Source organism: Pseudomonas sp. UV AK001, assembly GCF_046097675.1.
GTDB lineage: Bacteria > Pseudomonadota > Gammaproteobacteria > Pseudomonadales > Pseudomonadaceae > Aquipseudomonas > Aquipseudomonas kribbensis.
Genome location: NZ_JBJUVZ010000001.1, coordinates 507,144 through 563,774, shown reverse-complemented (window position 1 = coordinate 563,774; position 56,631 = coordinate 507,144). Strand labels below are relative to the sequence as shown.

General features: G+C 61.5%; 53 protein-coding genes and 1 pseudogene (1 of these 54 cut by a window edge). 29 read left to right on the top strand and 25 right to left on the bottom strand.

All coding sequences use genetic code 11. The annotated features are described in order from the left end of the window. Positions 1 to 214: 214 nt before the first annotated feature. Positions 215 to 1,213, top strand: a complete 999-nt coding sequence (moaA, locus tag ACKLNA_RS02650) for a GTP 3',8-cyclase MoaA (protein WP_408984767.1) — start codon at positions 215 to 217, stop codon at positions 1,211 to 1,213. 28 nt (positions 1,214 to 1,241) lie between these two features. Further along, positions 1,242 to 2,141, top strand: coding sequence for a bestrophin family protein (locus tag ACKLNA_RS02645; protein WP_408984766.1), 900 nt, complete (start codon positions 1,242 to 1,244; stop codon positions 2,139 to 2,141). Between the two features lie 34 nt (positions 2,142 to 2,175). Here ACKLNA_RS02645 and ACKLNA_RS02640 read toward each other — a convergent pair whose 3' ends face one another. The 3 genes from ACKLNA_RS02640 to ACKLNA_RS02630 all read right to left on the bottom strand — a co-directional run bounded on the left by ACKLNA_RS02640 (position 2,176) and on the right by ACKLNA_RS02630 (position 4,918). Further along, the gene (locus tag ACKLNA_RS02640; RefSeq protein ID WP_119427311.1) at positions 2,176 to 3,462 is read right to left on the bottom strand and encodes an ATP-binding protein; all 1,287 of its coding nucleotides are present in this window, start codon (positions 3,460 to 3,462) and stop codon (positions 2,176 to 2,178) included. After that, entirely contained in the window at positions 3,463 to 4,170 is a 708-nt protein-coding gene (locus ACKLNA_RS02635) for a response regulator (RefSeq protein ID WP_085711475.1), read from the bottom strand. Between the two features lie 139 nt (positions 4,171 to 4,309). Further along, on the bottom strand, positions 4,310 to 4,918 hold the full coding sequence (locus tag ACKLNA_RS02630; protein ID WP_408984765.1) for a tRNA-(ms[2]io[6]A)-hydroxylase: 609 nt from the start codon (positions 4,916 to 4,918) through the stop codon (positions 4,310 to 4,312). Positions 4,919 to 5,076: 158 nt separating this feature from the next. On the opposite strand from ACKLNA_RS02630, the gene ACKLNA_RS02625 reads away from it, so the two are divergent. Then, positions 5,077 to 5,940, top strand: a complete 864-nt coding sequence (locus ACKLNA_RS02625) for a universal stress protein (RefSeq protein WP_085711476.1) — start codon at positions 5,077 to 5,079, stop codon at positions 5,938 to 5,940. Positions 5,941 to 5,985: 45 nt separating this feature from the next. On the opposite strand, the gene ACKLNA_RS02620 is transcribed toward ACKLNA_RS02625, so the two are convergent. Beyond that, positions 5,986 to 6,456, bottom strand: coding sequence for a DUF1289 domain-containing protein (locus tag ACKLNA_RS02620; RefSeq protein ID WP_085711613.1), 471 nt, complete (start codon positions 6,454 to 6,456; stop codon positions 5,986 to 5,988). A gap of 468 nt (positions 6,457 to 6,924) precedes the next feature. Between ACKLNA_RS02620 and acnB the strand changes: the two genes are divergently transcribed. Continuing rightward, positions 6,925 to 9,534: a bifunctional aconitate hydratase 2/2-methylisocitrate dehydratase gene (gene acnB, locus ACKLNA_RS02615; protein WP_134826535.1), complete on the top strand. Its 2,610-nt coding sequence runs from the start codon at positions 6,925 to 6,927 to the stop codon at positions 9,532 to 9,534. A gap of 66 nt (positions 9,535 to 9,600) precedes the next feature. On the opposite strand, the gene ACKLNA_RS02610 is transcribed toward acnB, so the two are convergent. From ACKLNA_RS02610 to ACKLNA_RS02590, 5 genes are all read right to left on the bottom strand, one after another. Continuing rightward, a complete protein-coding gene (locus ACKLNA_RS02610) occupies positions 9,601 to 11,259 on the bottom strand; it encodes a SulP family inorganic anion transporter (RefSeq protein WP_408984764.1) in 1,659 nt (552 codons plus the stop codon). Further along, positions 11,249 to 11,866, bottom strand: a complete 618-nt coding sequence (locus ACKLNA_RS02605; RefSeq protein ID WP_408984763.1) for a ParB-like protein — start codon at positions 11,864 to 11,866, stop codon at positions 11,249 to 11,251. The genes ACKLNA_RS02610 and ACKLNA_RS02605 overlap by 11 nt, the downstream gene beginning before the upstream one ends. Before the next feature lie 137 nt (positions 11,867 to 12,003). Beyond that, positions 12,004 to 13,284: an HAAAP family serine/threonine permease gene (locus ACKLNA_RS02600; RefSeq protein WP_085732019.1), complete on the bottom strand. Its 1,281-nt coding sequence runs from the start codon at positions 13,282 to 13,284 to the stop codon at positions 12,004 to 12,006. 255 nt (positions 13,285 to 13,539) lie between these two features. After that, complete coding sequence (locus ACKLNA_RS02595; RefSeq protein WP_167748742.1) at positions 13,540 to 13,710, bottom strand: hypothetical protein; 171 nt, start codon at positions 13,708 to 13,710, stop codon at positions 13,540 to 13,542. Between the two features lie 51 nt (positions 13,711 to 13,761). Further along, positions 13,762 to 13,956: a hypothetical protein gene (locus ACKLNA_RS02590; RefSeq protein ID WP_408984762.1), complete on the bottom strand. Its 195-nt coding sequence runs from the start codon at positions 13,954 to 13,956 to the stop codon at positions 13,762 to 13,764. A gap of 271 nt (positions 13,957 to 14,227) precedes the next feature. On the opposite strand from ACKLNA_RS02590, the gene ACKLNA_RS02585 reads away from it, so the two are divergent. From ACKLNA_RS02585 to ACKLNA_RS02565, 5 genes are all read left to right on the top strand, one after another. After that, a complete protein-coding gene (locus tag ACKLNA_RS02585; protein ID WP_192551964.1) occupies positions 14,228 to 14,611 on the top strand; it encodes a tautomerase family protein in 384 nt (127 codons plus the stop codon). A 207-nt stretch (positions 14,612 to 14,818) separates the two neighbouring features. After that, positions 14,819 to 15,343 carry a cysteine hydrolase family protein gene (locus ACKLNA_RS02580; RefSeq protein WP_408984761.1) on the top strand — a complete coding sequence of 175 codons (525 nt, stop codon included), beginning with the start codon at positions 14,819 to 14,821 and terminating at the stop codon, positions 15,341 to 15,343. Between the two features lie 139 nt (positions 15,344 to 15,482). Continuing rightward, a complete protein-coding gene (locus ACKLNA_RS02575) occupies positions 15,483 to 16,451 on the top strand; it encodes a 2-hydroxyacid dehydrogenase (RefSeq protein ID WP_408984760.1) in 969 nt (322 codons plus the stop codon). A gap of 294 nt (positions 16,452 to 16,745) precedes the next feature. Further along, positions 16,746 to 17,813, top strand: a complete 1,068-nt coding sequence (locus ACKLNA_RS02570) for a phosphotransferase family protein (RefSeq protein ID WP_408984759.1) — start codon at positions 16,746 to 16,748, stop codon at positions 17,811 to 17,813. 38 nt (positions 17,814 to 17,851) lie between these two features. Beyond that, complete coding sequence (locus ACKLNA_RS02565) at positions 17,852 to 18,619, top strand: SDR family oxidoreductase (RefSeq protein ID WP_085687598.1); 768 nt, start codon at positions 17,852 to 17,854, stop codon at positions 18,617 to 18,619. Between the two features lie 45 nt (positions 18,620 to 18,664). Here the strand turns inward: ACKLNA_RS02565 and ACKLNA_RS02560 are convergent, their stop codons facing one another. The 6 genes from ACKLNA_RS02560 to ACKLNA_RS02535 all read right to left on the bottom strand — a co-directional run bounded on the left by ACKLNA_RS02560 (position 18,665) and on the right by ACKLNA_RS02535 (position 25,775). After that, positions 18,665 to 19,318, bottom strand: a complete 654-nt coding sequence (locus ACKLNA_RS02560; RefSeq protein WP_408984758.1) for a trimeric intracellular cation channel family protein — start codon at positions 19,316 to 19,318, stop codon at positions 18,665 to 18,667. A gap of 900 nt (positions 19,319 to 20,218) precedes the next feature. Beyond that, a complete protein-coding gene (locus ACKLNA_RS02555; RefSeq protein ID WP_408984757.1) occupies positions 20,219 to 20,461 on the bottom strand; it encodes a DUF1652 domain-containing protein in 243 nt (80 codons plus the stop codon). A gap of 180 nt (positions 20,462 to 20,641) precedes the next feature. Continuing rightward, positions 20,642 to 22,132, bottom strand: a complete 1,491-nt coding sequence (locus ACKLNA_RS02550; protein WP_408984756.1) for a helix-turn-helix transcriptional regulator — start codon at positions 22,130 to 22,132, stop codon at positions 20,642 to 20,644. A 77-nt stretch (positions 22,133 to 22,209) separates the two neighbouring features. After that, positions 22,210 to 23,100: a LysR family transcriptional regulator gene (locus ACKLNA_RS02545; RefSeq protein WP_085711502.1), complete on the bottom strand. Its 891-nt coding sequence runs from the start codon at positions 23,098 to 23,100 to the stop codon at positions 22,210 to 22,212. A 6-nt stretch (positions 23,101 to 23,106) separates the two neighbouring features. After that, complete coding sequence (locus ACKLNA_RS02540) at positions 23,107 to 25,311, bottom strand: molybdopterin cofactor-binding domain-containing protein (RefSeq protein ID WP_408984755.1); 2,205 nt, start codon at positions 25,309 to 25,311, stop codon at positions 23,107 to 23,109. Beyond that, positions 25,311 to 25,775, bottom strand: coding sequence for a (2Fe-2S)-binding protein (locus ACKLNA_RS02535; RefSeq protein ID WP_408984754.1), 465 nt, complete (start codon positions 25,773 to 25,775; stop codon positions 25,311 to 25,313). The genes ACKLNA_RS02540 and ACKLNA_RS02535 overlap by 1 nt, the downstream gene beginning before the upstream one ends. A 118-nt stretch (positions 25,776 to 25,893) precedes the next feature. Here ACKLNA_RS02535 and ACKLNA_RS02530 point away from each other — a divergent pair, with 118 nt between their 5' ends. The 9 genes from ACKLNA_RS02530 to ACKLNA_RS02490 all read left to right on the top strand — a co-directional run bounded on the left by ACKLNA_RS02530 (position 25,894) and on the right by ACKLNA_RS02490 (position 35,353). Then, positions 25,894 to 26,784 (top strand): LysR substrate-binding domain-containing protein, encoded by an 891-nt coding sequence (locus ACKLNA_RS02530; protein ID WP_408984753.1) that lies wholly within the window; start codon positions 25,894 to 25,896, stop codon positions 26,782 to 26,784. A gap of 331 nt (positions 26,785 to 27,115) precedes the next feature. Beyond that, on the top strand, positions 27,116 to 28,045 hold the full coding sequence (locus ACKLNA_RS02525) for an amidohydrolase family protein (protein WP_011334798.1): 930 nt from the start codon (positions 27,116 to 27,118) through the stop codon (positions 28,043 to 28,045). Between the two features lie 4 nt (positions 28,046 to 28,049). Then, on the top strand, positions 28,050 to 28,955 hold the full coding sequence (locus ACKLNA_RS02520) for an amidohydrolase family protein (RefSeq protein WP_007952854.1): 906 nt from the start codon (positions 28,050 to 28,052) through the stop codon (positions 28,953 to 28,955). 123 nt (positions 28,956 to 29,078) lie between these two features. After that, complete coding sequence (locus tag ACKLNA_RS02515; RefSeq protein ID WP_408984752.1) at positions 29,079 to 30,464, top strand: UbiD family decarboxylase; 1,386 nt, start codon at positions 29,079 to 29,081, stop codon at positions 30,462 to 30,464. Between the two features lie 11 nt (positions 30,465 to 30,475). Then, positions 30,476 to 31,099 (top strand): UbiX family flavin prenyltransferase, encoded by a 624-nt coding sequence (locus ACKLNA_RS02510; RefSeq protein ID WP_408985544.1) that lies wholly within the window; start codon positions 30,476 to 30,478, stop codon positions 31,097 to 31,099. After that, positions 31,096 to 32,145, top strand: a complete 1,050-nt coding sequence (locus ACKLNA_RS02505) for a CobW family GTP-binding protein (RefSeq protein WP_408984751.1) — start codon at positions 31,096 to 31,098, stop codon at positions 32,143 to 32,145. The genes ACKLNA_RS02510 and ACKLNA_RS02505 overlap by 4 nt, the downstream gene beginning before the upstream one ends. 91 nt (positions 32,146 to 32,236) lie before the next feature. Further along, a complete protein-coding gene (locus ACKLNA_RS02500; protein WP_248742058.1) occupies positions 32,237 to 33,592 on the top strand; it encodes a nucleobase:cation symporter-2 family protein in 1,356 nt (451 codons plus the stop codon). Positions 33,593 to 33,604: 12 nt separating this feature from the next. Further along, positions 33,605 to 34,993, top strand: coding sequence for an amidohydrolase family protein (locus ACKLNA_RS02495; protein ID WP_408984750.1), 1,389 nt, complete (start codon positions 33,605 to 33,607; stop codon positions 34,991 to 34,993). Between the two features lie 150 nt (positions 34,994 to 35,143). Then, positions 35,144 to 35,353 carry a hypothetical protein gene (locus ACKLNA_RS02490; protein ID WP_305833814.1) on the top strand — a complete coding sequence of 70 codons (210 nt, stop codon included), beginning with the start codon at positions 35,144 to 35,146 and terminating at the stop codon, positions 35,351 to 35,353. Positions 35,354 to 35,358: 5 nt separating this feature from the next. Here ACKLNA_RS02490 and ACKLNA_RS02485 read toward each other — a convergent pair whose 3' ends face one another. The 3 genes from ACKLNA_RS02485 to ACKLNA_RS02475 all read right to left on the bottom strand — a co-directional run bounded on the left by ACKLNA_RS02485 (position 35,359) and on the right by ACKLNA_RS02475 (position 39,149). Then, on the bottom strand, positions 35,359 to 36,279 hold the full coding sequence (locus ACKLNA_RS02485) for a DHH family protein (RefSeq protein ID WP_408985543.1): 921 nt from the start codon (positions 36,277 to 36,279) through the stop codon (positions 35,359 to 35,361). A 71-nt stretch (positions 36,280 to 36,350) separates the two neighbouring features. Further along, on the bottom strand, positions 36,351 to 37,634 hold the full coding sequence (locus ACKLNA_RS02480) for a Zn-dependent hydrolase (RefSeq protein WP_192551977.1): 1,284 nt from the start codon (positions 37,632 to 37,634) through the stop codon (positions 36,351 to 36,353). Between the two features lie 30 nt (positions 37,635 to 37,664). Then, complete coding sequence (locus tag ACKLNA_RS02475; RefSeq protein ID WP_408984749.1) at positions 37,665 to 39,149, bottom strand: NCS1 family nucleobase:cation symporter-1; 1,485 nt, start codon at positions 39,147 to 39,149, stop codon at positions 37,665 to 37,667. Between the two features lie 620 nt (positions 39,150 to 39,769). Between ACKLNA_RS02475 and hydA the strand changes: the two genes are divergently transcribed. From hydA to preA, 3 genes are all read left to right on the top strand, one after another. Then, complete coding sequence (hydA, locus tag ACKLNA_RS02470) at positions 39,770 to 41,209, top strand: dihydropyrimidinase (protein WP_119427122.1); 1,440 nt, start codon at positions 39,770 to 39,772, stop codon at positions 41,207 to 41,209. A 159-nt stretch (positions 41,210 to 41,368) separates the two neighbouring features. Continuing rightward, a complete protein-coding gene (locus ACKLNA_RS02465) occupies positions 41,369 to 42,736 on the top strand; it encodes an NAD(P)-dependent oxidoreductase (protein WP_408984748.1) in 1,368 nt (455 codons plus the stop codon). Further along, positions 42,737 to 44,011, top strand: a complete 1,275-nt coding sequence (preA, locus tag ACKLNA_RS02460) for an NAD-dependent dihydropyrimidine dehydrogenase subunit PreA (protein ID WP_408984747.1) — start codon at positions 42,737 to 42,739, stop codon at positions 44,009 to 44,011. 293 nt (positions 44,012 to 44,304) lie between these two features. Here the strand turns inward: preA and ACKLNA_RS02455 are convergent, their stop codons facing one another. Further along, positions 44,305 to 44,925 (bottom strand): TetR/AcrR family transcriptional regulator, encoded by a 621-nt coding sequence (locus ACKLNA_RS02455; RefSeq protein WP_007952885.1) that lies wholly within the window; start codon positions 44,923 to 44,925, stop codon positions 44,305 to 44,307. A 147-nt stretch (positions 44,926 to 45,072) separates the two neighbouring features. Here ACKLNA_RS02455 and ACKLNA_RS02450 point away from each other — a divergent pair, with 147 nt between their 5' ends. The 3 genes from ACKLNA_RS02450 to copD are packed head-to-tail and all read left to right on the top strand — an operon-like array spanning position 45,073 to position 46,778. Continuing rightward, the gene (locus tag ACKLNA_RS02450; RefSeq protein ID WP_408984746.1) at positions 45,073 to 45,507 is read left to right on the top strand and encodes a GNAT family N-acetyltransferase; all 435 of its coding nucleotides are present in this window, start codon (positions 45,073 to 45,075) and stop codon (positions 45,505 to 45,507) included. Positions 45,508 to 45,554: 47 nt separating this feature from the next. Further along, positions 45,555 to 45,917 (top strand): copper homeostasis periplasmic binding protein CopC, encoded by a 363-nt coding sequence (copC, locus tag ACKLNA_RS02445; RefSeq protein ID WP_408984745.1) that lies wholly within the window; start codon positions 45,555 to 45,557, stop codon positions 45,915 to 45,917. 3 nt (positions 45,918 to 45,920) lie between these two features. After that, positions 45,921 to 46,778: a copper homeostasis membrane protein CopD gene (gene copD / locus ACKLNA_RS02440; protein WP_408984744.1), complete on the top strand. Its 858-nt coding sequence runs from the start codon at positions 45,921 to 45,923 to the stop codon at positions 46,776 to 46,778. A 2-nt stretch (positions 46,779 to 46,780) separates the two neighbouring features. Here the strand turns inward: copD and ACKLNA_RS02435 are convergent, their stop codons facing one another. Together ACKLNA_RS02435 and ACKLNA_RS02430 are read right to left on the bottom strand one after the other, a co-directional pair. Then, a complete protein-coding gene (locus ACKLNA_RS02435; RefSeq protein WP_085711521.1) occupies positions 46,781 to 47,923 on the bottom strand; it encodes an HlyD family secretion protein in 1,143 nt (380 codons plus the stop codon). Continuing rightward, complete coding sequence (locus ACKLNA_RS02430; protein WP_085711522.1) at positions 47,920 to 49,575, bottom strand: MFS transporter; 1,656 nt, start codon at positions 49,573 to 49,575, stop codon at positions 47,920 to 47,922. The genes ACKLNA_RS02435 and ACKLNA_RS02430 overlap by 4 nt, the downstream gene beginning before the upstream one ends. Positions 49,576 to 49,771: 196 nt before the next feature. On the opposite strand from ACKLNA_RS02430, the gene ACKLNA_RS02425 reads away from it, so the two are divergent. Both ACKLNA_RS02425 and ACKLNA_RS02420 read left to right on the top strand, forming a co-directional pair. Then, positions 49,772 to 50,005, top strand: coding sequence for a hypothetical protein (locus ACKLNA_RS02425; RefSeq protein ID WP_408984743.1), 234 nt, complete (start codon positions 49,772 to 49,774; stop codon positions 50,003 to 50,005). A gap of 12 nt (positions 50,006 to 50,017) precedes the next feature. After that, positions 50,018 to 50,722: pseudogene (locus ACKLNA_RS02420) on the top strand (polysaccharide deacetylase family protein); the annotation flags it as partial. Between the two features lie 46 nt (positions 50,723 to 50,768). Here ACKLNA_RS02420 and ACKLNA_RS02415 read toward each other — a convergent pair. Genes ACKLNA_RS02415 through ACKLNA_RS02405 form a run of 3 tightly spaced genes read right to left on the bottom strand, consistent with a single transcriptional unit; the run spans position 50,769 to position 53,200 of the window. Beyond that, positions 50,769 to 51,569 (bottom strand): sulfite exporter TauE/SafE family protein, encoded by an 801-nt coding sequence (locus ACKLNA_RS02415; protein ID WP_065258956.1) that lies wholly within the window; start codon positions 51,567 to 51,569, stop codon positions 50,769 to 50,771. A 9-nt stretch (positions 51,570 to 51,578) separates the two neighbouring features. Next, positions 51,579 to 52,823, bottom strand: coding sequence for an FAD-dependent oxidoreductase (locus ACKLNA_RS02410; protein WP_408984742.1), 1,245 nt, complete (start codon positions 52,821 to 52,823; stop codon positions 51,579 to 51,581). A 38-nt stretch (positions 52,824 to 52,861) separates the two neighbouring features. Beyond that, complete coding sequence (locus tag ACKLNA_RS02405) at positions 52,862 to 53,200, bottom strand: helix-turn-helix transcriptional regulator (protein WP_007952897.1); 339 nt, start codon at positions 53,198 to 53,200, stop codon at positions 52,862 to 52,864. A gap of 99 nt (positions 53,201 to 53,299) precedes the next feature. On the opposite strand from ACKLNA_RS02405, the gene ACKLNA_RS02400 reads away from it, so the two are divergent. Together ACKLNA_RS02400 and ACKLNA_RS02395 are read left to right on the top strand one after the other, a co-directional pair. Continuing rightward, entirely contained in the window at positions 53,300 to 54,163 is an 864-nt protein-coding gene (locus tag ACKLNA_RS02400; protein ID WP_408984741.1) for an MBL fold metallo-hydrolase, read from the top strand. 127 nt (positions 54,164 to 54,290) lie between these two features. Beyond that, complete coding sequence (locus ACKLNA_RS02395; protein WP_408984740.1) at positions 54,291 to 55,151, top strand: tyrosinase family protein; 861 nt, start codon at positions 54,291 to 54,293, stop codon at positions 55,149 to 55,151. Positions 55,152 to 55,165: 14 nt separating this feature from the next. Here the strand turns inward: ACKLNA_RS02395 and bkdR are convergent, their stop codons facing one another. Continuing rightward, entirely contained in the window at positions 55,166 to 55,654 is a 489-nt protein-coding gene (gene bkdR / locus ACKLNA_RS02390) for a Bkd operon transcriptional regulator BkdR (protein WP_085602691.1), read from the bottom strand. A gap of 185 nt (positions 55,655 to 55,839) precedes the next feature. Here bkdR and ACKLNA_RS02385 point away from each other — a divergent pair, with 185 nt between their 5' ends. Further along, positions 55,840 to 56,631, top strand: the 5' portion of a protein-coding gene (locus ACKLNA_RS02385) for a 3-methyl-2-oxobutanoate dehydrogenase (2-methylpropanoyl-transferring) subunit alpha (protein ID WP_114883893.1). 444 nt of this gene lie beyond the right edge of the window; only the first 792 of its 1,236 coding nucleotides appear in the window; the start codon lies at positions 55,840 to 55,842; the stop codon falls past the right edge of the window.

The following is a 56,631-nucleotide window of genomic DNA, read 5'->3' as shown; positions in this document are numbered from 1 at the left end:
AATGACTGCGTTATCGAAAGCATCTATCACGGACTTAAATCCTTTAAATCCGGGCACTTGCAAAACTAAGAAGCGTAAAAACCGAAATAATTATTTCATCATCGACAGCATCAATCGGCCGGTCATTAATAGTGATTGGACGCTGTTCGAAGTTGCTCATAACCTGCGCCGACCCAATCCCTTCAATAGCGGATTTCACCCAAGCGAGGCTGTCATGTCAGAGCGCGTCTTGATCGATGGATACAACCGCCGCGTCGACTACCTGCGCATGTCGGTCACCGACCGTTGCGACTTCCGCTGCGTCTATTGCATGGCCGAAGACATGCAGTTCCTGCCCCGCCAACGGGTGCTGACGCTGGAGGAGATCTATCAACTGGCGCAGAGCTTTGTCGCGCTGGGCACCCGCAAGATTCGCCTGACTGGCGGCGAGCCGCTGATTCGTCCCGGCGTCGTCGGGTTGTGCAAGCAGATCGCCGCCCTGCCCGGCCTGCGCGAACTGTGCCTGACCACCAACGGCTCACAGCTCGGCAAACTCGCCGGCCCGCTGTTCGACGCCGGGGTCAAGCGCCTCAACGTCAGCCTCGACAGCCTCGATGCCGAACGCTTCAGGCAGATGACCCGCACCGGCGACCTGGCACAAGTGATCAACGGCATCGATGCCGCCCGCGAGGCCGGATTTACCCGCACTAAACTCAACTGCGTGGTGATGCAGGGCCGCAACGATCACGAGATCAACGATCTGGTGCAGTTCGCCATCGAGCGCGATCTGGACATGTCCTTCATCGAGGAAATGCCGCTGGGCATCATCAGCGAACACAGCCGCGCCGAGTCGTTCTTCTCCAGTGCCCAGGTGCGTGAGCGGATCGCCGAGCGTTACACCCTGATCGATTCCGCCGAATCGACCCAGGGCCCGTCGCGCTACTGGCGGCTGGCAGAAGCGCCGCACATTCGGCTGGGGTTCATTTCGCCCCACAGCCATAACTTTTGCGGCACCTGCAACCGGGTGCGGCTGACGGTCGAGGGGCGTTTGCTACTGTGTCTGGGGAACGAGCATTCGGTGGACTTGAAAGCGGTGCTGCGGGCCCATCCGGGTCAACCGGAGCGGCTGGAGAAAGCGATCATCGAAGCGATGAAGCTCAAGCCCTACCGGCACAACTTTGAAGTGAACGACGACGTGCAAGTGGTGCGTTTCATGAACATGACCGGCGGCTGAGCCGCCACATTTTCAAGGCAAAAACAGCATGATCATCCGACCCAAGGTCAACCAGTTCGCCATCCTGTTCACCCTCAAGGGTTCGATTGCCAAACGCATCGCCCTGCGCACCCTGATGGTCACGTTGCTGGCGTCGGCCATCGTGCTGGTGGAAATCCTCCACCCGAGCAACTTCACCAAGGTCAACGCCACACCGTTCACCCTGCTTGGCCTGTCGCTGTCGATCTTCATGAATTTTCGCAACAACGCCTGCTACGACCGCTGGTACGAGGCGCGCAAGGCCTGGGGTGAAGTGATCGTGCATGTGCGTTCGGTGATTCGCGAAACCCATGTCATCCGCGAATCGGCGCAGCGTCGGCTATTGCTGCTGAATCTCGGCGGCTTTGCTCATGCCCTGAACGCACGGTTGCGCCGGGAAGATGAAGCCGCCGCCAGCGCCGAATGGATCACCCCGCAACACGACGCACAGGTGCCGGACTACAGCGGGCGCATCCTGCAAACCGTCGGCCAGCAATGTTCCGATCTGCATGAAGCGGGCGATCTCAGCGAATGGCGCTACATGCTGCTGGCCAATCACCTGACCAGCCTGACCCAAGCGCAGGCGGTGTGCGAGCGGATCAAGAACACCCCGCTGCCCTTCCCTTACACCCTGCTGCTGCACCGCACGATCTACCTGTTCTGCATCCTGCTGCCGTTCGCCATGGCCGAACCGCTGGGCTGGTTGACGCCGCTGTTTACGGCGATTGTCAGCTACACCTTCTTCGGGCTGGATGCGATTGCCGATGAGCTGGAAGATCCGTTCGGGCGTGATGAAAATGACTTGCCGACCGATGCGCTGGTGCGGGGTATCGAGCGGGATATTCTCTCGGAGCTGGGCACCGAGCCGTTGCCGCCGGCGCTGAAACCGGTGGACTACGTGCTCAGTTAATCGAATACCTTCCCCTTCAGGGGAGGAAACTCCATCAATCCAGATGCGCCCAGGTCATGCGAAACGACGCCCCGCCCCACGGTGAATCGCCAACCTCGACCCGGCCACCATGGGATTGCGATACCCGTCGTACCAATGCCAGCCCGAGTCCGAAACCACCGGTGCGGCGGTCGCGGCTGGCGTCCAGGCGCGAGAACGGTTCGAAAATCTTCTCCCGGCCGGCCAGCGGCACACCCGGACCGTCGTCGTTGACCTGCACTTCGTATTGATCGCCGATGCGCACCAGCGACACCTCGACCCGTTGCTCGGCATAGCGAATGGCGTTGCGCAGCAGATTGATCACCGCCCGCGCCATAAAACGCGGCTCGATCCGCACCTCTTCGACCCGACACTCGCCAATCAGCAGTTGCACGCCGGCGGCCTCGGCCTCCAGCGCCACGCTCCCGACCACACTGTCGAGCCAGTTGGCGGCCTGAATATTCTCCCGGGTGATCACCGTCGCACCGCGCTCGAGGCTGGCATAGGTCAGAAGCTCGGAGACCATTTCTTCCAGCTCGCCAAGGTCGGCGTACATGTCGGCAATCAGTTCGCGGTTCTGGCTGGCGTCCGGTTGTTGCTTGAGCTGGTCGAGTTCGAACGACAGCCGGGCTATCGGCGTGCGCAGTTCGTGGGACACGGCGTTGGTCAGTTCACGCTGATTGGCGATCAGGCCCTCGATGCGCGCCGCCATCAGGTTGAAGTGTTCGGCCAGGTCGCGGATGTTCGAGCGTTTTGAAAGCTGGATACGCGCGGAGAGGTCGTTGTCACCGAATCGCTCGGCGGCCAGTCGCAGTTTTTCCAAATCACGCCAGTGCGGGCGCACCCAGAAGTACAGGACGATCCCGAGCAGCACGGCCAGCATCATGTAAGCCGCCGAGATGTAGAACGGCATCAGGCTCGGCTCCGGCGGCAGCTTGATGCTGAGCAGTTGCGAACCGCCGTCGATGTTGCTGATGAACTGGGTGTAGTCGTGGCGAATCACCAGCAGGCCCTGGGCCAGTTCGGCTTTTTCCTCATCGCTGAGCTTCAGTTGATCGGCCTCGACCAGACTCAGCGTCAGCCCGTAGTGCGGGCGCAGCGCGTCCAGCTGCGCTTCGCGCGCCGCGCCTTTCTGGTCGCGCATGTGCTCGATCAGCGACCAGGCCTGGCCACGCACCGCCTCGCGGTTGTAGGCCTGCATCTGGTTGTCGAGCAGCGCGTTGAAGGTGTGTTCGACGGTTTGCAGCGCCGCCACCAGCCCGACGGTCATGACCAGAAACAGCCCGAGAAATAACCGCAGCATCTACAACTCCCACGCAAACGGATTGAACAGATAGCCCTTGCCCCACACGGTCTTGATGCACACCGGCTCGCGGGGGTTGTCCTTGAGTTTGTTGCGCAATTTGCTGATGTACACGTCGACGCTGCGGTTGAGGCCGTCGAAGGCGATGCCACGCATACGGTTGAGGATGTCATCGCGCGACAGGATGTTGCCGGCGGCACTGGCCAGCAACCACAGCAATTCGAACTCCATGGTGGTCAGCTCGATCAGTTCACCAGCCAGACGCACTTCGCGGCAGCTGCGGTCGATGTGCAACTGGCCGAATTCCAGGGAGCTGACCACGCCGCTGTCCGGCACTTGCCGGCGTTGCAGCGCACGCAGACGCGCGAGCAGCACCGGCGGCTTGATCGGTTTGATCACGTAATCGTCGGCCCCGGACTCCAGACCCAGAATGTGGTCGAGGTCATCTTCCTTGGCGGTCAGAATGACGATCGGCGTGTCCGACACGCTGCGGATTTCCCGGCACACGTGCAGGCCGCTCTGCCCCGGCAGCATCAGGTCGAGCACCACGACTTTGGGCTTGAATTCAAGAAACGCGGCCACGGCCAGATCGCCGCGATGCACCGTGCGCACCTCGTAGCCGTGTTGTTCGAGAAAGTGGGCGATCAGCGCGGCCAGCCGCTCATCGTCTTCCACCAGCAGGACTCTGCCAAAACCCAGGTTATCCATAACGACCGTCGCCAACCCTCAGTGAAGTGGGCGACATTATGGCGGCATTCGCAGGCAAGACGATTATCGCGGGCAGCAAAAACCGGCCACTTGGGCCGGTTTTCGTTGATGTTTCATGCTCTTAAGAGTTTTTAACAATTCATGCCGCAACGGGTACGCCGCTGTGGAAACGGAATTCCTCGTCCGGGGACTCGATCAGCTCCTGCTCGGCGGCGCGGACTTTCTCGATCACTTGAGCGATGTCCCTGGCGTCGCCGTACTGGTAGGCCAGTTTCAGGTAACCCTGGAAATGCCGGGCCTCGCTTTTCAGCAGGCCGAAGTAGAACTTGCCGAGTTCTTCGTCCAGATGCGGCACCAGTGCTTCGAAACGCTCGCAACTGCGGGCTTCGATGAAGGCGCCGACCACCAGGGTGTCGACCAGTTTCACCGGCTCGTGGCTACGGACCACTTTGCGCAGGCTCGAGGCATAACGGCCGGCATGGAGCTGGCGCAATTCGATCTTGCGCCGCTTCATGATGCGCATGACCTGTTCGTGGTGCACCAGTTCTTCCCGGGCCAGGCGCGACATCATATTGATCAGATCGACATGGGAATGGTACTTGGCGATCAGGCTCAACGCGGTGCTGGCAGCCTTGAACTCGCAGTTCTTGTGGTCGATCAGCAGGGTTTCCTGATCGGCCAGCGCGGCCTGGACCCAGGCGTCTGGCGTGCGGCAGCCAAGGAATTCGTGGATTTCGGGAAGGATCATGGGGCTCACGGTCAAAGGTGTTCGAGCGAAGGGCGCCGATTATACCGGCCTGCCCGCAGACCACCAGCGCCAGCCCTTGATATGCATCAAGTCGCAGGCGCATCAGCAGCAACTATAGTTGTGCAACGCCGTGCCTTTTCATTGCTGGAGACTCACTCATGCAAGCCATTCGCAGCATTCTGGTGGTCATCGAACCCGAACACGCGGAAAGCCTGGCGCTCAAGCGCGCCAAGCTGATCGCCGGGGTGACCCAGGCCCATCTGCACCTGCTGGTCTGCGACAAGAAGCACGATCACGCCGGCATGCTCAGCGTGCTCAAGGCCGCGCTGCTGGCGGACGGCTACAGCGTCACCACCGAACAGGCGTGGAACGAGAGCCTGCACGAAACCATCATCGACGTGCAGCAGGCCGAAGGCTGCGGTCTGGTGATCAAGCAGCACTTCCCCGACAGTTCGCTGAAAAAAGCCCTGCTGACCCCGGCGGACTGGAAACTGCTGCGCCACTGCCCGACCCCGGTGCTGCTGGTGAAAACCTCGGCCTCCTGGAAAGACCGGGTGATTCTGGCCGCGGTCGATGTGGGTAACGCCGATGGCGAACACCGCCACCTGCACACCACCATCATCGATCACGGCTATGACATCGCGAGCCTGGCCAAAGGGCATCTGCACGTCATTACCGCCCATCCGTCACCGATGCTTTCGGCCGCCGACCCGACCTTCCAGCTCAAGGAAACCATCGAGGCGCGCTATCGCGAGCAATGCCGGGCGTTCCAGGCTGAATTCGATGTCGACGACGAGCATCTGCATGTCGAGGAAGGCCCGGCGGACGTGCTGATTCCGTTCATGGCGCACAAGCTGCAGGCGGCGGTGACGGTGATCGGTACCGTGGCGCGTACCGGGTTGTCAGGGGCGTTGATCGGCAATACCGCCGAAGTGGTGCTGGATGCGCTGGAGAGTGATGTGCTGGTGCTCAAGCCGCAGGAGGTTGAAGACCATTTGGTGGAGTTGGCGGTGAAGCATTAAGCATTGTTGTCATCCTGTGGCGAGGACACTCGCCACAGGTAACGCTTACTCGCCCAGTGCATCCTTCAGAAAACCGGGCGCGATGTAGCGCTGATAGTGCGCTTCCGACAGCAGGAAAAATTCCCGATCAATGGCATCGCGCAGTTCCGGCAGGTTCCAGTCGCGAAACTCCGGCAGCAGCACCATCCCGTAGGCTTCCAGATTAATGATCACCCGCGCGCCCCGGGCGATCAGCTGATACGCCCAGCAATATTCCGACTGATGCGGCACGAAGCGGATCTTGCGCTGTTCCAGCTGCTGGCGCAGGCGCGCCGGATCGAAGACCTCGACCTTGCTCGCCATCACTTGTGACAGCAATTGCTCAAGACGCAGCCACACCGCGCGCTTTTCCTCCTCGTTGTAACCGTTCCAGTGGATCACTTCGTGGTGGAAACGCTTGCAGCCACGGCACACCAGATCACCGTAAACAGTGGAGCAGAGGCCGACGCAGGGGGTCTTGATGGTCTGATTGGGCATAAATGGGCAGAACACTTGAAACGCGGAACAGGCCGGCATGTTAGCCCTTTGTCCGGCATTCATCACCCCTCAAACGTAAGGGGCAAGCGCTGGATCAAGGTTTGCGCCACCCGTGCACAACGCCACCAAAGTCCAATAGAGCCCGACTTACCTTTAAATTTTTTTTGCCGTAGAATCAGCCAGCCTTTTTAGGCGCCAATGTCCGTTAGAAGCTGTTTTCAAAGCGTCACGAGCACAGTCGTTCCTTCAGAGCGGTGTTGGCGTAAGGTTTTTCCAGCGGGGAAAAGCCATACGCCAACCCTCATCAGCTCCCCGTTCTGCAGGCGTAAAACTTTGAAAGCAGCTTCTGTAAGGAATTGCCGGTAATTCTGGCCGAACGACCCACAACGTCGTGAGGAGCATGAGTACGGCAATTTCGGGATGAGCGTCCCGGACACCCATTTGGGACCACTGATGAGGGTAATAACTGTGCTTGAAGCCTACCGCAAACATATCGAAGAGCGTGCAGCACTGGGTATCGTTCCCCAGCCGCTTAACGCCGAACAAACTGCAGGCCTGGTCGAGCTGCTGAAGAATCCTCCGGCTGGCGAAGAAGCTTTCCTCGTTGACCTGATCACCAATCGCGTACCACCAGGAGTGGACGAAGCCGCCTACGTCAAGGCCGGTTTCCTCTCCGCACTGGCCAAGGGCGAAGTCTCCTCCCCTCTGCTGGACAAGAAACGCGCTGTAGAACTGCTCGGCACCATGCAGGGCGGCTACAACATCGTGACCCTGGTCGAACTGCTGGACAACGCCGAGCTGGCGCCAGTGGCCGCCGAAGAACTCAAGCACACCCTGCTGATGTTCGATGCCTTCCACGACGTGGCTGAAAAAGCCAAGAACGGCAACGTTCACGCCAAGGCCGTGCTGCAATCCTGGGCTGACGGCGAGTGGTTCAAGAAGCGCCCTGTGCTGGCCGACAAGATCAGCCTGCGCGTCTTCAAGGTGACCGGCGAAACCAACACCGACGACCTGTCCCCTGCTCCAGACGCCTGGTCGCGTCCCGACATCCCGCTGCACGCCCTGGCCATGCTGAAAATGGCCCGTGACGGCATCGTTCCTGACGAGCAAGGCAAGACCGGCCCGATGAAGCAGATCGAAACCATGCGCGGCGAAGGCTTCCCGATCGCCTACGTCGGTGACGTGGTCGGTACCGGTTCCTCGCGTAAATCCGCGACCAACTCGGTCCTTTGGTTCTTCGGTGACGACATCCCTTACGTGCCGAACAAGCGCGGCGGCGGCTTCTGCTTCGGCAGCAAGATCGCTCCGATCTTCTACAACACCATGGAAGATGCCGGCGCACTGCCTATCGAGTTCGACGTATCGAACATGAACATGGGCGACGTGATCGACCTGTACCCGCACGCCGGCAAAGTCTGCAAGCACGGTACCGACGAAGTCATCACCACCTTCGAAATGAAGACCCCGGTCCTGCTGGACGAAGTCCGCGCCGGCGGCCGTATCCCGCTGATCATCGGCCGTGGCCTGACCGAGAAGGCTCGCGCCGAACTGGGTCTGCCTGCGTTCGACCTGTTCAAGAAACCTGAAGCACCGGCCGAAAGCACCAAGGGTTACACCCTGGCGCAGAAAATGGTCGGCAAGGCCTGCGGTCTGGCAGAAGGCAAAGGCATCCGTCCTGGCACCTACTGCGAACCGAAGATGACCACCGTAGGTTCTCAGGACACCACCGGTCCAATGACCCGTGACGAACTGAAAGACCTGGCGTGCCTGGGCTTCTCCGCTGATCTGGTGATGCAGTCCTTCTGCCACACCGCGGCGTATCCAAAGCCGATCGACGTGACCACCCACCACACCCTGCCTGACTTCATCATGACCCGCGGCGGCGTTTCCCTGCGTCCGGGCGACGGCATCATCCACTCGTGGCTGAACCGCATGCTGCTGCCGGACACCGTGGGTACCGGTGGTGACTCGCACACCCGTTTCCCGATGGGCATCTCGTTCCCGGCCGGTTCCGGTCTGGTCGCGTTCGCCGCAGCCACCGGCGTCATGCCGCTGGACATGCCGGAATCGATCCTGGTGCGCTTCAAAGGCAAGATGAAACCTGGCATCACCCTGCGTGACCTGGTTCATGCCATTCCTTACTTCGCCATCCAGAACGGTCTGCTGACCGTCGAGAAGAAAGGCAAGAAAAATGCCTTCTCCGGCCGCATCCTGGAAATCGAAGGCCTGGAAGGTCTGACCCTGGAACAGGCGTTCGAACTGTCCGACGCCTCGGCCGAACGTTCGGCTGCCGGTTGCACCATCAAGCTGTCGAAAGAGTCGATCACCGAGTACCTGCAGTCCAACATCACCCTGCTGCGCTGGATGATCGGCGAAGGCTACGGCGATGCGCGTACCCTGGAGCGTCGTGCTCAAGCGATGGAAGCCTGGATCGCCAACCCTGAGCTGATGGAAGCCGATGCCGACGCCGAATACGCCGAAGTCATCGAAATCGATCTGGCCGACATCAGCGAGCCTGTACTGTGCGCGCCGAACGACCCGGACGACGCCCGTCTGCTGTCCAGCGTTGCTGGCGAGAAGATCGACGAAGTGTTCATCGGTTCGTGCATGACCAACATCGGTCACTTCCGCGCTGCCGGTAAACTGCTGGATCAGGTCAAGGGTCAGCTGCCAACCCGTCTGTGGCTGTCGCCGCCGACCAAGATGGACGCTCACCAACTGACCGAAGAAGGCTACTACGGCATCTACGGCAAGGCCGGCGCCCGCATGGAAATGCCAGGCTGCTCGCTGTGCATGGGTAACCAGGCACGCGTCGAGCCGAACAGCACCGTAGTGTCGACGTCGACCCGTAACTTCCCGAACCGTCTGGGCGACGGCGCGAACGTCTACCTGGCTTCGGCTGAGCTTGCGTCCGTTGCTTCGATCCTGGGTCGCCTGCCGACCGTCGAGGAGTACATGGAATACGCTGGCAAGATCGACAGCATGGCGGCCGATGTTTACCGCTACCTGTCCTTCGACCAGATTGCCGAGTTCCGTGAAGCTGCTGCGAACGCCAAGATTCCGGTCGTTCAAGCCTAACGCTGCAACGCAATGAAAAACGCCGCCCATCGTGAGATGAGCGGCGTTTTTTATGCCTGTGAAAACTCATGCATTCAGCTTGAGTGCCTGCTGAACCGCCTCGTCCACACTCAAGCCGCTCAACAGCACCTGCTCGCGTTCCAGCGCCGGCAATTGCGCCAGCACGGTCTGCGCCTCATGTTTGAGACGGGCCAGAATCAACAGTTTGTCTTCGGCCCGCACCTGCAGGAAGAACGCTTCCAACGCTTCGATGCTGGTGCCGTCCAGGTCCGGCGATTCTTCCAGACTCAGAATGATCGTGTGCACCGCCGCCGGCGCATGCCGAGCCAGCCGCAGCGCGCCGCCGAGAATCCGTTCCACGTTAGCGAAAAACAGTGCCTCGCTTGGCCGGACAATCAGCACGCCGGGGATTTCCCGTGCATCCGGATGACGCTGCACGTCGACGTAATCGTGACCGCCGCCCATTTGTCCCAGCACCTGAATATCCGCCGAGGACATCTGCTTGAGCATCAGCACCACGCTGATCGCTACTGCCAGCAACAAACCGTCGAGCACGCCCAGCACCAGCACCGCCGCCACCGCGCAAATCACCAACAAGCGGTCACGCCGCCAGATGAAGTAGCGGCCCAGCGGTTGCAGGCTCAGCGCCCGTCCCAAGGCGTGAATCACAATCGCGGCCAGCACCGGTTCCGGGGTCAGGGCGATGTACGGCAGCACGGTCAACACGATCAGCAACACCACTGCCGCTGCGACAACTCCCGCCAACCGCGATGTCGCCCCCGCCGCCTCATTGGCCGACGTTGCCGAATACCCGGCCCCGGCGGGCATGCCGTGAAACAGCCCCGACAACAGATTGGACGCGCCAAGGGCCAGCAGGTCGCGGTTCGAGGACACCCGATCGCCATGTTTCAGGGCAAACGAGCTGATCGAGCCATAGGACTCGGCATACAGAATCATCACCATGGCAAACGCCAACTCGCCGAGCCGCAGCCAGTCGGCAAACGGCATGTTCGGCAACTGTGGCGTCTCCAGCGCCAGGTCGATGACTCCGATCAGCTTCACCCCGTGGGCCGGCAGATTCAGCCACTGACTGGCGGCGATGCCCAATGCGACAACAATCAAGCCGCCCGGTACCCGACGAAAGCGGGCACAGGCCATCAGCACCAGCAACGCCACCAGCGCGACGCCGGCACCTGCCAGATTCCATTTTGGCCACTGCTCGATCAACTGCGGCAGGAAGCGAACCAGGTTGCTCTCAGTCAGGTGGACATCGACGACGCTCGCCACCTGCTTGAGGATGATCGTTACCGCCAATCCCAGTGCAAAGCCACGCAACACCGGTTTGGCGATGAAGGATGTCACGCTGCCAAGCTTGAACAACCCCGCCAGCAGAAACAGCACCCCGGTCATCATTACCAGCCCGACCGCCAGGCTCAGGCGCAATGCCGGATCACCGCCGGCCAGTGACGCGGTCGCCGCCGCCAGCACCGCCGCCGAGGACGACGTGGCCGAGACCACGGCAAAGCGGCTGGTGCCCATCAACGCGTAGCACAGCAGCCCGGCGAACAACGCAATCACACCGGCCTGGGGGGGCAACGCGGCAATGCTGGAATACGCCACGGCCTCGGGCAGTAACAGACCGGCAATCGACAGCCCGGCCAGCAGGTCCTGGCTACGACTTTGCACTTCGGGTCGGGAAGCGGCACTCAGAGGTTCAGTTGACAATCGGACCCACCCACCCTGGCAGATACCGAGCTTCCTGACTGCGGGCCAGATTCATGGCTTTAGTCTGCAATTTGGGACTGAGGTCACTGATCTGATCACTGGCGATGCGGCTGCGAAAGAAATCCGCCCAGAGAAACTCGCTGTAGGGCGTCGCATCCTTGGCGTAGCCACCGGCCCGGCGCAGGCGTCCGGCGAGGCTGCGGTAAGGGTCATCCTGCAGATCGGCGATGGACTTGGGAATGGATTCAAAGGTGCGCCGGACACCGCGACCGTCGTAGGGGTGCGCCCACTGGTTGAAGTTCATCACGTTCCAGAAGGTCACCGTGTCGACAAACGAAAGATCCTTGAGCACCAGCAAGGAAGCCTTCTTGACCTCTTCTTCGATCAGCGCCAGACCAAAGTGATGGTGATCGACGATGTAATAGACACCTTCAGGCCCGAGCACACTGGGGAACCAGTGATTGTCCAGCGCAGCCGCCCGCTCCTTGCGTTTGAGCTTTTTCCATTCCTGGCGCTTGTCGGCGACTTCGGCGAGGCCGACCGTGAGCTGGGTGGGATGGAGTTTTTCCAGTTTGGCGCTGATCAATTGGGGTCGTGCACGGGGCATGAGGCATCTCCGGGGAAAAGTGCCTTTCAAGCGTAGCCGTTAATGTCTGGAGATGTGTGCCCTGGATCAGGCACTGAGAGGGTCTTGCAAAAGCGGGGGCGAATGGCTCGCCCCCGTCTGGAGCTGCTGGCCTGGAATCAGGCGGCCAGCGAGTAGATCAACGCCGAAATGGCCACCAGGCCTACGGCGGTAACAAACACGTTCGACGCCTGGCCGCGATAGCGCGCCATGGCCGGCACTTTGCGGATCGCATACATCGGCATCAGGAACAGGATCGCCGCGATGACCGGGCCACCGATGGTTTCGATCATGCCGAGGATGCTCGGGTTCAGGGTTGCCACGATCCAGCACACCACCAGCATGAACGCCGCAACGATGCGATCCAGCGCCTTGGCGCCCGGGCGCTTGCCGCTTTTCACGATCAGGCCTTTGAGGCCTTCGCTGGCGCCGATGTAGTGACCGAGGAACGACTTGGAGATGGCCACGAACGCAATCAACGGCGCAGCGAACGCGATGGTCGGGTTGCTGAAGTGGTTGGCCAGGTACGACAGGATCGACAGGTTTTGCGCCTTGGCTTCAGCCAGCTGTTCCGGCGACAGGGTCAGTACGCAGCTGAAGACGAAGAACAGCACCATCACCACCATCAGCAGGTGGGCACGGGACAGGATCTGCGAACTGCGCTCGTCGGCGTGAACGCCGTAACGACGCTTCTGGTCCACCGCAAACGCCGAGATGATCGGCGAGTGATTGAACGAGAACACCATCACCGGAATCGCCAGCCACAGCGTGTGCAGCAACGCCGACGGCGCCGGCACCTGCGAAGCGGTGCTCAGGATGCCGCCGTTCCAGTGCGGAATCAGGTACACGGCGAGGAACAGCAGCGCAACGATGAACGGATACACCATCAGGCTCATGGCCTTGACGATCACCTGCTCGCCGCAACGAACAACAGCCAGCAGGCCGAGGATCAGCACGAACGACAGCAACGCGCGCGGTGGCGGCGTGATGTGCAGCTGGTGTTCGAGGAAGCTGGCGACGGTGTTGGTCAGGCCAACGCTGTAGATCAGCAGGATCGGGAAGATCGCGAAGAAGTACAGCAGGGTGATCAGCGCACCGGCCTTGATGCCGAAATGCTGCTCCACCACCTCGGTGATGTCGGCGCCTTCGCGACCGGAGAGCACGAAGCGGGTCAGACCGCGGTGTGCGAAGAAAGTCATGGGGAATGCCAGCAGCGCAAGGATCACCAGCGGCCAGAAGCCACCCAGACCTGCGTTGATCGGCAAAAACAGGGTACCGGCGCCGATGGCCGTCCCGAACAGTCCCAACATCCAGGTAGTGTCATGGCGATTCCAGCTCGACAATTGGGCTGGTGCTGCCGTTTCAAAGCGTTGTTCGACGCTATTGGCCTGATCATTCATCCGGTCGGATCTCCGCATTCCGGTCACTTGCCACTCGGTCAGGACGCGTCGGAAAAAACCGACAGACATGCTCCGGCCGAAACAGGGGCGCGATTCTCCGCGATAAATGAGCGGAAGCAAAGACTTAGCTGAGGAATGGTTGTGCGGAGCAGATTGGAGGATTGTCGTTTTCGGGAAAAACTCTGTCGTAGCCAGATACGTAAAATGTCGTTTTATGGCATGTTCCGACACAGAATGCCGCCCTGCTAAATCTGGTCAGATCGATCGGGCCAATATGAAGCCGAGTGACATGCAGAAGATACCGAAGCCAAATAACCCCAACATCGGAAGCATTTCACCTTTGTGTTTGATGCGCATTCTTTCGACCCACTCATCGTGCTCTCGCTCTGAGCGTTCCATTCTGGCCTTGCGGTCATATGTACTCATGTTGATCCTCCTTTGGGTCTCCTGGGCCTGACTGTCTTGAAAAGTGAACACTTAAAATCTGAAAAAAAATCCTGCTACTGCAGTGAATGCGGTCACCACCCCACCCAATATCGCGACTGGGTACAAGTTCGCCTCCCACCTCAGCTTTTTTTCGTCCGCCAGCAGCTTTTGTCTTTCAGCCACGAGTTTTCGTGATTCATTCTCCAGCCTTTCGAGTTCCAGATTTTCCCGATCGTTCTTGAGCATTCGCCTTCCCTGGCTAATGGCAATCCCCATTCAGGTTGCTGCCCCATCCTGAAGAGCGCATCCCGTCTTGCCTGCATGATTTCGCGTTTCTCATCTGCCGAATAGCGGATAAATCCATCATTCCCCGTAGGCAGCTTCCGTAACTTTCGCAGGACGGCAACTACACGACCAAACGACTTTAAACACCCTCATCCAACGACATTTTTCAGCTATACCCAATGGCGACCTGACTGGCAGCCCTTTCCAGTCCCCTTCCCCATGGAGCCCTCCCATGCCCCTCGTCCGCGTCGAACTCAAAAAACGCCCCGACCCGACCTTCGCCAAACGCGTCGGCGAGCAGATCTACGCCGCCATGCGCAGCACGATCAATGTCCCGGAACACGACAACTTCCAGATCCTGGCCGAGCACGACGGCGAGCATTTCGTCTTCGATCCGCAATACCTGGGGATCCAGCGCAGCGACCAGTTGGTGATCATCCAGATCACCCTCAATGAGGGCCGGACGCTGGAGCAGAAAAAGGCGCTGTACCAGACCATCGCCCGGAACCTGAACACGCACCTGTCGATCCGTCTGGAAGATGTGTTCATCAATCTGGTCGAGGTGAAAAAAGAAAACTGGTCGTTCGGCAACGGCATTGCTCAATACGCCAGTTGACAGCCTGTTGACGCCGCCAGCATGATCGGCCCCATGAACCTTCGCGCGCTGCACCTCACCCGTACCACCACGACCGCCACCGGCGGGTCGTGGTGTTTGCGCCTGAGGTAAAACCAGCGCAGCAAACCCGAGGCCCCGCCAGCTATGGACGGGGCCTTGTTGTTTCTCCCGTCCGTGCGGCACGTTTGGTACCCAAGGAGAAACACCATGTCCGCAGCACTGTTGATCATCGATATGCAGGTCGGCCTGTTCCAGGGTCAGGAAAAACCCCACGACGGCGAACGCATGCTCGTCAACATCCAGCACTTGATCGCTCAGGCACGCCTCCGCCAGGTGCCGATTTTTGCCGTTCGCCACACTGGCCCGGCCGGCTCGCCGATTGCCGCCGGCAGTGCGTTCTGGCAACTACTGCCAGCGCTTGAGCTGGAAAGCGCAAACGCCACCCTCTTCGACAAATCCCGCCCCAACGCCTTCCACGGCACCGACCTGGCCCGGCAACTCAACGCCGCGAAAATCGAAGACCTGTACATCGTCGGCATGAAAACCCAGTTCTGCATCGACAGCACCTGCCGCGCCGCTGCCGAGCTGGGCTTCAAGCCACTGCTGGTTGCCGATGCCCACACTTGCATGGACACCCCCGCCCTGCCGGCCCGGGCGATCATCGAGCACCACAACGCAACCCTCGGCGCGGCGTTCGTGCGGTTGATCAACACTACCGACATCGCCTTCTGACGAAGCACCCGCGCACTCCCCGTATCAGCTCCTACACTGGCTGGTGCGGGGCAATGTCGGCCATTGCCAAACCGCTCTGCAATCAGCACTCTGACACGACTTTCGCGACCGACCCGCCGACGATCACAGGAGCCGAGCAATGCCCGCCACCGTTCTGGTACTGGTTGAAACCATCAATGACTATCTGCCCATCCTTGAACGACAGGGCTTTCACCTGATTCTTGCCCCGACGCCCGCCGAACGCGCCCAGGCCATTGCCACTCATGGCGCTCGTATCGACGCGGTGCTGACCCGTGGTCCGCTGGGGCTGTACGCCGAAGAAATCGCCGCATTGCCCGCGCTGAAAATCATCTGCGTGATCGGCGCCGGCTACGAACAGGTAGACCTGCAAGCCGCCAGCAACCGGGGCCTGACCGTGACCAACGGTGCCGGCGTCAACGCCTCGTCGGTGGCCGACCATGCCATGGCGTTGCTGCTGGCGCTGGTACGCGACATTCCACGCTGCGATGCCGCGGTGCGCCGTGGCGAATGGCCGAAGATCATGCGCCCGTCCCTGGCGGGCAAACGGCTGGGGATTCTCGGCCTTGGCGCAGTGGGCATGGCCATCGCCAAACGGGCGAATCTGGGTTTCGACATGGAGATCAGCTACCACAACCGCCAGGTGCGCAACGACGTGCCCTACACCTTCTGCTCGACCCCGACCGAGCTGGCGCGGGCCTCGGATTTTCTGGTGGTGGCGACGCCCGGAGGCATCGGCAGCCAGCATCTGGTGACCCGTCCCGTGCTGGATGCGCTGGGCCCCAAAAGCTTCATCGTCAATATCGCCCGCGCCAGCGTGATCGCCACGGCGGACCTGATCACGGCACTTGAGCAACGGCGAATTGCCGGCGCCGCACTCGACGTGTTCGACCACGAACCACGGGTTCCGGACGCACTGAAAACCCTGAGCAACGTAATTCTCACCCCGCACGTCGCCGGGCTGTCACCAGAAGCCACCCAGGGCACCGTGGAACTGGTGGGGAAAAACCTGGTGGCGTTCTTTTCCGGAGAACCGGTGCTGACGCCGCTGACACTGCCGCCGAAGCAGAACAACCAGCGCGTGCACTAAAGTAAGCCGAGCAACGTAAACAAGCGCCGCGACTCGTTGCTAGCCGAAAACAACGCGCTCAGCGGCCTTCTCCCCCCTTCCTGTCAGAGCGAATCCCTGTCTCGATGATCGCTGCCCGGTTGCGCATCAGCATGCTGTTGGCAGCGCTCAACGGCATCCCGCCGCGCACATTCCCAAAGGTGATTATCGTCCAACACGCTAACCTATAAGACCGAACCGCGCTTGTGACGACCCGAGCGCGCCATTAGATTAGCCAATGATGTCTGGCCTCCAAAATAAGCAGAAGGGATAAGCATGGCGCTTACTGACCAGTCCACCCGTATCCGCTCTGGCGAAGAACTCGATGCCAGCCTGATCGATCCGTACCTCAAGGCGCACATTCCGGGCCTGAGCGGCACGCCGCAGATCAGCCAGTTTCCCGGCGGCGCGTCGAACCTGACCTACCTGCTGGAATACCCGGACCAGGAATTCGTCCTGCGCCGTCCGCCGTTCGGCCACAAGGCCAAGTCCGCCCACGACATGGGCCGCGAATTCCGCATCCTCAACCAGTTGCGCGACGGCTTCCCGTATTGCCCGAAAGCCTACGTGCATTGCACCGACGATTCGGTGATCGGCGCCGAGTTCTACGTGATGGAACGGGTCAAGGGAATCATCCTGCGCTCGGACCTGCCGCCGGAACTGGGCCTGGACGCAGCGAAAACCGAAGCCCTGTGCAAGAGTTTCATCGACCGTTTCGTCGAACTGCACCGGGTCGATTACAACGCCTGCGGCCTCGGCGATCTGGGCAAACCGGAAGGCTACGTCGCCCGCCAGATCAAAGGCTGGAGCGAACGCTACGAAAAAGCCCTGACCCCGGATGCACCGCACTGGGAAAAGGTCAAAGCATGGCTCAACGACAAGATGCCGGCCGACCACCCGATCTCCAGCATCGTGCACAACGACTACCGCTTCGACAATGTCATCCTCGACCCGAGCAACCCGATGCAGATCATCGGCGTGCTCGACTGGGAACTGACCACCCTCGGCGATCCATTGATGGACCTGGGCAACACCCTCGCCTACTGGATCCAGGCCGACGACCCGGCCCCGGTGCAACTGATGCGCCGCCAGCCAAGCCACGCCCCGGGCATGCTGACCCGCCGAGAATTCGTCGACTACTACGCCGAGCGCTCGGGCATCCAGATCGACAATTTCGACTTCTACTACACCTACGGCCTGTTCCGCCTGGCCGGCATCGTGCAGCAGATCTACTACCGCTTCTTCCATGGCCAGACCCAGGACAAACGCTTCGCGCAGTTCATTCACATGAACAAACTGCTGGAGCACATGAGCCTGCAGGTCATTACCAAATCCAGCCTCTGATGACGGCGTTATAACAAGGCTCACTACAAGGGAATCCCATGTCCAAGACTCAGTTGTTCGACCTCGACGGCAAGATCGCTTTCGTCTCCGGCGCCAGCCGTGGCATCGGTGAAGCCATCGCCAAACTGCTGGCCCAGCAAGGCGCCCACGTCATCGTTTCGAGCCGTAAACTCGAAGGCTGCCAACACGTGGCCGACGCCATCATCGCCGCCGGCGGCAAGGCCACCGCCGTCGCCTGCCACATCGGCGAAATGGAACAGATCAGCCAGGTCTTCGCCGGGATCAAGGAACAGTTCGGTCGTCTGGACATCCTGGTCAACAACGCCGCGACCAACCCGCAATTCTGCAACGTGCTGGACACTGACCTCGGCGCCTTCCAGAAAACCGTCGACGTGAACATCCGCGGCTACTTCTTCATGTCGGTGGAAGCCGGCAAGCTGATGCGCGAAAACGGTGGCGGCAGCATCATCAACGTGGCCTCGATCAACGGCATTTCGCCGGGAATCTTCCAGGGCATCTACTCGGTGACCAAGGCTGCCGTGATCAACATGACCAAAGTCTTCGCCAAGGAATGCGCGCAGTTCGGCATCCGCTGCAACGCCCTGCTGCCGGGCCTGACCGACACCAAATTCGCCTCGGCCCTGGTGAAGAACGACGCGATCCTGAAACAGGCCCTGACGCAGATCCCGCTCAAGCGCGTAGCCGACCCGAGCGAAATGGCCGGCGCCGTGTTGTACCTGGCGAGCGATGCCTCGAGCTACACCACCGGCGTGTCGCTGAACGTGGACGGCGGTTTCCTGTCCTGACCCGCCGCTGACGCAAACGAAAAGGCAGCCCAAGGGCTGCCTTTTTCATGCCTCCAGAACCTTCGGCAACTGCCAGCCGAAATGCACCGACAGCAAGCGCAACAACAAACACGCCGCACCCGCCAGCAACGCAGCCGCCACCGGCGAAACGCCCAGCCTACGCCCGACGATCAATACCGCCGCGCCGACAAACGCCGAACTGGCATACAAATCCGCCTGCAACACCACCGGCACCCGCGCCAGCACAATGTCCCGCAGCACCCCGCCACCGACCCCGGTAATCGTGCCCATCAGCATGGCCACAAACGGCGAAATGCCGAAATTCAACGCCTTCTGCGCCCCGGCCACGGCAAACAGCGCCAACCCCGCTGCGTCCAGCACGATCAGCGTCGAACCGGACCAGCCCAGCACCAGCTCATGAAAAACAAACGCCACCCCGCCCATGGCAAACGCCAGCGCCGGATAACGCCAGTCCGCCACAGCCTTGGGCGGCGTAGCGCCGATCAACAGATCACGCGTCACCCCGCCGCCGAGCGCAACAATGAACGCAATCACCATCACGCCCAGCAGATCGAGTTGAGCGTGCATCGCCGCAATGGCACCTTCAACGGCAAACACGGCGGTGCCGACCAGATCGGCCACCAGCACAATCCACTCGACCCGCGCCTTCGACGGCGCGTGCGTTATTGAGTGACGCAACGCGTCTTGGTGATGTGTCGGGTTACCTGCCCGTCGGCATACATATCACCGGCGACCTCGGTATTTTCCATCACCTGACAGGTGCGTTCAGGTGGCGGAGGCGGCGCTGCCGGCGGAGGGGGTGGAGGACTGGCACAGCCACTGAGCAGCACCAGACCGAAAGCCGACAACAACGAAAAACACACGCGTTTCCCAGGATTGTTCATAGGATGACCCGCGATAAAAGGAAGAAAAACTCCCGTCGCCGAGCGTGCAAATACCCGGTTATGGAAACCGAACCACTCATTCCTTATAGACCAGTGGGGGGTGAGTGCCAGTGGAATGGTGGGATTGGGGGGAAATGGCTGTCGATTTTGGGCGGAGTTGTTGATTGGATCGTGGATTCTGACAAATCGAGGATAGCCTCAAGAGCCGGCCCTCACCCCAGCCCTCTCCCGGAGGGAGAGGGGGCCGACGGAGTTGTTTGGGAGAATTACGCCGACGTGAAATACCGAGTTGAACTCAGGTTTTGAAGAGCACACAAGTCGGCTTCGCGCTCTTCACCACTCAAAACGATGAGCGTTAGCTCAAGTACCGCTTTTGATCGCAGGGCCCGTCGGCAGGCTGAGTGGAGGGATTGATCCGGGGGTGGGAGCGCAGCGACCGTTTGGCGAAGCCAAACACATCGAGAGGAGGTGCAGCGAAGCAAACCGTAGGCGATGCCCCCCGGATCAATCCCGGAGCGAAGGAACACCGAGCCAAAGCGAGGTGCCGAACGTCAGGGCACAGACCTTTTGGTTCCTTTTGGGGCGTTTGCCAAAAGGGACTCGCCGTAAGGGCGAAACCGCCAGCCGCAACACCCGAAGAAACGGATATTCACCCAAAAAACCATGAACCTGGTCGGCCCAGAGGCCGCCAAGTTCACCCCGGCGACCGCAAAGAATTACTCTGAAGCTCATACCGCAATTCATCAATCAAGGCATCCACCGCTTCCGGCGTACGCAAGGCATCCAGACTCAACCCACTGATCACCAGATCCACCCGCCCCGAAACCGGCTCATACAGCTTCACCGTAAGCGAATGATCCCCATCCACCACACACTCACAAGCCAACGGCGAAAAACTGCGCTCAAGCTGCGCCCGCAACTGCGCCAGATAAATCATCGCGCCAGCTCCGCACTACGAGACTCGACAACAAACAACACATTCATAGGGGCTGATCCATTAGCAGGTTCAAAAGGGACACGATCACGGGAGAAAACCGCACCGCACCTCACCAGACTAAGAACAGCCCGCCCGATCAAACACCCGAATTTGCACCCCATGAACTAGTGCATTTGCACCTTACCGCTGCCCCCGGCTGCTGCCCGAAAACAACCCGCGCTCACGAGCCCAGACAATCGCCTCGCTGCGACTGTGCACATCCAGCTTGGAATACACCGTCGCCACATGATTGCGCACGGTGTTCGGCGCCAGTTTCAATCGCGCCGCAATCTCCTTGTCTGCCAGTCCCTCACAGATCAGCCCCAGCACGTCGCGCTCGCGAGCCGTGAGATCGGTGAACGACACACTCGGCAATTGCGGCGAATTGACCTTCTTCACGTTGGCCAGTTTTTCGATCAGCGTACGGCTGAACCACGAGGCATCCTTCATCACCTCTTCAATCGCCGCCACCAGCTCAAGCTCGGTGCGCTTACGCTCGGTGATGTCCATCAGCACCAGCAGGTAGCAAACGCTGTCCTGAATGTTGACGGTATCGGCGGAAACCGCGCACTCCAGCAGCTCGGCGTCTTTCTTGCGGATCCGCATATCGACACGGTCAACCCGACCGGTCTTCTCCAGCGCCGCCAGCAACCGGGCGCGTTCCGCCGGTTCATCGATGAAGTCCAATTGCGCGACGGTCTTGCCGAGCACGTCGTCGCTCTTGTAAGCCAACGTATCGAGAAAAGCCTGATTGACGTCGATCAGCCGCTGCTCGTCGGCGCTGCAGATCAGGATCGGCACCGGCGTCAGGCGAAAGGCTTTGGCAAACCGTTCCTCACTCTGACGCAGGGCGACTTCGGCCTTGTGCCGCAGCTCCATGTCGACGAAGGAAAACAGCATGCAGTCTTCGTCGTTGAGCACCAGCGGCTGGCCGGCGACGATCACCTGCTTGCTGCCAACGTCCGGCAGACGCAATTCAGCCTGCATCTGCGGAATGGTCGCGACATCGCGCAGGCGCTGGATGGCCAGCTCCTTGCGCTCGGCCTGTTCGAGAATATCCAGCTCATAAGTGGAAGCGCCGATCACTTGATCGCGGGTGTAGCCGGTCATCTCCAGGAACCCCGGATTGACCTTGATGTAACGCAGATCACTGAGGCGACAGATCACTGCCGGCGCCGGGTTGGCATTGAAGGTCTTTTCGAAGCGCTGCTCGGCGTTGGCCCAATCGGTGACGTCGCTCATGATCAGCACCAGCGATTCGGTCTCGCCGTCACGATCGGTCAGCACCATGCTGCGCACGCTGTGCACCCAGGTGCGTTCTTCATCGCTGTGCGGGGTGACTTCCACCAGCACATCGCTGAAGGCTTCCCCCGCCGCCACGCGACTGATCGGGTACTGCTCCGGCGTCAGCGTGTGGTTGTTGCGATAACGCAGGTTGAAGCGCTCGGCATACTCCCCGGCATTGTTGCCCAACTCGCCGATGCGACTGACGCCATGCATCGCCAGCGCGGCTTCGTTGGCCCAGAGGATGGTCTGGTCGAGTTCCAGCAGAATCACCCCGTCGGACAGACCGGCGATGATCTGTTGCAACTGGCGGCGATTGGTTTCGGTGGTCAGGACGTCCCGGCTCATTGGCTCTCCACAAGTACGCGCATGTGAAGATTACGACCGCAGGCCGTTGTGATCGTGCCGGGCAATTTTGCCCTTGGTCAGCGCGATGAATGATCCACCAGTTCCCGCAGCGTATCGAGAAACAGCTTGAGCACCGGCGAAGCATCGTCGGCCCGATACGTCGCGTACAGCGGCACCTGCGGCAGCGCCGGGGTCAGGCGCCGGAACACCAGCCCGGCGGGCGCCAGTTGCTCGATCGACGCGGGCAACAGCGCCACGCCGAACCCGGCACGCACCAGACTGAGCAAAGTCTGCACCTCGATCACCTGCTGGCGGATCTGCGGGGTGAACCCGGCCTGAATGCAGCACTGATAGAGAAAATTGGCGAAGCGCGACTGCTTCAATTCCAGCGCCACAAACGGCTCCTGCGCAAGATCGGCGGGCGCCAGCACCTCGCGACGAGCCAGCGGATGATCCGCTGGCATCACCACATGGATCGGCTCATGGATCAGCAATTCATTGCGCAATTGCGGGTCGTCATAACCGACGCGGAACACGCAGGCGTCGATGCGTTTCTCCTTCAGCGCCTTGACCTGGGCCGCCGGGGTCATCTCATGCAAGCGCCAGGTCACCTGCGGGTAGCGCTCGCGAAACAGGTGCAGCGCCTTGGGCAGCACGCCGACCATCACCGAACTGATCATGCCGATTTCCAGCTCGCCCAGTTGCCCGCGCCCGGTCTGGCGAGTCAGGTCCAGCGCCCGTTCGAGTTGTTCGAACACCAGCGGCGCCTGCTCCTTGAGCATCTGCCCCGCCGCCGTCAGCTCGACACGGTGATGGCTGCGCTCGAACAGCGGCGTGCCGAGTTCTTCTTCCAGCAAGCGAATCTGCTGGCTCAGCGGCGGCTGGCAGATGTGCAAGCGTTCGGCGGCGCGGCCGAAGTGCAGCTCATCGGCCAGGGCCATGAAGTACCGCAGCAATCGCAGATCCATGGCGGCTTACCCCAGATTCAGTGGCGTGGAACGCTGACGCACCCCGGTCAGGCTGAACAGCGCATTGGCAATCGCCGGGACCACCGACGGGCTGCCCAGCTCTCCGACACCGCCCGGTTTGTCCGGCTGGCCATCGAGCACGAGGATGTCCACGGGCGGCATGTCGGACATGCGCGTAACGCGATAGTCGTGGAAATTGCTCTGCACCACCCTGCCCTGCTGGATGTCGAGACGGTCGAACAGCGCATGGCCGAGGCCCCACATCAGCCCGCCATATATCTGCTCTTCGACACCGCCCGGCGAAACTGCCAATCCGCAGTCGACCACACAGGTCAGCTTTTCGACCCGCGCCTTGCCGTCTACCTTCGCAACCCGCGCCACCACGGTGATGAAACTGGTGTAACCCTGATTGGTGGCGATCCCCAGCGCCGTGTCCGGCGGCAGTTTCTGGCCCCAGCCAGCGCGTTCGGCCGCCTGCTTCAGCACCGCGACATGCCGTGGCCGCTCCTGCATGTTGGCCAGCCGGAACGCCAGCGGATCTTCACCGGCCGCATGGGCCAGTTCATCCATGAAGCTTTCCACGGCAAACACGTTGGGAATGAAGCTGACCGAGCGATACCAGCCGCTGGGCACGTTACTTTCGTGCCTGACCCAGTTCAGTTCCAGGTGCGGCGGACGGTAGGCGAAGTCCCACGCGGTGATCGCTTCGGTGGTGCTGTAATCCATGTGATCCGGACGCTCGAAATAGCCCGGTTCCCACTGTTCCGGCGAGGCCGGCGACACGGCATGCAGTTGCAGCGCGGTGAGTTTGCCCTGGGCATCCAGTGCGCCTTTCACCCGATGAAGCGTGGCCGGATGATTGAACAGAGCGTGCATTTCATCTTCGCGGCTGTTGAGCAGTTTCACCGGCACGCCGGTCTGCTGCGCCAGATACGCGACTTCAAACAACCAGTATTTGGCTTCCCGCGCACCGAAGCTGCCGCCAGATACCAACTCATGGATGGTGACCTTGTCCTTGCCGATGCCGCACACGGTCTGCGCCGCTTCCAGCGCCGACGACGGCACCTGCACGCCGCCCCAATAAGTGATCGCCTTGTCCTTGACCTGCGCGGTGATGCAGATCGGTTCCAGCGGGTTTTGCACCTTGTAGGGCATGGTGTAATCGGCTTCGAGCCGCTTCGCCGCGCCCGGCCATTGTCCGGCGACATCGCCTTGGGCCATGGCTTTGACGGTTTGCGTCGTGGGATCACTGATTGCTGCAATCTGCGCTTTGCTCAGCTCGGCGCTGTCGAAGTTGGCCAGCGGCGAGTCGCTCCATTTGATCTCCAGCAACTTGCGTCCCTGCTGAGCGGCCCAGAAGGTTTCGGCGAGCACCGCGACGCCTTCGAGGTTACCGCCGAGCACGTCCGGCCGGCCTGGAACCGCGATCACCTTGCGCACGCCCGGCACCTGCAACGCGGCTGCCGAATCCACTGCGACAACCTTGGCGCCCACCACCGGCGCGCGCTGGATCACTGCCACCAGCATCCCCAGCAACTGCACGTCGATGCTGTATTTGAAGCGCCCGCACACCTTGGCCGCCGCATCGCGTTTGTGGCGCAACTTGCCGATGTATTTGAACTGCGCCGGATCCTTCAGCGTGACGTTGGCCGGTGCCGGCAAATGCGCCGCCGCGCCGGCCAGTTCGCCGTAACCGAGGCTGCGTTTGCTCGAGGCATGCACGACCCGGCCTTCTTCGGTGGAGCAGTTGTCGGGGCTGACTTTCCACTGCTGCGCCGCCGCTCCGATCAGCAGCGCCCGCGCCGTGGCACCGGCCATGCGCAGGCGATCGTATTCCAGCGACACGCTGGTGCTGCCGCCGGTGGAGAAGACTTTCCAGACCGGATGAATGTAGGTTTCGAAGAACGGATCTTCCGGGGTGATGACCTGCACCGTCATCGGGTTCACGTCCAGTTCCTCGGCCACGCACGCGGCCAGCGCGGTCTGGGTTCCGGTGCCGGAATCGTGCTTGTGCACCACCAGTTTCACCGTGCCGTCGGGCAGCACGCGCACCCAGGCGTTGGGTTCGAATTCGGTAGCCGAGGTTTTCGGCTCAGCCGCCGCACCGGTTGGCAGATACAGCGCAATTGCCAGGCCGGACGCCACCGTCACCGTCTGCTTTAGAAACACCCGACGCGACCGTTCAAAACCGGCATTTTCGACGAGGCTCATCACGCCTCCTTCGGCGCGTTCGCCGCACGTTTGATCGCCTTGTTGATCCGCCCGTAAGTGCCGCAGCGGCAGATATTCCCGGACATGGCGTTGCGGATCGAGTCGTCGTTGATCGGTGCGCCGGTGTTGAGCAGCGCGGCCGCCGACATGATCTGCCCGGATTGACAGTAGCCGCATTGCGGCACATCTTCGGCGACCCAGGCCAGTTGCAGCGGATGGTTTTCGCTGGGCGACAGGCCCTCGATGGTGGTGATGCTGTGGCCCGCGACGGCGGCCAGCGGCAACTGGCAGGAACGCACCGCGACCCCGTTCAGGTGCACGGTGCAGGCACCGCACAGGCCCATGCCGCAGCCGAATTTGGTGCCGGTGAGTTTCAATTGATCACGCAACACCCATAACAAGGGCATGGAGGGGGACGCTTCATCCAGCTCGCGTCGTTCGCCGTTAACCGTGAATGCAATCATTGTCAGGCTCCAAAAGAGCGGCCCGTCTTTGTGCGGGCCTGGTGACCGATTATTGGAACCCCCGGCAACGCGCGGCCAGCGACGATTTCTGCCAACCGGTGTAAGCAGGACTAACAACATGTACAAGCGATACCCGTCGGTGCAGTCCATGAGCGCGTTCATCCACGCGGCGCGCAGCGGCAGTTTTTCCAGCGCCGCGCGCAAGCTCGACCTGACCCACAGCGCGATCAGCCAGCAGATCCGCGCCCTGGAAGACTTCATCGGCCAGCCGCTGTTCGTGCGCGAAGGCGGCGGCAGTAACCTGACCGACGCCGGGCAGTTGTTTGCCAGCGTGCTGTCGGACGGGCTGGCGCAGATTGACCGGGCGTTGTCCTCGGTGAAAAACCGCAGCGTGGCCCAGCGCCTGACCCTCGACGTCGACAGCGAACTGGCCCAGAGCTGGCTCAATCCGCGCCTGCCGCAGTTGCTCGACGGTTTGCCGGATTACGAAGTGACGATCCTGTCGATGCCGCGCAGTGATCGCAGCACGTTCGAACGGGTGGACCTGTCGCTGCGCTATGGCTACGGCGATTGGGATGATTGCGAGATGACGCAGATCTGCGGGGATCGGGTGATGGCGGTGGCGTCTCCGGCATTGCTGGAGCGGCATGGTTTGCAGCTGCCGCTGAGCCCGGCGCAGATTCTTGAGTTGCCGCTGCTGGGGTACACGCGCAGGTCGTGGATTCCGTGGCTGGATGCGGCCGGGATGACACCGACCGAACCCCGGGCGCGGGTGGTTTTCGATAATGCGGCGAATTTGATTGCGGCTGCGGAGGCTGGCGTTGGCGCCGGGCTGGTACGTGGGTTATTGGCTGCCGATGCGTTGCGCAGCGGGCGGCTGGTGGCGTTGAACGAGGCGCAGATTGCGGCGCATTACAATCTTTACGCGGTGTGGCCGCAGGGGCAGGCCGAGCGCGTGGCGCCGGTGGTTGATGCGATCAAACAGCTGGCTTTGCATACACAATTCTGACGCCTTCGCGAGCAAGCTCGCTCCCACGGGTGGCGGCATTCCAACGGGGTGAATGCGGTCAAATTGTGGGAGCGAGCTTGCTCGCGATGAGGCCATCACTATCACCACAAAAACCAAAACCATATCGAACAAGTATCACCACCCCGCCCAATTAATATTGTACGAACCCTCCCCCGCCTTCCAATACTCGCCTCAAGCAACCACCCACCCGGGCCGGATGCGAACAGGCGAGGGAATGCGCGAGTGCTGCGCATAGAAACGGCCGATTGCCCGGGACGTGGATGCTGTGAGCCGCAAGGCTCCCTTCCCCGCTATCAGGAGATCGACTTCAATGATCATCGATATCAGCTGCTATCCCACCGATCTGGTGGACCTCGCCTGGAGGCATGACGGTGACCCGTTCACCGGCGAGCGTCTGCTGGAGATGATGGATGGCCCGTACATGGTCAACGGCAAGCCTCGCCGCATCGACAAAGCCTTCATCCAGCCGCCGCAGGGCAACACCATTTACACCTGGACCGACGGCGAACTGTCGGGCCGCGAATCCATCGACGCCTACATGGCCTACACCCTGAAAATGGTCCAGACCTACCCGGACCGTTTCATCGGCTGCTTCGTCTACAACCCGCGCTGCGGCGTGGAAAACGGCGTCGAGGCAATCGAGCGTTACGTGAAAGAGCACGGTTTCAAGATGGTGCAGATGCAGGCCAACATGCACGCCTATCGGCCTGACCGTGCGCTGGACTGGGTGCGCCCGGCCTTCGAGAAATGCGCCGAGCTGGGCATTCCGGTCAAGCTGCACACCGGCGACGGGCCCTACAGCATCCCGTCGGAATGGGTGCCGATGATCAAGGAATTCCCCAACGTCGATTTCATCATGGCCCACTTCGGTGTGCAGACCGGCGGCGTCTACGTGTTTGAACCGATGCAATGGGCGATGGAGCTGCCCAACGTCTACTGCGAGTCCGGCTGGTGCCTGCAATCGCGGATCGTCGAATTCGCCAAGGTGCTGCCGACCCACAAGATCCTGTTCGGCACCGACACACCGCCGAACGAACCGGGCATGTGGCTGCGCCTGCTCGAAGTGCTGTGCCACGAGCCGCCGCAGGGCCTGAACCTCGACGAGGACACCCTCGAAGACTACCTGGGCAACAACACCGCACGGATGATCGGCCTTCAGCCGTCCCCGCCGCCGCGTTCCGTTTCCGAAGCAGAGGCGCAACTCAAGCGCCCCGTTACCACTCAACTGGCCAGGAGTTGAACCGATGATCATCGACACCCATCTGCACCCCACCAACCTGGTCGACGAGGCCTGGCGCCACACCGGCGAACCGTTCACCGGCGAGCGCATGCTCAAGCTGATGGACGGCCCGTACATGATCAACGGCAAGCCGCGCCGGATCGACATGGGTTTCATCCAGCCGCCACCGGGCAACACCGGTTATCGCGACGGCAACCGCCGTGGCCGCGAGGGCGTGCGCGACTACATGTCCTACGTCGCCGAACTGTGCGTGAAGTACCCGGACCGCTTCATCGGCAACTTCAACTTCAACCCGCGCTGGGGACCGGAAAACGGCGCGGCAGAGCTGGAATTCCACATCAAGGAATACGGCTTCAAGATGCTCAAGCTGCACGCCAACATGCATGGCTATCGCCCGGATCGCGCACTTGACTGGCTGCGCCCGGCGATGAAAGTCTGCGCCAAGTACAACATCGTGGTGTTGATCCACACCGGCGATGGGCCGTACACCATTCCGACAATGTTCTATCCGATCATCCGCGAGTTCCCGATGGTCAATTTCATCATCGGTCACTTTGGCATCCAGACCGGCGGCAACTACTCGTTCGAGGCGTTCTGGATGGCGATGGACACGCCGAACGTATACTGCGAATCCGGCTGGTGCTTCCAGTCGCGGATCGTCGAGTTCGCCAAGGAACTGCCGCGCAACAAGATCGTGTTCGGCACCGACTCGCCGCCGAACGAACCGGGCATGTGGCTGCGCGAACTGGAAGTGTTGTGCTCGCCGGCGCCGCAGGGTCTGGGGATCGACGAGGACCACCTTGAGGATTACCTGGGCAACAACATCGCCCGGTTGTGCGGGATCGAACCGACCCCGCCGCCCAAGGATCTGGCCGAGGCGGACATTCGTCTGACCACGACCTACCTCTAAACCCGTACACAGCGACTTTACAGGCGCGAAGATGACCCGGCGTTCGCTCGACCGGCAGGCCAACGGCTTGTCGATCGAACGCCACCCTCCCCCCTGCGCGCCTGCTTTTTACGAGGTGAAACCATGACCCGTTCGACGCTCGGCGACTCTCAGGATTTTCACGTATTCATTGACGCCTATCGCCGTCAGTACCCGGACGATGTGCTGACCATCACCCAACCCCTTTCTGCCGATCAGGACGTCACCGCCCTGGTCGATGCCCTCGCCACTCAGGGCCGCGATCCGCTGTTGATCTGCGAACACGTCGGCAACCTCGGCGTGCCGGTGGCGAGCAATCTGTTCGCCTCCCGCCGGCGTATTGCCCGACTGTTCGGCGTCAGCGCCGCGCAGTTGCACGAAACCTTCCAGACCCGCGCCAACCAGCCAATCGCGCCGCGCTACGTCGAAACCGGCCCGGTGCTCGACGAGGTGTTCGAAGGCGAAGCGCTAGACCTGGCGCTGCTGCCGATGCTCAAGCATTTCGACAGTGATCGCGGCCCCTACATCACCAACGCGATCATCATCGCCGAAGACCCGCAGACCGGCATCGCCAACATGAGCTACCACCGCTCGATGCGTCATGCGCGTCAGGCCCTGGCCACCAGCCTGCATTCACGCGGGCACCTGTGGCGGATGTTGCAGACCGCCCGCGAACGCGGCGAAGAACTGCGCGTGGCCATGGTGGTCGGCGCGCATCCGCTGTTCATGCTCGCCGCCGCTGCACGCCTGCCCTACGGCAGCGATGAACGCGCAGTGGCCGGCGGGCTGTTCGGTGCGCCGCTGGAACTGGTCAAGACCCCGCGCTATGGCATCGGCGTGCCGGCTTACGCCGAATTCGTGCTCGAAGGCGCGATAGACCCGGCGGCCTATGCCGAAGAAGGTCCGTTCGGCGAATTCAGCGGTTATTCCTCGGATCGCTCGACCAACAACGTGCTGCGCGTCGACACTCTGTTACGGCGCAAGGACGCGTGGCTGGTGGACGTGATGGGCGGGCGCTACGCCGAACACTTGACCCTGGCGCGGCTGCCCCGCGAGGCGGAAATGAGCGAAAAGCTCAAGGCACGTTTCCCCGCCGTCACCGCCGTGCATTACCCGAACTCCGGCACGCATTTTCATTGCTACGTGGCGCTGGACCAGAGCCGCGACGGCGAAGCCCGGCAGATCATGCTGGCCCTGCTCGGCTGGGACCCGTACCTGAAAACCGTGATCGCGGTGGACAGCGATATCGACCTCACCGACGACAGCCAGGTGCTGTGGGCGCTGGCCACGCACTTCCAGCCGCACCTCGACATTTTCACCATCGACGGTTTGCCCGGCAGTCCGCTCGACCCGTCGTCCTCGGTCAATGGCACCACCTCGCGCATGGGCCTGGATGCCACGCGCGGCTCGGGGTTCGACGGGATCAAGGCGCAGCTCGATCAGGACGTGCTCGAACGCGCGCGGCAACTGCTTGAAGGTCTGCCATCGTGAACCGCCAGCGGATGGTGGTCGGCATCAGCGGCGCGTCCGGGTTCATCTACGGCGTGCGCCTGCTGGAGTTGCTGGCCGAGCTGAACATCGAAAGCCACCTGATCATCAGCCGCGCCGCGCTGCTGACCATGGCCCACGAAACCGACTACAAACTGGCGGACGTCACCGCTCTCGCCAGCCATTACCACCGCGCCGATGACGTCGCCGCCGGGATCGCCAGCGGTTCGTTCCGTTGCCTGGGCATGGTGGTCGCGCCGTGTTCAATGAGGACGCTGGCGGAGATCGCCACCGGCACGTCATCGGGGCTGATCGGCCGCGCCGCCGACGTCACCCTCAAGGAGCGCCGCACCCTGGTGCTGATGGCCCGCGAAACCCCGCTGACCCTCGCCCACCTGCGCAACATGACCGCCGTCACCGAGATGGGCGGCATCATCGCCCCGCCGGTGCCGGCCTTCTACGCCCGCCCCGAAAGCCTGGCGCAAATGGTCGACCACAGCCTCGGCCGCGTCCTCGACCTGTTCGGCCTCGATACCGGCACCGCCCTGCGCTGGGGTGAAACCCCGGCCTCCAGACAAAGCCAGCCTCATTCCCCTTCATCGTGCACCGGTCTATCAATACCAAGGAGCCTCACATGAACACCCCCTTCAACGCCCCGACCCCGAACACCAAAATCCCGGTCACCATCCTCACCGGGTTCCTCGGTGCCGGCAAAACCACCCTGCTCAATTACATCCTCAAGGAGAACCACGGCCGCAAGATCGCGGTGATCGAAAACGAGTTCGGCGAGGTCGGCATCGACGGCGATCTGGTGCTCAGCTCCGAGACCGAAGAAATCTACGAAATGGTCAATGGCTGCGTCTGCTGCACCGCCGAAGTCCGCGAGGATCTGGTGCGCATCGTCCGTGAACTGGTGGCGCGCCCGGTGCGGCTCGACCACATCCTGATCGAAACCAGCGGCCTGGCCGACCCGTACCCGGTGGCCCAGAGCTTCTTCATCAACGACCCGATTGCCGAGGAAGTCGAACTCGACGCCATCGTGACCATGGTCGATGCCAAGCACATCGCCCAGCACCTGGAAGACCTGCAATTGGACGGCGTCGACAATCAGGCGGTGGATCAGATCGTCTGCGCCGACCGCATCGTCATCAACAAGGTCGATCTGGTCAGCGATGAAGAAGTGGAAACCCTGCGTGGCAAGATCCGTGGATTGAACGCCACAGCGGATCTGGTGACCTCGACCCATGCGCAGATCGACCTGTCGAAAATCCTCGGCATCGGCGCCTTCGAATGCACGCAGAAGCTGATGGAAATCGGCGCGGATCAGCACGACCACGATCACCACGACCATGCCCATCACGCTGAAGAGCCCGATCACGACCACGACCCGAGCGTGTCCTCGGTGGGCATTGCCGTGGACGGCGCCGTCGACCTGATGGCGTTCCACCGCTGGATCACCGAACTGCGCAGTGCTCAGGCCGACAACCTGTACCGCATGAAAGGCGTGCTGGCGGTGGCCAACGAAGACCAGCGCTACGTGCTGCAAGGCGTGCACAGCCTGGTGGAGTTCCGCGCCTCGACCGCATGGGGCAGCGAGCCGCGCTCGAGCAAGATCGTGTTCATCGGCCGCGACCTGGATCGGGCGGCGCTGAACAAGGGCTTCGCCGCCTGCCTGGCCGGCTGAAACCCGGCATCGGAGCCGGTGGATGGCGGTTCCGGGCACACAGAACGAATACCCCTCTGTACCGAATAACAACAGCTAGAGGTGATTCCCCATGTCGTCAGCCAGTTCCTCCTCCACCGTCCACCCCGTCGACCGCGTCCTGCCGGTGCGACAGATGCTCACTCTCGGCCTGCAACACATGGCCGTCTCGTACATCGGCGCCATCGCCGTGCCGTTGATTGTCGCCAGTGCCTTGAAGATGTCCCACGCCGACACGGTGGTGCTGATCAGCACCACGCTGTTCTGCTCCGGTATCGCCACCCTGCTGCAGACCGTCGGTTTCTGGAAGTTCGGCGTGCGCCTGCCGATCCTGCAAGGTGTAGCGTTCAGCAGTGTCGGACCGGTGATCGCCATCGGCAGCAACCCGGAGGTGGGTTTCGCCGGGGTCTGCGGGGCGGTGATCGGCGCGGGGATTTTCACCCTGCTGATGGCGCCGTTCGTGGGCCGGTTGCGACGATTCTTTCCGCCGGTGGTGACCGGTTGCATCGTCACGGTGATCGGTCTGCAGCTGTTTCCGATTGCCTATGAATGGGTCGGTGGCGGGCGCAACGCGAGCAACTTCGGCGCCCCGGCGTTTCTTGCCGTGGCCGTGCTGGTGTTGCTGACGATTCTGCTGGTCAACCGTTATGGCAGCCCGTTGCTGCGCAACATGGCGGTGCTGGTGGGGATGCTGGTGGGCGCCGGTCTGGCTTACGGTCTGGGCATGGGCAACTTTCATAGCGTCGAGGACGCGCCGTGGCTGACCGTGCCCTACCCGTTCTATTTCGGCCTGCCGACTTTCAGCCTGATCCCCATCGCCACCATGGTGGTGGTGATGATCGTGCAGATGGTCGAGTCCATGGGGCTGTTCGTGGCCATCGGCGACATCGTCGACAAACCGGTGGACGACAAGCAGGTGATCAACGGCCTGCGCGCCAATGGCCTGGCCAGCACCATCGCCGGGATGTTCGCCGCCTTCCCGTTCATTGCCTTCATGGAAAACGTCGGGCTGGTGATCCTGACCGGCGTGCGCAGCCGCTGGGTGGTGGCGATCAGCGGTCTGCTGATGTGCTCGATTGCCTTGGTACCGAAGGCCGGGGCGATCATCGCCTCGATGCCGACCGCTGCACTGGGCGGTGCCGGCATCGCCATGTTCGGCGTGGTCGCGGCTGCCGGCATCCAGACCCTGGCCAAGGTCGACTACGAGCGCAACCGCTACAACGTGCTGATCGTCGGTTTCACCATCGCCGCCGCCCTGGTGCCGGTGCTCGCCCCGACCCTGTTCAAACAACTGCCCGAGTGGTCACAGCCGTTCCTGCACAGCAGCGTGGTCATCGCCTGCCTGGTGTCGGTGCTGCTCAACGCGGCGCTCAACGGCGTCAGCGTGCCAGAAACCACACCCGGCAAATCCGCCTCGCACATCCTCTGACTGGAGCTGCCCATGACTCGACTTCAAAATATCCTGATCAAAAATCCCGTGGCGGTGATGACCGGCCTGCGCGGCCCCCGGGCCAGGGCCGGCGCCGTGGACATCCGCGTGGTCAACGGCCGCATCGCCGAAATGGCCGCCAACCTTGAGCCACAGCCCGGTGAACGAGTGATCGACGCCCGTAACTCGGTGGTCTATCCGGGCTGGATCAACACCCACCATCACCTGTTCCAGAACCTGCTCAAAGCCGTGCCCGAGGGCTTGAATCAGGATCTGCAAGGCTGGCTGGCCAGCGTGCCCTACCCGCGCCTGAACCGCTTCACCCCGCAACTGGCAAAGATCGCCGCGCGGCTGGGGATGGTTGAACTGCTGCTGTCCGGCGTCACCACTTGCGCCGATCACCACTACCTCTACCACGCCCACGGCAGCACCGAGATCGGCGACCTGCTGTTCGACCTTGCCGAGGAATTCGGCCTGCGTTTCGCGCTCTGCCGTGGCGGTGCGCTGGAGTCGGCAAGCGCGCATCCGGGCTTCTCGAAAACCGCGCTGCAACCGGAATCCCTGGAACAAATGGTCGGCGATCTCGAACGGCTGAAATCGCGCTACCACCAGGACACCCCGGACGCGCTGCGGCGGGTGGTCGTGGCACCGACCACGCCAACCTTCTCGCTGCCGCCAACGCTGCTGCGTGAACTGGCGCACACCGCCCGAGGCATGGGATTGCGCCTGCATACGCACCTGTCGGAAACCGAGAATTACGTGAATTTCTGCCGCGACAAGTACAACTGCCTGCCGGTGGAGTTTGTCGCCGAACACGAATGGCTCGGACCGGACGTCTGGTTCGCCCACGCCGTGCACCTGCAACCGGGGGAAATCCGCATGCTCGCCCAGACCGGCACCGGCGTCTCCCACTGCCCGGTGAGCAACGCCCGGCTGGGCAGCGGCGTCGCGCCGATTCCGCAGATGTACGAAGCGGGCGTGCCGATCTCCCTCGGCGTCGACGGTGTGGCCTCCAACGAATCCGGAAGCATGGTCGGCGAAGCCAACACCGCGTGGCTGATCCACCGCGCCGAACAGGGCGCCTCGGCCACCACCGCCGAAGACGTGATCCACTGGGGCACGGCCGGCGGCGCGCAAGTGCTCGGGCTTGGCGCGGTCGGCACGCTGGAAGTCGGCCAGGCAGCGGATCTGGTGATCTACAGCCTCGACCATCCACGCTTCTACGGCTTCCACGACAGCGCCGTCGCACCGGTCGTCGCGGGTGAACCGATTGCCGTGAAGTACAGCCTGGTGGGTGGGCGGATCGTGGTCGATGACGGCGTGATTCCGGGGCTGGATATCGAGCGGATGCGGGCCGAGGCGTTGGAGGGTGTGCAGGCGATGATGACGGTCGATGATTGATGCATCTCCGGTGGGAGCAGCGGTGCGACGATTCGTCTCGTCGGCTCCCACCGGCGACATTAGCGCCTTCCGGTTTTGTCGACTAACGTTAGTACCTCATCGGATTGAGCCCCTGCCAGCTACACCGGGCTCTTGATCAAGGAGAGACTGATGACATCCAACCGCCTCATCGAACAGACCTATCGCACCTGGTCCAGCCCCATCCTGCTGGAGCTGAAAAAGCGCGAGCACCAGATGGCGCCGGCCGAGCGTCAGGCGCTTGAAAATGTAATGGTGGAAAGACGATTGCTGGACGTTGGCAACCCGAATGGCGTTGAACGGCGTAAAGGCGCGGCGAGTAAAACCGACAATCCCGGGTAATCAGTTCACCCGCCTGAGTTTGCGTACAGCCCCAGGCTCAGTAGCTCCTTGCGCAGGATCGAGGGCTTTAGAACCGCCAATCCAGCCTGCCATTCCATCGGCAGCAAACGACTCAACTTCTGCTGGCTGACCAAGGGTTCGGCCAGCAAACAACTTTTGCGCTGGCTGATGCTGATGACGTTCAGCAACCAGTCATCGCCCTGCCCGCCCATCCAGCGGCAAATCTCGCTGCGATACTTCTCGATCAATGCATCGGCGTCCCACACGGTCATCTGCGCAAAAACCCCGGGCAACCGGCTCTCGGGTTTCATGCGTTTGAGATCGGCGGCCAATGCAGCAGACATGTCTGATTCGATGGCCGCCTGACATTCAAGGAAGTATCGCTCGGGCCAGTCCGCCGTGAGTTTCCCGTGTGGCGCGAGCTCGGCGTAGGCCTCGATGTCCGCCGCCGTGGTCATCTGCCCGGTGAAATTCAGCGTGTTGTCGAGAATCGCCGTGGCCAGCAGCGCGGCGCTTTGCTCGCTGATCCTCGATAGCAATCCTGCGGCTTTCCAGCGTTGGAAAACCTGAGTCGCCGCCGCGCCGATCGGGCGGATATCGGCGGCAGGTCCGAGCTTCTGCGCCCAGTGGTTTTCGAACCCCGGATGATGGTCGATGACTTCCACCACCCGGTCGAGTGCGACCATGGGGTCGAAGTGGTGGTAATCGGAGACATCGACCAGCACAAACTCGTCGCTGGATGTCGGGCGGTAATCGTCCAGATCGACGCCCCAGCCCAGCACGGTTTTCGAAACGCTGGCATTGGGTTTTGCGCTGCTGACAGCGCGGGCGGGAATGCCTTGCAGGTTGAGCAGTTCGGCGTAGGCGATGCAGCAGGCCCAGGCGTCGATGTCCAGATATGCCGAGCCTGAGGTGATGACTTTGATGGGCGACATTGCGCGTCCCTGGCTTCCATTTCAGGGGCGGCAACGTCGCATGTACAGATGACAGTTTGAAGTCAGGCGGCGCGCTGCCCTCCCGCCACGGCTGCCGAAGCCGCCAGCATCGCCCGCAACAACACCGCACAGCCCGCCGCCAGATCGTCCGGCGCGGCGTTTTCGATTTCGTTGTGGCTGATGCCGCCCTCGCACGGCACGAAGATCATCCCGGCCGGGCCGAGTTCGGCGAGGAAGATTGCGTCGTGGCCGGCGCCGCTGACGATGTCCATGTGCGACAGGCCCAGACCTTTGGCGGCGCCACGCACCGCTTCGACACAGCCTTTTTCGAAGTACAGCGGCGGGAAGTCGGCGGTCGGGGTCAGCTCGTAGGTCAGGCCGTGTTCTTCGCAGGTGGTTTCGATGACTTGCTTGACCTCCGCGATCATCGAGTCGAGGCGTGCCGGTTCCAGATGCCGGAAGTCGAGGGTCATGCGCACCTCACCGGGAATGACGTTGCGCGAACCCGGATAGGCCTGCAGGCAACCGACCGTGCCGCAGGCGTGGGGTTGATGGCCGAGGGCGGCTCGGTTGACTGCGCCGACGATCACCGAGGCGCCCACCAACGCATCCTTGCGCAGGTGCATCGGGGTCGGGCCGGCGTGGGCTTCGACGCCGCGCAGTTTCAGGTCGAACCACTTCTGCCCCAGTGCGCCGAGTACCACGCCGATAGTTTTCTGTTCGTCTTCCAGGATTGGCCCCTGTTCGATGTGCGCCTCGAAATAGGCGCCAACCTTGTGCCCGCTGACCTTGCGCGGCCCGGCGTAGCCGATGGCGTTCAGCGCTTCGCCGACCGTTACGCCGTCGGCATCGACCTTGGCCAGGGTTTCTTCGAGGGTGAACTTTTCCGCGAACACGCCGGAGCCCATCATGCACGGGGCGAAGCGTGAGCCTTCTTCGTTGGTCCAGACCACCACTTCCAGCGGCGCCTCGGTTTCCACCCCCAGGTCGTTGAGGGTACGCAGCACCTCGACCCCGGCCAGCACGCCGAAGCAGCCGTCGAACTTGCCGCCGGTGGGCTGGGTGTCGATGTGACTGCCGGTCATCACTGGCGGAAGGTTCGGGTTGCGCCCGGGGCGGCGGGCGAAGATGTTGCCGACCTCATCGACCGTGACGCTGCAACCGGCGTCCTTGCACCACTGCACGAAAATATCGCGGGCCTGGCGGTCGAGGTCGGTCAGGGCTAGGCGGCAGACCCCGCCCTTGACCGTGGCGCCGAGCTTGGCCAGTTCCATGAGCGACGCCCACAAGCGGTCGCGGTTGATGTGCTGATGGGTCGATTGCAGAACGTCTACGGCTGCGTTCATGGGGATCTCCTCAGGCAGTTCTTATGGGAATTACAACGGCGATTTGACGATGACCGGGCTGGTCCGCATCGCGCACAGCCCGTAATAGATCAACCCGCCCAGCGCCGAGCCGGTGAACCAGCCGTAGCTGTAGAACCAGCTGAACGCGCTGCTGCCCAGCGACAGCAGGGTCAGCACCACCGGCACGCCGAACGCGATGAACCCGGCCCAGTTCCACGCCGGGTAGATGTCATCGCGATACAGGCCGGCCAGGTCCAGTTGTTGTTTCTTGATCAGGAAATAGTCCACCACCATGATCCCGGCAATCGGCCCGAGCAGGCTGGAATAGCCCAGCAGCCAATTCGAATACACGGTTTCCAGGCTGACATCGGAGACGATCCAGCCGAGCTTTTTCAGCAACTCATGACCCATCAGCGCGAGGCCGACGAACCCGGTGAGGATCACAGCCTTGGTGCGGTTGATGACCTTGGGCGCGATGTTCTGGAAGTCGTTGGTCGGCGAGACGATATTGGCGGCGGTGTTGGTCGACAGCGTGGCGATGATGATCAGCGCCATGGCCACCGCGACCCACACCGGGCTCTGGATGTGGCCGATCAAAGTCACCGGATCGGAAACGCTGACACCCACCAGTTTCACTGACGCGGCGGTCATCACCACGCCCAGTGCGGCGAACAGGAACATGGTCAGCGGCAGGCCGAAAATCTGCCCGAGGATCTGATCCTTCTGGCTGCGGGCATAACGGCTGAAGTCGGGAATGTTCAGCGACAGCGTGGCCCAGAAGCCGACCATCGCCGTCAGCCCGGCGGCGAAGTAACTGACCACGCTCGCGCCCTCGGGACGCTTCGGCGGAATCGCCAGCAGTTCGGTCATCGACACATTGGGCATGGCCCACACCAGCAGCCCGATGCCGACCGCCACCAACAGCGGCGCCGACAGGGTTTCCAGCCATTTGATCGACTCGGCGCCCCGGATCACCACCCACAGGTTCAGTGTCCAGAAAATCATGAAACCGATCACCTCCCCCGTGCCGCCGAGGGATTTCCAGCCCTCGAAAATCGAGCCGAGAAACAGGTGGATCGCCAACCCGCCGAACATGGTCTGGATGCCGAACCAGCCGCAGGCCACCAGCGCGCGAATCAGGCACGGCACGTTGGAGCCGAGAATCCCGAACGAAGAGCGCAGCAGCACCGGAAACGGAATGCCGTATTTGGTGCCGGGAAACGCATTCAGTGTCAGCGGGATGAGCACGATGATGTTGGCAAACAGAATCGCCAGCAGCGCCTCGCCGACGGTCAAACCGAAATACGCGGTGAGCACGCCGCCCAGGGTGTAGGTCGGCACGCAGATCGACATGCCGACCCACAGCGCAGTGATGTGCCATTTGTTCCAGGTTCGTTCGCGCACCTTGGTCGGTGCCATGTCGTGGTTGTAACGGGGACTGTCGAGGACGTCGCTGCCGGCTTCGAGTTCGAACAAGCCGTCGCGCTCGGTCACTTGCGATCTGTTCTGTTGCATGGCCGCTCCACTGTTCTTCTGATTATTTTTTGCTCATCAGGCGGCTGCACACGCAGGTGCGAGCCGGACGATGGCCGGAGGAACTGACAACCTTCATGCACCGGCCATGGTGTCAGCGGCGGCATCAATAAACGTGCCGGGTGCCCCGCTTGCGCATCGGGCCGTGCTTTTCATTTCTTGTAACCAACTGATGTTTATCAGTTTTAATTATTCACCTGGTGAGGCCGCGAAAACTTGACTGAACACTCAGGCTAAATGCCAGGCAAGTTGTCCGAACTGTCAGGACTCAATCTGGTGCACTGCACTTTTTTTCATCGTGGGCGATCAGCCGCAGCTCAACTTCAAGCGGCTGATTTCACATAGGAAATCTTGCTCATATTTCCAACCTGTCAAGTGCGTCAAAATGGTGAAGCGCCTCACCATTTTGGTGATTTATGTTTTTTATCGTTATTTATCAATCACTTAAAACCGTAATAAGCTTATAAAAAATAATCTTGATCAATTGCAGAACTGCGACTAGCGTCTATTCCTGACAGTGCTGACAAGATTACGCATTTGGCGCTGCAAACAATAAAACACTAGAACCGGCACAAGTCGGTCATGCCTGCGAGGAACTCGGAATGTCTCTGTTGATCCGTGGCGCCACCGTTGTTACCCATGATGAAAGTTACCGCGCCGATGTCTATTGCGCTGACGGCGTGATCAAAGCCATTGGTGAAAACCTGGATGTTCCCGCCGGCGCCGAAGTACTCGACGGCAGCGGCCAATACTTGATGCCCGGCGGCATCGATCCGCACACCCACATGCAACTCCCGTTCATGGGCACCGTGGCCAGCGAAGACTTCTACAGCGGCACCGCCGCAGGCCTGGCCGGCGGCACTACGTCGATCATCGATTTCGTGATTCCCAACCCGCAGCAATCGCTGCTCGAAGCCTTTCACCAGTGGCGCGGCTGGGCGGAGAAGTCGGCGTCGGACTATGGCTTCCACGTTGCGATCACCTGGTGGAGCGAGCAGGTCCGCGAGGAAATGGCCGAGCTGGTCAGTCATCACGGGATCAACAGCTTCAAGCATTTCATGGCCTACAAGAACGCGATCATGGCCGCCGACGACACGCTGGTGGCGAGCTTCGAGCGCTGCCTGGAACTCGGTGCGGTGCCGACCGTGCACGCGGAGAACGGCGAGCTGGTCTATCACCTGCAACGCAAGCTGATGGCTCAGGGCATCACCGGGCCGGAAGCGCATCCACTGTCGCGGCCCTCTCAGGTCGAAGGTGAAGCCGCGAGCCGGGCGATCCGTATCGCTGAAACCATCGGCACCCCGCTGTACCTGGTACACGTCTCGACCAAGGAAGCCCTCGACGAAATCACCTACGCCCGCAGCAAGGGCCAACCGGTCTACGGCGAAGTGCTCGCCGGGCATCTGCTGCTGGACGACAGCGTCTACCAGCACCCGGACTGGCAGACCGCTGCCGGTTACGTGATGAGCCCGCCGTTCCGCCCGCGCGGGCATCAAGAGGCACTGTGGCATGGTCTGCAGAGCGGCAATCTGCACACCACCGCCACCGACCATTGCTGCTTCTGCGCCGAGCAGAAAGCCGCCGGCCGCGACGATTTCAGCAAGATCCCCAACGGCACCGCCGGCATCGAAGACCGCATGGCGGTGTTGTGGGATGAAGGAGTGAACACCGGGCGGTTGTCGATGCAGGACTTCGTCGCCCTCACCTCCACCCACACCGCCAAGATCTTCAACCTCTACCCACGCAAAGGCGCGATCCGTGTCGGCGCCGATGCCGACCTGGTGCTGTGGGACCCGCAAGGTACCCGCACCATCTCCGCCAAGACCCACCATCAGCAGGTGGACTTCAACATCTTCGAAGGCAAGACCGTGCGCGGTGTGCCGAGCCATACCGTCAGCCAGGGGAAAGTGGTCTGGGCCGACGGCGACCTGCGCGCCGAGCGCGGGGCGGGCCGGTATATCGAACGGCCGGCGTATCCGGCGGTGTTTGATTTGTTGAGCAAGCGGGCTGAGTTGCACAGGCCGGTTGCGGTTAAACGCTGAAATCCAGGCCTTCGGCCATCGCTGGCAGGCTAGCTCCCACAGGTGTACGCATTCCAAATGTGGGAGCCAGTCTGCTGGCGATGAGGCCAGTTCAGACACTACAAAAAAACACTGCCCGACAGAGGCAGAAAACCTCAAATAACCGTGAGGCAAAAAACCGTGATCGAGACCCTGAACCATCTCCCGCACCCGCACGAAAGTGCGGCCGCCCTCGCCGGCCATTTCACCGATCTGGCGCCGCCGCTCAACGACCGTCAGGCGCATCTGGAAGCCTCGCGCTGCCTGTATTGCTACGACGCGCCCTGCGTGAACGCGTGCCCGAGCGAGATCGACATTCCGTCGTTCATCCGCAATATCCATCAGGACAACGTGCCCGGTGCGGCGCAGAAAATCCTTTCGGCGAACATCCTCGGCGGCAGTTGCGCCCGGGTCTGTCCGACCGAAATCCTCTGCCAGCAAGCCTGCGTGCGCAACAACGCCCACGAATGCGCACCAGTGTTGATCGGCCTGCTGCAACGCTACGCCGTGGACAATGCGCATTTCACCGAGCACCCGTTCCAGCGCGCTGCCGCCACCGGCAAACGCATCGCCGTGGTCGGTGCCGGCCCCGCAGGTTTGTCCTGCGCCCACCGCAGCGCCATGCACGGGCATGACGTGGTGATTTTCGAAGCGCGGGAGAAGGCTGGCGGGCTCAACGAATACGGGATCGCCAAGTACAAACTGGTGGATGACTACGCACAGAAGGAACTGGATTTCCTCCTGCAAATCGGCGGCATCGAAATCCGCCACGGCCAGAAACTCGGTGAAAATCTGACCTTGAGCGAACTGCATCAGCAGTTCGACGCGGTGTTCCTCGGCCTCGGCCTCAATGCGAGCAAACAACTCGGCCTGGCCCACGAAGACGCCCCCGGCCTGCTCGCCGCCACCGATTACATCCGCGAACTGCGCCAGGCCGATGACCTTTCGCAACTGCCGTTGGCCGAACACTGCATTGTCCTCGGCGCCGGCAACACTGCCATCGACATGGCCGTGCAAATGGCCCGCCTCGGCGCCCGCGACGTCAATCTGGTGTATCGCCGTGGCGCGGCGGACATGGGCGCCACCGGTCACGAGCAAGACATCGCCAAGGCCAATCAGGTGCGGCTGCTGACCTGGGCGCAACCGGACGAAGTGCTGCTCGATGCTCAAGGCAAGGTGCGCGGCATGCGCTTCGCCCGCACGCATCTGGTGGAAGGTCGCCTGCAAACCACTGGCGAGACCTTCGAGCTGGCGGCCGATGCGATCTTCAAAGCCATCGGCCAGGCCTTCGACGCCAGCGCTCTCGTCGACCCGCTGGCCCGCGAACTCAAACGTCAGGGCGAGCGGATCCAGGTCGATGAAAACCTGCGCACCAGTATCCCCGGCGTTTATGCCGGCGGTGACTGCACCAGCCTCGATCAGGATCTGACCGTGCAAGCGGTGCAACACGGCAAGCGCGCCGCCGAGGCGATCAACGCTCAACTGATGCTCAACGTGGAGGCTGCGTAAATGGCCGATCTCTCGATTGTCTTCGCCGGCATCAAAGCCCCCAATCCGTTCTGGCTGGCCTCCGCGCCACCGACCGACAAGGCCTACAACGTGGTGCGCGCCTTCGAGGCCGGCTGGGGCGGTGTGGTCTGGAAAACCCTGGGTGAAGACCCGGCGGCGGTCAACGTGTCCTCGCGCTATTCGGCGCATTACGGCAACAACCGCGAAGTGCTGGGCATCAACAACATCGAACTGATCACCGACCGCTCGCTGGAGATTAACCTGCGGGAAATCACTCAGGTGAAGAAGGACTGGCCGGATCGCGCGCTGATCGTGTCGCTGATGGTGCCGTGCGTCGAAGAGTCGTGGAAACACATCCTGCCGCTGGTGGAAGCCACTGGCGCCGACGGCATCGAGCTGAATTTCGGCTGCCCCCACGGCATGCCCGAGCGCGGCATGGGCGCGGCGGTCGGTCAGGTGCCGGAGTACGTCGAGCAGGTGACGCGCTGGTGCAAGACCTATTGCTCGCTGCCGGTGATCGTCAAGCTGACGCCGAACATCACCGACATCCGCGTCGCCGCCCGCGCCGCACACCGGGGTGGCGCCGATGCGGTGTCGCTGATCAACACCATCAACTCGATCACCAGCGTCGACCTCGAACACATGGTCGCCCTGCCCACCGTCGGCAGCAAAAGCACCCACGGCGGTTATTGCGGCTCGGCGGTCAAACCGATCGCGCTGAACATGGTCGCGGAAATCGCCCGCGACCCGCAGACCCAGGGCCTGCCGATCTGCGGCATCGGCGGCATCGGCAGCTGGCGCGACGCGGCGGAGTTTATTGCCTTGGGCAGCGGCGCGGTGCAGGTGTGCACGGCGGCGATGCTCCACGGCTTCCGGATTGTCGAGGAAATGAAGGACGGCTTGTCGCGGTGGATGGACAGTCAGGGTTACGCCAGCATCGCCGAGTTTTCCGGACGCGCAGTGGGCAACACCACGGACTGGAAGTACCTGGACATCAACTATCAGGTGATTGCGAAGATCGATCAGGAAGCGTGCATCGGTTGCGGGCGTTGCCACATTGCCTGCGAGGACACGTCACACCAGGCGATCAGCAGCCTGAAACAGGCCGATGGCACGCATAAATATGAAGTGATCGATGACGAGTGCGTGGGGTGCAATCTGTGCCAGATCACCTGTCCGGTGGCGGATTGTATCGAGATGGTGCCGATGGAGACAGGGAAGCCGTTTCTGGACTGGAATCATGATCCGCGCAATCCCTACCACGTTGCTGTCTAGATCGCCTGCAGATCCAGAAGCCCCCTCACCCTAGCCCTCTCCCCTGGGAGAGGGGACTGATTGGGGGATATTGACGAATTACACCGACGTGAAAGTCCTGCGTTGAATCTATAACCGTAACTGCTGGAGCTTCGCTGTAAATCCATAACCAAAACGGCTGGAACTAGGCTTTGAATCCATAATCGACTCGGTCATTCAGGTCGGCGTATAGCGAATTACGCCTCGGTCGGCTCCCTCTCCCTCCGGGCGGTCCGACGTTTCGGGAGGGCTGGGGTGAGGGTTAGCTTTTGCTTTCAGGGTTCTAATCCGATCCCCCGCAAAATCACACTCGTCACCGTCTGCACCGCCCGCTCGAACTGCATGTCCGACAACGGCTGATGCTCATTCAGAATATTCACCTGATGATCAAAGTCCGCATAGTGCTGGGTCGACGCCCAGATCATGTACAGCAAACTCGACGGTTCCACCGGCAGAATCCGTTTGTCCTCCACCCACTGACGGATCTTCGCTTCCTTCATCTTCGCCCAGTCGTACAGGCTGACATCCAGCGCCTCGCCCAGGGTCGGGGCGCCGTGGATGATTTCGTTGGCCCAGACTTTCGAGCCATACGGTCGGCTACGCGAGTGATTCATCTTGGCGCGGATGTAGCTGCTGAGCACCACGCGCGGATCGTCGAACATCTCGAAGCACAGCGCGTCCTGTTTCCACACTTCCAGCAGGTCGAACAGCACGGCGCTGTACAGCTCGCTCTTGGTTGAAAAGTAGTAATGCAGGTTGGAACGCGGCAGCTGCACTTCGGCGGCGATGTCGGCCATGGCGGTGCCGCCGAAGCCTTTTTCGGCGAAGACTTTTTCCGCCGCCAGCAGGATCTTGTCGACGTTGGTGCGGCGGATTTCGATCTTGTGATTGCCCATGAGGGCTCCCTGAAGACAACGTTGTTGAAGACTAGCATCCGCTCTGGGCAAGGGGCGACAGGCGAGAACGATTCTTCACACACTTGGGCTTTTTTCTGGTTTAGGATCGCCCCCCTTCTCCCTGTCAGACACTGAAGGATCTTGTCCATGACCATTCGCAAACGTATTGCCGCGGACGATCAGCAACTTGCCGACCTGTGGGAACGTTCCGTCCGCGCCACCCACGACTTTCTTCCGGAAGACGACATTCACCGGCTGTTCCCGCTGGTCCGTGACGCCTACCTGCCCGCACTGGATGTCTGGGTCTTCGAGAACCCCGACAACTCTCCGGCAGGTTTTATTGCCACCGACGACGACACCGTGCAAATGCTGTTCATCGACCCGGCCCGGCGGGGCCAGGGCATCGGCCGACGCTTGCTCGACCATGTCCGCCGCCCGTTGCTGAAGGTCGACGTCAACGAACAGAATCCCCAGGCCCACGGCTTCTATCTGCACTACGGCTTCGAGGACATCGGCCGCTCGGAACTCGACGGCGAAGGCCGGCCCTTTCCGGTTGTGCACATGCGCCTGAAAAGCCTGTGAACCTCGCTCTATACTCAGCCCGCCATTTCACTGAAAGGACACTGCCCATGTCGATGAAAAAACTGTTCACCGCCAGCGCCCTGCTGGCTTCGCTGGTCGCCACCTCCCAGGCGTTCGCCCATGCGCACCTGAAAAGTGAAACCCCGGCCGCCGACAGCACCGTCGCCGCGCCTGCGGATCTGCGCCTGGTGTTTTCCGAAGGCGTCGAAGCCAGCTTCACTAAAGTCACCGTGACCCACGACGGCGCACCGGTGAAGATCAAGCCGCTGACCACCGAAGGCGACAAGAAAACCCTGATCGTCACCCCTGAAGCACCGTTGACCGCTGGCGAATACAAGGTCGAATGGCACGCAGTGTCGGTCGATACGCACAAGAGCGAAGGCGCCTACCAGTTCAAGGTTGGCCAGTAATTCATGAGCGACGCGCTGGTGCTGTGCCGGTTCCTGCATTTCATCGTAGTGTTGATGCTGTTCGGGGCCTGGCTGTTCCGGCCGCTGCTGCTCAAGGGTGAAGCGCCGGTACTGGATCGGCAGCTGGCGCGGCTGGCTCGTTGGTTGACGGCGATTGCGCTGGCCAGCAGCGTTGCCTGGGCGTTGTTGATCACCGCGAGCATGGCCGGTTCGGCTGCTGCAGCGTTCGACCCGGACACCATTGAACTGGTACTGGGCCATACATTTTTCGGTCAGGTGTGGCGCTGGCATCTGCTGATCAACGCGCTGTTGCTGGCGTTGCTGTTTACGCCCTGGCGTTCGAGCCAGCCATTGCGGCTGGGCCTGAGCGCGCTGCTGCTGATGACCCTCGCGCCGGTCGGCCACGGGGCGATGCTCGACGGATTCAGCGGCCAGATGCTGATCCTCAATCAAGTGATTCACCTGACCTGCGTCGGCGCCTGGCTCGGCGGCTTGCTGATGCTGGTGATGATCCTGCGCCAGTCCGGCGAAACGGTGCGTTACGTATTGCAGCGCTTCAGCGGGGTCGGCTACGTGCTGGTTGCCGGGCTGTCGATCACCGGGCTGATCAACGTGCGCGTTCTCACCGGCCAGTGGTGGCCGACGCCGTTGTTCTCGGGATTCGCCCTGATCCTGCTGATCAAGGCCTTGCTGGTGCTCGGGATGCTGGGGCTGGCGCTGTTCAATCGCCTGCGCATCCATGATTGCGAACAGCGCGTCGACACCCTCAAGCGCAGCGTGCTGCTGGAGTGGCTGCTGGGGATCGGCGCGGTGGCGGCGGTTTCCGTGCTTGGCACCCTGCCGCCGATGATCGCCGCCTGACGTCAGTGTTTCTGAGTATCGCCCTTCGCCGTATCGATGCTGACCACCACCGACATCCCCGGCCGCAAGCGCTCTATTTCCTGTTGGTCCGGATCGATGGTCACCCGCACCGGCACCCGCTGGGCGATCTTCACGAAGTTGCCGGTGGCGTTGTCGGCCTGCAATAACGCGAACTCCGAACCGGTGCCGGGCGAGATGTGCTGAACGTGGCCGGTGAATTTGCGGTGGTTCAGCGCATCGACGGTGAAGCTCACCGGTTGCCCGACCCGCACGTTGTCCATCTGGGTCTCTTTCATGTTGGCGATCACCCACTTCTGGTCCGGCACCAGCGCCATCAACTGCGCCCCGGAATTGACGTAGGCACCGAGGCGCACGCCGATCTGCCCGAGCTGACCGTCACGCGGGGCGATAATCCGGGTGTTGGACAAATCGATCCGCGCCAGTTGCACAGCGGCCTCGGCACTGGCCACGGCGGCCTCCAGCGAACCGCGATTGACGATCACCGTTTGCAGATCCTGCCGGGCGATTTCCAGATTGGCCTTGGCCTGGGCCACCGATGCAATGCTTTGCGCGTTGGCGGCCAGCGCCACGTCCATCTCGCGTTTCGACACCGAACCGTCATTGACCAGCGCCGTGTTGCGGCGCAGGTCTGCCTCGCTTTTGCGCAACTGCGCCTCGCTGTCCGCTACCACCGCCTGCCGCAGCTTGATGGTTGCCTCGGCGCTGTTGCGTTGCTGCACCACGTTGGCCAGTGAGGCTTTCTGCACCGCCAGTTGCGCCAGTGACTGATCGAGACGCTGCTGATAAATCCGGTCATCGAGACGCACCAGCAGATCCCCGGCCTTCACGAACTGAAAATCCTGCACCGGCACTTCATAGACATAACCGCTGAGTTGCGGGCCGATGATCGTCACCTGTCCGCGCACGAGGGCGTTTTCTGTGGTTTCGACTGCACTGCTGAACGGCGGCAACTGCCACGCATACAGCACGATCAGCACGCCGACGATGGCAATCGCGGCAAAGCCCAGCGACGAGATGATCCGCACCCGCAGCGAACGCGGCTCGGTGTTCGGCGAAGACGGCGGCGCCTCGCCCTCGGGCGTGGCGGCAATGGCATTGGTGGTCGTGGTGGTCGGTTCGGTCATGAAGAAGTGGCACCGCTGGAAGGTACTGAAGGTGTCGGAGCGACGGCTTTGGTGGTGCTGATCAGCCATAGCGCACGGATGGAAATCCAGATCATGGTGAGGATCGCGATCACCGCGATCAGCATGAACACATCGTTATAGGCCAGTACGTTGGCTTCGCGGGTGGCGGCGTTGGCCAGGCTGCGAATGCCTTGCAGGTTGCGCAGGCTCGGGTCCGCTATCAGGGAGCCGACCGCCGAACCGCCGCTCTGCACCCGGGCGGCCACCAACGGGTCGGACAGCACCAGTTGCTCGACGATATGGCTGGAATGAAACTTCTCGCGCACGATCTGGAACGTCCCCAGCAATGCCGCGCCGATCAGGCCGCCGAGGTTGTTGCAGATCCCGAACAACACGGAAAAGCTCACCAGATTGCGCGGATTGGTCAGCACGTTGCGGGTGCCAAGGACCATGGTCGGCCCGAGGAAAAAGGTGCTGCCGAAGGCCAGCAGGAACTGGCTGAAATACAGGTTTTCCGGACGGGTCAGGTTGTTCGAGGAACTGTCGATGATCGAACCGGTGGCCATCAACGCCAGCGAGACGATCAGCGGCATCAGCAGGTGTTTCGGGTCGATGGTCAGCGCACTGGTCAGCAGCCCGGCAACGCTGCCGATCAGCATCACCACATACAGGCTGTGCAACTGCTGGCTGCTCATGTTCAGGTTTTGCATGAAGCCGACAGCGCCGGTGGATTGCTCCGAGGTCACCATGCGAATCAGGATCACCGCCAGTGCCAGACGGATCATCACCCCGCTGCCGAGCCAGCGGGTCATCAGCATCGGGTTGCTGCGGTTGTGCTCGATGGCAAGTCCCGCGAGGATCAGGGCAATCGACGCGGCCAGGGCAATGCCGATCCATTGTGCTTCGAGCCACCAGTCGATCCGGCCCAGGGACAGCACGGCGCACAGCAAGGCCACGCCGCTGGCGAGGATCGCGAAGGTCAGGAAATCGAGGGGTTCGAAGGTCTTGAAGCGGTCACCCGGCGGCAGCTTGAGCATCAAAACGCAGCCCAGCGACAGCAGCGCCATGCCCAGCTCGAACAGATACAAGCCGCGCCATTCGGCGATCTGCAACAGGTCTTCGGAAAACAGCCGCGCCAGCGGCAAGGCCAATTGCGAAGTGCCCAGCCCCAACACCAACGCCTTCATCCGCCACTTGGCCGGGAACGCCTGCACCATGTAATACAGGCCCAGCGAACTCAGCGCCGCGCCGACCATGCCGTGGGCCGCCCGCACGGCAACCGCCGAATTCAGGTCATTGACGAACAGATGGCCGAAGGTCACCAGCGCATACAGCACCAGAAACACCTCGGTGAACGCCCGCAAGCCGAACTGCTGACGAAACTTCACCAGCAGCAGGTTCATCGACACGTTGGTCATCACATACGCCGCCGGCAGCCAGGCCATCTCCGCCGTGGTCGCCCCGAGCGCACCTTGCAGGTAAGGCAGGTTGGCGACCACCAGCGAGTTACCCAATCCACCGGTCAACGCCACCAGCAACCCGACCAGCGCATACGCCAGGCGCTTGGGGTTGGAGTGCAACGGCGTCGAGGGGGATCCGGGCAGACTGGGCTTCTCGTGAGGCTGCCAGTTGCGCGGGGCGTATCGATCCATGGAAAGGCCTTGTACGGTGATGGCTTGAGTGTGCCGCAAAACGGCAGCCAAACACATATCCCTGTGGGCGCTTGCTCCCACAAGTCAGTGGTGGATTCGTAAATTTTGTTTAAAGGTCATCTCGCCCGCAGCGGATTTTTCCCAAGCGTAGCGGATGCCAACCTTGCCGCACTTCTCAACCTGCAAGGTGCCCGTTATGACCACTTCCCGCTGGCAACGCTCCCCGCGTCTGCTGAAAAACCTGCTGGCAGCCGCCCTGTTGCTGCCCGCCCTCGCCTTCGCCCAGGAACGCCCGTGGCCGGATGGCTCGCAACTGGTGATTTCGGTGTCGATGCAATTCGAAACCGGTGGCCAGCCCGAGGGCGCAGAAAGTCCGTTCTCCGGCACGCCGCTGCCCAAAGGTTATCCGGACCTGCCGGCGCAGACCTAGTTCGATTACGGCTACAAGGAAGGTCTGTGGCGCATGCTCGATCTGTGGGATCGCACCGGCATCAAGGTCACCTCCCACGTGGTCGGCGAAGCGGCGCTCAAGCACCCGGAACTGGCCAGGGCGATTGCCGAACGCGGCCATGAACTGGCGGCCCACGGCATGCGCTGGGCCGATTCGTACAACATGAACTACGCCCAGGAAAAACAGTTCATCGGCGACGGCGTCGCGGCGGTGGAGAAAATCACCGGCCAGCGCTCGGTGGGTTACAACGCCAACTGGCTGCGGCGCAGTCCCAATACGCTGAAGGTGCTGCAGGATCTGAACTTCACCTACCACATCGATGATGTCAGCCGCGATGAGCCCTTCGTGACCATGGTTCGCGGGCGCAAATTCGCCGTGGTGCCCTACACCCTGCGCAACAACGACATTGTGCTGATCGAAGGCAGACATTTCTCCGCCGAGCAGTTATATCAGCAGCTGGTGCTGGAATTCGATCGCCTCTACGCCGAAGGCGCGAGCAAGCGGCGGATGATGTCGGTGAGTCTGCACGACCGCATTGGTGGCACGCCGGCGATGGTTGAAGCGATGGAACGGTTTATCCGCTACGCGCAAGCGCATCCGAAGGTAGCATTCATGCGCAAGGATCAGATTGCCCAGGTGGTGCTGACCGAGAAAAACCCGCTGATCGACAACACCGAGGCGGCGTACAACCAGTGACAAAAAAATCGCAGCCAAGGCTGCGATTTTTTCTCTGTTTAACGACTCACGCCCGCAGCAACATGTAAGCCGCAACCACCAGGCACACACTGGCGAATCCCACCTGCAATGTCCTCGCCGGTACTCGCGCGCAAAGTTTGCGGCCGATGATCATGCCGACAATGCTGGCCACGATAAACGCCGCGCCCAGATGATCGATCCGCACCCCGGCATGGAACGCACCGATCACACCGATGGCGGAAATCAGGCTGATCACCATCAGCGACGTGGCGACGATGCCGCGCATCTGCACATCGGTCAGTTGCTTGAAGGCCGGCACGATCAGAAACCCGCCGCCGACGCCGAGAAGTCCGGACACCACACCAGTGACCGCGCCCAGCGCCGCGAGGGTTGCGGTGCATTTGGCGGTCCAGTCGAAACGGCCGGTCTGTTCATTGAGCATGCAGTTCTTCTGGCCCCAACTGGCGTGGCCATGATCGCTAGGTCCCTCTTGCTGGCGTTCGCGACGCAGCATGCGCCAGGCCACCATCACCATCAGCAGGCTGAAGAGGATCATCAGGACCTTTTCCGGCAACTGGTGCGCGAAGTAGATGCCCAGCGGCGAAAACACCGCCCCGAGCGCGGCGATCAACAGCGCCGCGCGGTAGCGCACCAGTCCATGACGCAAACCGTCGATGGCCCCGACCGCCGCCGCACTGCCCACCGCGAACAGCGCCACCGGCGCCGCTTGCGTCATCGTCCAGCCCAGCCCGAGCACCAGCGCCGGCACTGCGAGAATCCCGCCACCGGCCCCGGTCAGCCCGAGGATCAATCCCATCACCACGCCAAACAGACTTGCCAGCAACATAGGGATTTCTCAGTCGACTTTGGACAGACTCGTCAGCCACTCGCGGCCCTTGAGCATGCCGTTCCAGTAGAACCACGGCAGCAGGGACGCCTTCAGCCACCACGCGGAACGCCGTGGCACGGTCGGATCGAGGGGAAAGGTCGGCAGCAACTTGCCGCCATAGCCGAACTCGGCGAGGATCACCTTGCCCTTCTCCACCGTCAGCGGGCAGGAGCCGTAGCCGTCGTACTTGCGCGGCAACGCCAGAGACTTGCGCTGGGCCAGCAGGTTCTCGGCGACCACCACGACCTGCTTGCGCACGGCGGCAGCGGTCTTCGCGTTGGTGGTGTTGCAGATATCGCCGAGCGCAAACACCTCCGGGTAACGCGGATGTTGCAGGCTGTGCGGGTTGACCTCGCACCAGCCGGCGGCGTCGGCCAGCGGACTTTGTGCGATGAAGTCCGGGGAAACCTGTGGCGGCACGACGTGCAGCAGATCGAAGGTCTTGGCTACCTGACTGACATTGCCGTCGGCGTCCCTGACCTCGAACCAGGCGGTTTTCGCCGGGCCGTCGACCTTGACCAGATTGGCGTTGAACGCCAGACGGGCGTTGTATTTTTCGATGTACTTCATCAGCGGCGGCACGAACGTCGCCACGCCGAACAATGCCGCGCCGGCCAGATTGAATTCAACCTCGACCTTGTTCAGAACGCCTTTTTTAAACCAGTGATCGCAGGACAGGTACAGCGCCTTTTGCGGGGCGCCGGCGCATTTGATCGGCATTGCCGGCTGGGTGAACAGCGCCTTGCCGCCGCGCAGTTTCTGCACTTGATCCCAGGTGTATTGCGCATGCTGGTAGCTGTAATTGGAGGTGACACCGTGCTGGCCGAGGCTTTCCTGCAAACCCTCGATCTTCTCCCAGGCCAAGCGCAGGCCGGGACAGACAATCAGGTTCTGGTAGCTGACGGTACGCTGATCGTTGAGGGTGAGACGGCGCTGGTCGGGATCGATGGCCGTCACTGCCGCTTGAATCCAGGTGGCCTGACGCGGCATCACCTTGTTCATCGGTCGGGCGGTGTCTTTGGCATCAAAGGCCCCACCGCCGACCAGCGTCCACGCCGGTTGGTAGTAATGCTGGGCACTCGGTTCGATCACCGTGATGTTCAGGTGCGGATCACGCTTGAGCAGACTGGCGACAAAACCGATGCCGGCGGTGCCGCCGCCGATGACCACGATGTCTGCACTGATGGATGGGCCCCAGTGTTGATCGTTCATTGCTTGTTCCTTATTGCTGCACGCAAGGATAGCCGGGTCTATTGCGCCCAGCTTTTGAGCACGGCTCCGCAGTAGAGTCCGGACAGGGTTTTCATCACCTGGATGACTTCATGACTGGCGAGGCCGTAGAAAATGTACTTGCCTTCACGTCGGGTCGCGACCAGCCCTTCATCACGCAGGATGCCCAGTTGCTGGGACAGGGTCGGCTGGCGCACGCCGGTCATTTTCTCCAGCTCGCCGACGTTGCGTTCGCCCTGGGTCAGCTGGCACAGGATCAACAGCCGATCCTCGTTGGCCAGGGCCTTGAGCAGCGAACAGGCCTTGGAGGCCGAGGCCCGTAGTTGGGCGACTTCACATTCGGTCAGACTGGATTGCATTTGCAGGATGCCTTCATCGTCACTTAAGCTGCGGACATTATGTGTTTACATAAAGTGTTGCAACCCTGACTTTCCATCCTTCTGCACAGGACCGTGTCCATGCCCGCGCTGATTGAAGCTTTCCTCGACCCCGCCTCCTCGACCTACAGCTACGTGGTCTACGAGGCCGATGGCGGACAGTGCGCAATCGTCGATCCAGTGCTTGATTACGATGGCGCCGCCGGCCGCACTTGCACGGCTCAGGCAGACAAAATCATTGCCTTCGTGCGCGCCCACCATTTGCAAGTGCAGTGGCTGCTGGAAACCCACGCCCACGCCGATCACCTGTCCGCCGCGCCCTACCTGCGCCGCGAGCTGGGCGGCAAGATCGCGATTGGCGAATCGATCAGCAAAGTGCAGAACGTGTTCAAGGCACTGTTCAACCTGGAGCCGGAATTTCGTGTCGACGGCTCGCAGTTCGATCACCTGTTCGCGCCGAACGAGTCGTTCCGGATCGGCAATCTCAAGGCCACCGCCCTGCACGTCCCCGGCCACACCCCGGCGGACATGGCCTACTTGATAGACGGCGAACAGATTCTGGTCGGCGACACGCTGTTCATGCCCGACGTCGGCACTGCCCGTTGCGACTTTCCCGGCGGCAACGCGCATCAGTTGTTCAATTCGATTCAGAAGCTGCTGGCCTTCCCCGCCAGCGTGAAGCTCTATGTCTGCCACGACTACCCGCCGCAAGGTCGCGACTCGCAGTGCCAGACCACCGTCGGTGAACAGCGCAAAAGCAATATCCATGTGCATGACGGCATCAATGAAGCCTCGTTTGTCGAGATGCGCACCAAGCGCGATGCAGGGTTGGGCATGCCGACGCTGTTGCTGCCGGCGATTCAGGTGAATGTGCGCGCAGGAAATTTGCCGCCGGCGGAAGGCAATGGCGTTGTCTATCTGAAGATTCCGATCAACTCCGTGTAAGAAAAAATCATTGAAGGAACCGGAAACAAGGGGTTTCGTACCTGTCGCGTCGGATCCTATGAACTGGGCGTAATCTCGACCAGCAGGCAGACTTCATGGGGTAATCAACCCATGGAGATTTGGCAATATGGATATTCGCCGTAACCATCGCGACCTGACGCCGGAACAGAAGCACGCCTTCGTAAATGCCATTCTGATACTCAAGAATCAAAGCCCCAGCGTGCTGCGACCGGGTCAGCAAAGTCGTTACGATGACTTTGTGCAGATCCACAAAAATGCCATGGGGCATGGCAATCCGATTTTCCCCAACCCTCATCGCAGTCCACTGTTCCTCCCGTGGCACCGCATCCTGATTCGTCAGTTCGAGCTGGAACTGCAAGCAGCGGCAAACAACCCGACCATCACCCTGCCGTACTGGAACTGGAGCATGAGCGGGGCAGATGATCCTTTCACTGACGATTTCATGGGCAGAGATGGCGATCCGACGCAGAACCAGCGGGTTACGTTTGGCCCGTTTGCCTACGAGCATCTAATGTTCGGGATCAAGATCTGGGATGGGGACACCGGAGATGCAGGCCTGCGGCGCAACTTTGGAGAGGGTCCCGCTCCGCTACCCACAGCGCAGGATGTCGAGTCTGTTTTAGACAGAACGCCCTACTGGCTCGAACCGACCGGATGGGAAAACCTGACGGAGATGATGCACAACGATGTACATGCCTGGGTTGGAGGCAACATGGGCGAAGCCTCCTCTCCCAACGACCCGTTGTTCTTCCTGCACCATTGCTATCTCGACTATCTCTGGGAGCGCTGGAAACGCAAACACCCGACAGAACCGGTGATTGCCTTTCCCGAGAACGCACCACACGGGATGCTCGGCTCCACTCTGATATTCAATCCGGACAATGAACCCGCGCCCTGGCTGCAGCCTTTCACGGTCGAACAGACCTTAAACACGGCAAGTCTGGATTACGGCTATGCCGATCTCTGATCAGGGCCAGGCATTCAGCTCCCGAGGATCAGGCCATTGGCCGGTAATGGTAGTGCCGTCTTGTAGCGCACCTGCTTGAGGGCAAAGCTTGACCGGATGTTCGCTACACCTGGGACTTTGGTCAGAAAATCCATCATGAAGCGTTCGAGCGCCTGAATGGTCGGTACCAGCACCCGGATCAGATAGTCCGGGTCGCCGGCCATCAGGTAGCACTCCATGACTTCCGGGCGATCGGAAATCGCTTCTTCGAAATGCTGCAAAGCTTCCTCTACCTGCTTCTCCAGACTCACGTGAATGAACACGTTCACGTGCAGCCCGAGCAGGTCGGCATCGAGCAGGGTCACCTGCTCACGGATCAGGCCCAGTTCTTCCATCGCCTTGACCCGGTTGAAGCACGGTGTCGGCGACAGATTGACCGAACGGGCCAGGTCGGCGTTGGTGATGCGCGCATTCTCCTGAAGGCTGTTGAGAATGCCGATGTCGGTACGGTCCAGTTTGCGCATGAGACAAAACCACCTGTTTTTTATGTTTATGCAGAATTTCTATCTGCAAATGATCTCCAGCGCAACGAAACAGAGAGAAATATTCTTCTTGCCCGGGCCTATGATTGTTGTAGGACAAGATTTCTTTTATCGAAGAATGACTGCCAGCTCACTACAAGAAATTCACAAGATCGAGCGTAGAAGCCATGACCCAAGCGTATGAACCGCTGCGTCTGCACGTCCCTGAACCTTCGGGCCGCCCAGGCTGCAAAACCGACTTTTCCTACCTGCATCTGACCGATGCCGGCACGGTGCGCAAACCTTCCATCGACGTAGAACCCGCCGACACTGCCGACCTGGCCCGTGGCCTGATCCGTGTGCTCGACGACCAGGGCAACGCCCTCGGCCCATGGGCCGAAAACGTGCCGGTCGAGATCCTGCGCAAAGGCATGCGCGCCATGCTCAAGACGCGGATCTACGACAACCGCATGGTGGTCGCCCAGCGTCAGAAAAAAATGTCGTTCTACATGCAGAGCCTTGGCGAAGAAGCCATCGGCAGTGCCCAGGCCCTGGCCTTGAACACCGACGACATGTGCTTCCCGACCTACCGCCAGCAAAGCATCCTGATGGCCCGCGACGTACCGCTGGTCGACCTGATCTGCCAACTGCTGTCCAACGAGCGCGACCCGCTCAAGGGACGTCAGCTGCCGATCATGTACTCGGTCAAGGACGCCGGTTTCTTCACCATTTCCGGCAACCTCGCCACCCAGTTCATTCAGGGCGTGGGCTGGGGCATGGCCTCGGCGATCAAAGGCGACACCAAAATCGCCTCGGCCTGGATCGGTGACGGCGCCACCGCCGAATCGGACTTCCACACTGCCCTCACCTTCGCCCACGTCTACCGTGCGCCGGTGATCCTCAACGTGGTCAACAACCAGTGGGCGATCTCGACCTTCCAGGCCATCGCCGGTGGTGAAGCCACCACCTTCGCCGGACGC

Bases quoted from the DNA above. Each gene is read 5' to 3' on its own strand.
- moaA (WP_408984767.1), top strand. From the start codon at position 215: ATGTCAGAGCGCGTCTTGATCGATGGATACAACCGCCGCGTCGACTAC.
- ACKLNA_RS02645 (WP_408984766.1), top strand. From the start codon at position 1,242: ATGATCATCCGACCCAAGGTCAACCAGTTCGCCATCCTGTTCACCCTC.
- ACKLNA_RS02640 (WP_119427311.1), bottom strand. From the start codon at position 3,462: ATGCTGCGGTTATTTCTCGGGCTGTTTCTGGTCATGACCGTCGGGCTG.
- ACKLNA_RS02635 (WP_085711475.1), bottom strand. From the start codon at position 4,170: ATGGATAACCTGGGTTTTGGCAGAGTCCTGCTGGTGGAAGACGATGAG.
- ACKLNA_RS02630 (WP_408984765.1), bottom strand. From the start codon at position 4,918: ATGATCCTTCCCGAAATCCACGAATTCCTTGGCTGCCGCACGCCAGAC.
- ACKLNA_RS02625 (WP_085711476.1), top strand. From the start codon at position 5,077: ATGCAAGCCATTCGCAGCATTCTGGTGGTCATCGAACCCGAACACGCG.
- ACKLNA_RS02620 (WP_085711613.1), bottom strand. From the start codon at position 6,456: ATGCCCAATCAGACCATCAAGACCCCCTGCGTCGGCCTCTGCTCCACT.
- ACKLNA_RS02605 (WP_408984763.1), bottom strand. From the start codon at position 11,866: ATGCCCCGTGCACGACCCCAATTGATCAGCGCCAAACTGGAAAAACTC.
- ACKLNA_RS02600 (WP_085732019.1), bottom strand. From the start codon at position 13,284: ATGAATGATCAGGCCAATAGCGTCGAACAACGCTTTGAAACGGCAGCA.
- ACKLNA_RS02595 (WP_167748742.1), bottom strand. From the start codon at position 13,710: ATGAGTACATATGACCGCAAGGCCAGAATGGAACGCTCAGAGCGAGAG.
- ACKLNA_RS02590 (WP_408984762.1), bottom strand. From the start codon at position 13,956: ATGCTCAAGAACGATCGGGAAAATCTGGAACTCGAAAGGCTGGAGAAT.
- ACKLNA_RS02585 (WP_192551964.1), top strand. From the start codon at position 14,228: ATGCCCCTCGTCCGCGTCGAACTCAAAAAACGCCCCGACCCGACCTTC.
- ACKLNA_RS02580 (WP_408984761.1), top strand. From the start codon at position 14,819: ATGTCCGCAGCACTGTTGATCATCGATATGCAGGTCGGCCTGTTCCAG.
- ACKLNA_RS02575 (WP_408984760.1), top strand. From the start codon at position 15,483: ATGCCCGCCACCGTTCTGGTACTGGTTGAAACCATCAATGACTATCTG.
- ACKLNA_RS02570 (WP_408984759.1), top strand. From the start codon at position 16,746: ATGGCGCTTACTGACCAGTCCACCCGTATCCGCTCTGGCGAAGAACTC.
- ACKLNA_RS02565 (WP_085687598.1), top strand. From the start codon at position 17,852: ATGTCCAAGACTCAGTTGTTCGACCTCGACGGCAAGATCGCTTTCGTC.
- ACKLNA_RS02555 (WP_408984757.1), bottom strand. From the start codon at position 20,461: ATGATTTATCTGGCGCAGTTGCGGGCGCAGCTTGAGCGCAGTTTTTCG.
- ACKLNA_RS02550 (WP_408984756.1), bottom strand. From the start codon at position 22,132: ATGAGCCGGGACGTCCTGACCACCGAAACCAATCGCCGCCAGTTGCAA.
- ACKLNA_RS02545 (WP_085711502.1), bottom strand. From the start codon at position 23,100: ATGGATCTGCGATTGCTGCGGTACTTCATGGCCCTGGCCGATGAGCTG.
- ACKLNA_RS02540 (WP_408984755.1), bottom strand. From the start codon at position 25,311: ATGAGCCTCGTCGAAAATGCCGGTTTTGAACGGTCGCGTCGGGTGTTT.
- ACKLNA_RS02535 (WP_408984754.1), bottom strand. From the start codon at position 25,775: ATGATTGCATTCACGGTTAACGGCGAACGACGCGAGCTGGATGAAGCG.
- ACKLNA_RS02530 (WP_408984753.1), top strand. From the start codon at position 25,894: ATGTACAAGCGATACCCGTCGGTGCAGTCCATGAGCGCGTTCATCCAC.
- ACKLNA_RS02525 (WP_011334798.1), top strand. From the start codon at position 27,116: ATGATCATCGATATCAGCTGCTATCCCACCGATCTGGTGGACCTCGCC.
- ACKLNA_RS02520 (WP_007952854.1), top strand. From the start codon at position 28,050: ATGATCATCGACACCCATCTGCACCCCACCAACCTGGTCGACGAGGCC.
- ACKLNA_RS02515 (WP_408984752.1), top strand. From the start codon at position 29,079: ATGACCCGTTCGACGCTCGGCGACTCTCAGGATTTTCACGTATTCATT.
- ACKLNA_RS02510 (WP_408985544.1), top strand. From the start codon at position 30,476: ATGGTGGTCGGCATCAGCGGCGCGTCCGGGTTCATCTACGGCGTGCGC.
- ACKLNA_RS02505 (WP_408984751.1), top strand. From the start codon at position 31,096: ATGAACACCCCCTTCAACGCCCCGACCCCGAACACCAAAATCCCGGTC.
- ACKLNA_RS02500 (WP_248742058.1), top strand. From the start codon at position 32,237: ATGTCGTCAGCCAGTTCCTCCTCCACCGTCCACCCCGTCGACCGCGTC.
- ACKLNA_RS02495 (WP_408984750.1), top strand. From the start codon at position 33,605: ATGACTCGACTTCAAAATATCCTGATCAAAAATCCCGTGGCGGTGATG.
- ACKLNA_RS02490 (WP_305833814.1), top strand. From the start codon at position 35,144: ATGACATCCAACCGCCTCATCGAACAGACCTATCGCACCTGGTCCAGC.
- ACKLNA_RS02480 (WP_192551977.1), bottom strand. From the start codon at position 37,634: ATGAACGCAGCCGTAGACGTTCTGCAATCGACCCATCAGCACATCAAC.
- ACKLNA_RS02475 (WP_408984749.1), bottom strand. From the start codon at position 39,149: ATGCAACAGAACAGATCGCAAGTGACCGAGCGCGACGGCTTGTTCGAA.
- hydA (WP_119427122.1), top strand. From the start codon at position 39,770: ATGTCTCTGTTGATCCGTGGCGCCACCGTTGTTACCCATGATGAAAGT.
- preA (WP_408984747.1), top strand. From the start codon at position 42,737: ATGGCCGATCTCTCGATTGTCTTCGCCGGCATCAAAGCCCCCAATCCG.
- ACKLNA_RS02455 (WP_007952885.1), bottom strand. From the start codon at position 44,925: ATGGGCAATCACAAGATCGAAATCCGCCGCACCAACGTCGACAAGATC.
- ACKLNA_RS02450 (WP_408984746.1), top strand. From the start codon at position 45,073: ATGACCATTCGCAAACGTATTGCCGCGGACGATCAGCAACTTGCCGAC.
- copC (WP_408984745.1), top strand. From the start codon at position 45,555: ATGTCGATGAAAAAACTGTTCACCGCCAGCGCCCTGCTGGCTTCGCTG.
- copD (WP_408984744.1), top strand. From the start codon at position 45,921: ATGAGCGACGCGCTGGTGCTGTGCCGGTTCCTGCATTTCATCGTAGTG.
- ACKLNA_RS02435 (WP_085711521.1), bottom strand. From the start codon at position 47,923: ATGACCGAACCGACCACCACGACCACCAATGCCATTGCCGCCACGCCC.
- ACKLNA_RS02430 (WP_085711522.1), bottom strand. From the start codon at position 49,575: ATGGATCGATACGCCCCGCGCAACTGGCAGCCTCACGAGAAGCCCAGT.
- ACKLNA_RS02425 (WP_408984743.1), top strand. From the start codon at position 49,772: ATGACCACTTCCCGCTGGCAACGCTCCCCGCGTCTGCTGAAAAACCTG.
- ACKLNA_RS02415 (WP_065258956.1), bottom strand. From the start codon at position 51,569: ATGTTGCTGGCAAGTCTGTTTGGCGTGGTGATGGGATTGATCCTCGGG.
- ACKLNA_RS02410 (WP_408984742.1), bottom strand. From the start codon at position 52,823: ATGAACGATCAACACTGGGGCCCATCCATCAGTGCAGACATCGTGGTC.
- ACKLNA_RS02405 (WP_007952897.1), bottom strand. From the start codon at position 53,200: ATGCAATCCAGTCTGACCGAATGTGAAGTCGCCCAACTACGGGCCTCG.
- ACKLNA_RS02400 (WP_408984741.1), top strand. From the start codon at position 53,300: ATGCCCGCGCTGATTGAAGCTTTCCTCGACCCCGCCTCCTCGACCTAC.
- ACKLNA_RS02395 (WP_408984740.1), top strand. From the start codon at position 54,291: ATGGATATTCGCCGTAACCATCGCGACCTGACGCCGGAACAGAAGCAC.
- bkdR (WP_085602691.1), bottom strand. From the start codon at position 55,654: ATGCGCAAACTGGACCGTACCGACATCGGCATTCTCAACAGCCTTCAG.